Origin of the sequence: Micromonospora sp. NPDC005215 (genome assembly GCF_040607915.1) — a bacterium.
Taxonomy (GTDB): Bacteria; Actinomycetota; Actinomycetes; order Mycobacteriales; family Micromonosporaceae; genus Micromonospora.
The window spans coordinates 17,308-72,645 of sequence record NZ_JBEXHQ010000009.1; the positions used below are offsets into that span (position 1 = coordinate 17,308).

56 protein-coding genes and 1 pseudogene (1 of these 57 only partly in view) are annotated in these 55,338 nt (G+C 71.3%); 31 read left to right on the forward strand and 26 right to left on the reverse strand.

Features of this window, described 5'->3' with window-relative positions; genetic code table 11:
• A pseudogene (locus tag ABZU25_RS09725) lies at positions 1-486 on the reverse strand (hypothetical protein); the annotation flags it as partial.
• Positions 487-1,103: 617 nt separating this feature from the next.
• Here ABZU25_RS09725 and ABZU25_RS09730 point away from each other — a divergent pair.
• Positions 1,104-2,909, forward strand: a complete 1,806-nt coding sequence (locus ABZU25_RS09730) for a glycoside hydrolase family 6 protein (protein ID WP_355028917.1) — start codon at positions 1,104-1,106, stop codon at positions 2,907-2,909.
• 118 nt (positions 2,910-3,027) lie between these two features.
• Here ABZU25_RS09730 and ABZU25_RS09735 read toward each other — a convergent pair whose 3' ends face one another.
• From ABZU25_RS09735 to ABZU25_RS09755, 5 genes are all read right to left on the reverse strand, one after another.
• Positions 3,028-3,414, reverse strand: coding sequence for a hypothetical protein (locus tag ABZU25_RS09735; protein WP_355028918.1), 387 nt, complete (start codon positions 3,412-3,414; stop codon positions 3,028-3,030).
• A gap of 82 nt (positions 3,415-3,496) precedes the next feature.
• Positions 3,497-3,805 carry a hypothetical protein gene (locus ABZU25_RS09740; RefSeq protein WP_355028919.1) on the reverse strand — a complete coding sequence of 103 codons (309 nt, stop codon included), beginning with the start codon at positions 3,803-3,805 and terminating at the stop codon, positions 3,497-3,499.
• A 15-nt stretch (positions 3,806-3,820) separates the two neighbouring features.
• Complete coding sequence (locus ABZU25_RS09745; protein ID WP_355028920.1) at positions 3,821-5,479, reverse strand: sodium:solute symporter family protein; 1,659 nt, start codon at positions 5,477-5,479, stop codon at positions 3,821-3,823.
• A 214-nt stretch (positions 5,480-5,693) separates the two neighbouring features.
• On the reverse strand, positions 5,694-6,587 hold the full coding sequence (locus ABZU25_RS09750; RefSeq protein WP_355028921.1) for a hypothetical protein: 894 nt from the start codon (positions 6,585-6,587) through the stop codon (positions 5,694-5,696).
• A gap of 11 nt (positions 6,588-6,598) precedes the next feature.
• On the reverse strand, positions 6,599-7,192 hold the full coding sequence (locus tag ABZU25_RS09755; RefSeq protein WP_355028922.1) for a hypothetical protein: 594 nt from the start codon (positions 7,190-7,192) through the stop codon (positions 6,599-6,601).
• 358 nt (positions 7,193-7,550) lie between these two features.
• Between ABZU25_RS09755 and ABZU25_RS09760 the strand changes: the two genes are divergently transcribed.
• From ABZU25_RS09760 to ABZU25_RS09790, 7 genes are all read left to right on the forward strand, one after another.
• Positions 7,551-9,926: a nitrate- and nitrite sensing domain-containing protein gene (locus tag ABZU25_RS09760; protein ID WP_355028923.1), complete on the forward strand. Its 2,376-nt coding sequence runs from the start codon at positions 7,551-7,553 to the stop codon at positions 9,924-9,926.
• On the forward strand, positions 9,926-10,348 hold the full coding sequence (locus ABZU25_RS09765) for a roadblock/LC7 domain-containing protein (RefSeq protein ID WP_355028924.1): 423 nt from the start codon (positions 9,926-9,928) through the stop codon (positions 10,346-10,348). The genes ABZU25_RS09760 and ABZU25_RS09765 overlap by 1 nt, the downstream gene beginning before the upstream one ends.
• Positions 10,338-10,727, forward strand: coding sequence for a DUF742 domain-containing protein (locus tag ABZU25_RS09770; protein ID WP_355028925.1), 390 nt, complete (start codon positions 10,338-10,340; stop codon positions 10,725-10,727). The genes ABZU25_RS09765 and ABZU25_RS09770 overlap by 11 nt, the downstream gene beginning before the upstream one ends.
• Complete coding sequence (locus ABZU25_RS09775; protein ID WP_355028926.1) at positions 10,708-11,310, forward strand: ATP/GTP-binding protein; 603 nt, start codon at positions 10,708-10,710, stop codon at positions 11,308-11,310. The genes ABZU25_RS09770 and ABZU25_RS09775 overlap by 20 nt, the downstream gene beginning before the upstream one ends.
• Positions 11,311-11,397: 87 nt before the next feature.
• Entirely contained in the window at positions 11,398-12,435 is a 1,038-nt protein-coding gene (locus ABZU25_RS09780) for a lactonase family protein (protein WP_355028927.1), read from the forward strand.
• A 157-nt stretch (positions 12,436-12,592) separates the two neighbouring features.
• Positions 12,593-14,350, forward strand: a complete 1,758-nt coding sequence (locus tag ABZU25_RS09785; RefSeq protein WP_355028928.1) for a substrate-binding domain-containing protein — start codon at positions 12,593-12,595, stop codon at positions 14,348-14,350.
• 231 nt (positions 14,351-14,581) lie between these two features.
• Positions 14,582-16,048 (forward strand): sugar transferase, encoded by a 1,467-nt coding sequence (locus ABZU25_RS09790; protein ID WP_355029033.1) that lies wholly within the window; start codon positions 14,582-14,584, stop codon positions 16,046-16,048.
• A 10-nt stretch (positions 16,049-16,058) separates the two neighbouring features.
• Here the strand turns inward: ABZU25_RS09790 and ABZU25_RS09795 are convergent, their stop codons facing one another.
• Entirely contained in the window at positions 16,059-17,189 is a 1,131-nt protein-coding gene (locus tag ABZU25_RS09795) for a PP2C family protein-serine/threonine phosphatase (protein WP_355028929.1), read from the reverse strand.
• Positions 17,190-17,247: 58 nt separating this feature from the next.
• On the opposite strand from ABZU25_RS09795, the gene ABZU25_RS09800 reads away from it, so the two are divergent.
• Positions 17,248-17,913: a MarR family transcriptional regulator gene (locus ABZU25_RS09800; protein WP_355028930.1), complete on the forward strand. Its 666-nt coding sequence runs from the start codon at positions 17,248-17,250 to the stop codon at positions 17,911-17,913.
• Positions 17,914-17,922: 9 nt separating this feature from the next.
• Here ABZU25_RS09800 and ABZU25_RS09805 read toward each other — a convergent pair whose 3' ends face one another.
• On the reverse strand, positions 17,923-19,161 hold the full coding sequence (locus ABZU25_RS09805) for an ROK family transcriptional regulator (RefSeq protein WP_355028931.1): 1,239 nt from the start codon (positions 19,159-19,161) through the stop codon (positions 17,923-17,925).
• Positions 19,162-19,239: 78 nt separating this feature from the next.
• Here ABZU25_RS09805 and xylA point away from each other — a divergent pair, with 78 nt between their 5' ends.
• The 3 genes from xylA (at position 19,240) to ABZU25_RS09820 (ending at position 23,412) form a co-directional block, all read left to right on the forward strand.
• A complete protein-coding gene (gene xylA / locus ABZU25_RS09810) occupies positions 19,240-20,427 on the forward strand; it encodes a xylose isomerase (protein ID WP_355028932.1) in 1,188 nt (395 codons plus the stop codon).
• A 9-nt stretch (positions 20,428-20,436) separates the two neighbouring features.
• Positions 20,437-21,864 (forward strand): xylulokinase, encoded by a 1,428-nt coding sequence (gene xylB / locus ABZU25_RS09815; RefSeq protein WP_355028933.1) that lies wholly within the window; start codon positions 20,437-20,439, stop codon positions 21,862-21,864.
• Between the two features lie 93 nt (positions 21,865-21,957).
• Positions 21,958-23,412 (forward strand): MFS transporter, encoded by a 1,455-nt coding sequence (locus tag ABZU25_RS09820; RefSeq protein WP_355028934.1) that lies wholly within the window; start codon positions 21,958-21,960, stop codon positions 23,410-23,412.
• A gap of 153 nt (positions 23,413-23,565) precedes the next feature.
• Here the strand turns inward: ABZU25_RS09820 and ABZU25_RS09825 are convergent, their stop codons facing one another.
• From ABZU25_RS09825 to ABZU25_RS09845, 5 genes are all read right to left on the reverse strand, one after another.
• Positions 23,566-25,239 (reverse strand): glycoside hydrolase family 13 protein, encoded by a 1,674-nt coding sequence (locus ABZU25_RS09825; protein WP_355029034.1) that lies wholly within the window; start codon positions 25,237-25,239, stop codon positions 23,566-23,568.
• A gap of 99 nt (positions 25,240-25,338) precedes the next feature.
• A complete protein-coding gene (locus tag ABZU25_RS09830; RefSeq protein WP_355028935.1) occupies positions 25,339-26,385 on the reverse strand; it encodes a LacI family DNA-binding transcriptional regulator in 1,047 nt (348 codons plus the stop codon).
• Between the two features lie 68 nt (positions 26,386-26,453).
• On the reverse strand, positions 26,454-27,419 hold the full coding sequence (locus tag ABZU25_RS09835; protein ID WP_355028936.1) for a carbohydrate ABC transporter permease: 966 nt from the start codon (positions 27,417-27,419) through the stop codon (positions 26,454-26,456).
• 1 nt (position 27,420) lies between these two features.
• A complete protein-coding gene (locus ABZU25_RS09840; protein WP_355028937.1) occupies positions 27,421-28,467 on the reverse strand; it encodes a sugar ABC transporter permease in 1,047 nt (348 codons plus the stop codon).
• Between the two features lie 70 nt (positions 28,468-28,537).
• Positions 28,538-29,881: an ABC transporter substrate-binding protein gene (locus tag ABZU25_RS09845; RefSeq protein WP_355028938.1), complete on the reverse strand. Its 1,344-nt coding sequence runs from the start codon at positions 29,879-29,881 to the stop codon at positions 28,538-28,540.
• A 250-nt stretch (positions 29,882-30,131) separates the two neighbouring features.
• On the opposite strand from ABZU25_RS09845, the gene ABZU25_RS09850 reads away from it, so the two are divergent.
• Complete coding sequence (locus ABZU25_RS09850; protein ID WP_355028939.1) at positions 30,132-30,905, forward strand: peptidoglycan DD-metalloendopeptidase family protein; 774 nt, start codon at positions 30,132-30,134, stop codon at positions 30,903-30,905.
• 51 nt (positions 30,906-30,956) lie between these two features.
• On the opposite strand, the gene ABZU25_RS09855 is transcribed toward ABZU25_RS09850, so the two are convergent.
• From ABZU25_RS09855 to ABZU25_RS09875, 5 genes are all read right to left on the reverse strand, one after another.
• Complete coding sequence (locus ABZU25_RS09855; RefSeq protein ID WP_355028940.1) at positions 30,957-31,451, reverse strand: TspO/MBR family protein; 495 nt, start codon at positions 31,449-31,451, stop codon at positions 30,957-30,959.
• Between the two features lie 399 nt (positions 31,452-31,850).
• Positions 31,851-31,994: a GPGG-motif small membrane protein gene (locus tag ABZU25_RS09860; protein WP_007464364.1), complete on the reverse strand. Its 144-nt coding sequence runs from the start codon at positions 31,992-31,994 to the stop codon at positions 31,851-31,853.
• On the reverse strand, positions 31,985-32,761 hold the full coding sequence (locus ABZU25_RS09865) for a metallophosphoesterase (protein ID WP_355028941.1): 777 nt from the start codon (positions 32,759-32,761) through the stop codon (positions 31,985-31,987). Before ABZU25_RS09865 ends, ABZU25_RS09860 begins: the two co-directional genes overlap by 10 nt.
• A 10-nt stretch (positions 32,762-32,771) precedes the next feature.
• Positions 32,772-33,047: a hypothetical protein gene (locus tag ABZU25_RS09870; RefSeq protein WP_355028942.1), complete on the reverse strand. Its 276-nt coding sequence runs from the start codon at positions 33,045-33,047 to the stop codon at positions 32,772-32,774.
• Positions 33,044-33,628, reverse strand: a complete 585-nt coding sequence (locus ABZU25_RS09875) for a nucleotidyltransferase (RefSeq protein WP_355028943.1) — start codon at positions 33,626-33,628, stop codon at positions 33,044-33,046. The genes ABZU25_RS09870 and ABZU25_RS09875 overlap by 4 nt, the downstream gene beginning before the upstream one ends.
• A gap of 182 nt (positions 33,629-33,810) precedes the next feature.
• Between ABZU25_RS09875 and ABZU25_RS09880 the strand changes: the two genes are divergently transcribed.
• Complete coding sequence (locus tag ABZU25_RS09880) at positions 33,811-34,485, forward strand: thymidylate kinase (protein WP_355029035.1); 675 nt, start codon at positions 33,811-33,813, stop codon at positions 34,483-34,485.
• Here ABZU25_RS09880 and ABZU25_RS09885 read toward each other — a convergent pair.
• The gene (locus ABZU25_RS09885) at positions 34,470-35,162 is read right to left on the reverse strand and encodes an SDR family NAD(P)-dependent oxidoreductase (RefSeq protein ID WP_355028944.1); all 693 of its coding nucleotides are present in this window, start codon (positions 35,160-35,162) and stop codon (positions 34,470-34,472) included. The genes ABZU25_RS09880 and ABZU25_RS09885 overlap by 16 nt on opposite strands.
• Positions 35,163-35,275: 113 nt before the next feature.
• On the opposite strand from ABZU25_RS09885, the gene ABZU25_RS09890 reads away from it, so the two are divergent.
• From ABZU25_RS09890 to ABZU25_RS09905, 4 genes are all read left to right on the forward strand, one after another.
• Positions 35,276-36,292 carry an NAD-dependent epimerase/dehydratase family protein gene (locus ABZU25_RS09890; RefSeq protein ID WP_355028945.1) on the forward strand — a complete coding sequence of 339 codons (1,017 nt, stop codon included), beginning with the start codon at positions 35,276-35,278 and terminating at the stop codon, positions 36,290-36,292.
• Between the two features lie 75 nt (positions 36,293-36,367).
• On the forward strand, positions 36,368-37,282 hold the full coding sequence (locus tag ABZU25_RS09895) for a MurR/RpiR family transcriptional regulator (protein ID WP_355028946.1): 915 nt from the start codon (positions 36,368-36,370) through the stop codon (positions 37,280-37,282).
• Positions 37,279-38,235 carry an N-acetylmuramic acid 6-phosphate etherase gene (murQ, locus tag ABZU25_RS09900; protein WP_355028947.1) on the forward strand — a complete coding sequence of 319 codons (957 nt, stop codon included), beginning with the start codon at positions 37,279-37,281 and terminating at the stop codon, positions 38,233-38,235. The genes ABZU25_RS09895 and murQ overlap by 4 nt, the downstream gene beginning before the upstream one ends.
• A gap of 376 nt (positions 38,236-38,611) precedes the next feature.
• Positions 38,612-39,601: a sigma-70 family RNA polymerase sigma factor gene (locus ABZU25_RS09905; RefSeq protein ID WP_355028948.1), complete on the forward strand. Its 990-nt coding sequence runs from the start codon at positions 38,612-38,614 to the stop codon at positions 39,599-39,601.
• A gap of 72 nt (positions 39,602-39,673) precedes the next feature.
• Here the strand turns inward: ABZU25_RS09905 and ABZU25_RS09910 are convergent, their stop codons facing one another.
• On the reverse strand, positions 39,674-40,651 hold the full coding sequence (locus ABZU25_RS09910; RefSeq protein WP_355028949.1) for an NlpC/P60 family protein: 978 nt from the start codon (positions 40,649-40,651) through the stop codon (positions 39,674-39,676).
• Positions 40,652-41,160: 509 nt separating this feature from the next.
• Between ABZU25_RS09910 and ABZU25_RS09915 the strand changes: the two genes are divergently transcribed.
• Entirely contained in the window at positions 41,161-41,661 is a 501-nt protein-coding gene (locus tag ABZU25_RS09915; protein WP_355028950.1) for a DUF6232 family protein, read from the forward strand.
• Between the two features lie 49 nt (positions 41,662-41,710).
• Here the strand turns inward: ABZU25_RS09915 and ABZU25_RS09920 are convergent, their stop codons facing one another.
• Both ABZU25_RS09920 and ABZU25_RS09925 read right to left on the reverse strand, forming a co-directional pair.
• A complete protein-coding gene (locus ABZU25_RS09920) occupies positions 41,711-42,040 on the reverse strand; it encodes a DUF3817 domain-containing protein (protein WP_355028951.1) in 330 nt (109 codons plus the stop codon).
• Positions 42,041-42,065: 25 nt separating this feature from the next.
• Entirely contained in the window at positions 42,066-42,488 is a 423-nt protein-coding gene (locus tag ABZU25_RS09925) for a hypothetical protein (RefSeq protein ID WP_355028952.1), read from the reverse strand.
• A 131-nt stretch (positions 42,489-42,619) separates the two neighbouring features.
• On the opposite strand from ABZU25_RS09925, the gene ABZU25_RS09930 reads away from it, so the two are divergent.
• The 3 genes from ABZU25_RS09930 to ABZU25_RS09940 are packed head-to-tail and all read left to right on the forward strand — an operon-like array spanning position 42,620 to position 43,874.
• A complete protein-coding gene (locus ABZU25_RS09930) occupies positions 42,620-42,961 on the forward strand; it encodes a DUF6158 family protein (RefSeq protein ID WP_355028953.1) in 342 nt (113 codons plus the stop codon).
• Entirely contained in the window at positions 42,961-43,293 is a 333-nt protein-coding gene (locus tag ABZU25_RS09935; protein WP_355028954.1) for a hypothetical protein, read from the forward strand. Before ABZU25_RS09930 ends, ABZU25_RS09935 begins: the two co-directional genes overlap by 1 nt.
• A gap of 41 nt (positions 43,294-43,334) precedes the next feature.
• Positions 43,335-43,874 (forward strand): DUF1360 domain-containing protein, encoded by a 540-nt coding sequence (locus ABZU25_RS09940; protein ID WP_355028955.1) that lies wholly within the window; start codon positions 43,335-43,337, stop codon positions 43,872-43,874.
• Between the two features lie 52 nt (positions 43,875-43,926).
• On the opposite strand, the gene ABZU25_RS09945 is transcribed toward ABZU25_RS09940, so the two are convergent.
• From ABZU25_RS09945 to ABZU25_RS09955, 3 genes are all read right to left on the reverse strand, one after another.
• Positions 43,927-44,121 (reverse strand): hypothetical protein, encoded by a 195-nt coding sequence (locus ABZU25_RS09945; RefSeq protein ID WP_355028956.1) that lies wholly within the window; start codon positions 44,119-44,121, stop codon positions 43,927-43,929.
• A gap of 49 nt (positions 44,122-44,170) precedes the next feature.
• Entirely contained in the window at positions 44,171-44,404 is a 234-nt protein-coding gene (locus ABZU25_RS09950; protein WP_355029036.1) for a hypothetical protein, read from the reverse strand.
• A gap of 460 nt (positions 44,405-44,864) precedes the next feature.
• Positions 44,865-45,959: a 3-deoxy-7-phosphoheptulonate synthase gene (locus ABZU25_RS09955; RefSeq protein WP_355028957.1), complete on the reverse strand. Its 1,095-nt coding sequence runs from the start codon at positions 45,957-45,959 to the stop codon at positions 44,865-44,867.
• Positions 45,960-46,233: 274 nt separating this feature from the next.
• Between ABZU25_RS09955 and ABZU25_RS09960 the strand changes: the two genes are divergently transcribed.
• Positions 46,234-46,449 carry a hypothetical protein gene (locus ABZU25_RS09960; RefSeq protein ID WP_355028958.1) on the forward strand — a complete coding sequence of 72 codons (216 nt, stop codon included), beginning with the start codon at positions 46,234-46,236 and terminating at the stop codon, positions 46,447-46,449.
• Here the strand turns inward: ABZU25_RS09960 and ABZU25_RS09965 are convergent.
• Positions 46,416-47,162 carry a phosphodiesterase gene (locus ABZU25_RS09965; protein ID WP_355028959.1) on the reverse strand — a complete coding sequence of 249 codons (747 nt, stop codon included), beginning with the start codon at positions 47,160-47,162 and terminating at the stop codon, positions 46,416-46,418. The two genes, ABZU25_RS09960 and ABZU25_RS09965, sit on opposite strands and share 34 nt — an antisense overlap.
• A 100-nt stretch (positions 47,163-47,262) precedes the next feature.
• Between ABZU25_RS09965 and ABZU25_RS09970 the strand changes: the two genes are divergently transcribed.
• From ABZU25_RS09970 to ABZU25_RS10005, 8 genes are all read left to right on the forward strand, one after another.
• Positions 47,263-48,552, forward strand: a complete 1,290-nt coding sequence (locus tag ABZU25_RS09970) for a pitrilysin family protein (RefSeq protein WP_355028960.1) — start codon at positions 47,263-47,265, stop codon at positions 48,550-48,552.
• Positions 48,549-49,886 (forward strand): pitrilysin family protein, encoded by a 1,338-nt coding sequence (locus tag ABZU25_RS09975; protein WP_355028961.1) that lies wholly within the window; start codon positions 48,549-48,551, stop codon positions 49,884-49,886. The genes ABZU25_RS09970 and ABZU25_RS09975 overlap by 4 nt, the downstream gene beginning before the upstream one ends.
• Before the next feature lie 179 nt (positions 49,887-50,065).
• Positions 50,066-51,091, forward strand: coding sequence for an aspartate-semialdehyde dehydrogenase (locus ABZU25_RS09980; RefSeq protein WP_355028962.1), 1,026 nt, complete (start codon positions 50,066-50,068; stop codon positions 51,089-51,091).
• Positions 51,092-51,288: 197 nt separating this feature from the next.
• Positions 51,289-51,729, forward strand: a complete 441-nt coding sequence (locus ABZU25_RS09985) for a PPOX class F420-dependent oxidoreductase (protein ID WP_355028963.1) — start codon at positions 51,289-51,291, stop codon at positions 51,727-51,729.
• Positions 51,730-51,879: 150 nt separating this feature from the next.
• Entirely contained in the window at positions 51,880-52,296 is a 417-nt protein-coding gene (locus tag ABZU25_RS09990) for a CBS domain-containing protein (RefSeq protein WP_355028964.1), read from the forward strand.
• A gap of 336 nt (positions 52,297-52,632) precedes the next feature.
• The gene (locus tag ABZU25_RS09995) at positions 52,633-53,004 is read left to right on the forward strand and encodes an SCP2 sterol-binding domain-containing protein (RefSeq protein ID WP_355028965.1); all 372 of its coding nucleotides are present in this window, start codon (positions 52,633-52,635) and stop codon (positions 53,002-53,004) included.
• Positions 53,004-55,064, forward strand: a complete 2,061-nt coding sequence (locus tag ABZU25_RS10000) for a glycogen debranching N-terminal domain-containing protein (RefSeq protein ID WP_355028966.1) — start codon at positions 53,004-53,006, stop codon at positions 55,062-55,064. The genes ABZU25_RS09995 and ABZU25_RS10000 overlap by 1 nt, the downstream gene beginning before the upstream one ends.
• Before the next feature lie 84 nt (positions 55,065-55,148).
• Positions 55,149-55,338, forward strand: partial view of a lysophospholipid acyltransferase family protein gene (locus ABZU25_RS10005; RefSeq protein ID WP_355028967.1) — the start only. It continues 566 nt past the right edge of the window; 190 of the gene's 756 nt are visible here — the first part of the coding sequence; its start codon is at positions 55,149-55,151; the stop codon falls past the right edge of the window.

Consider the following 55,338-nt stretch of genomic DNA (forward strand, 5'->3'; position numbering starts at 1 on the left):
CTTGCCCTCGTCGTCCTTGCCGTTCTCGTCCTTGCCGTTCTCGTCCTTGCCCTCGTGGTCCTTGCCCTTGTCGTCCTTGCCGTTCTCGTCCTTGCCCTCGTGGTCCTTGCCCTTGTCGTCCTTGCCGTTCTCGTCCTTGCCGTTCTCGTCCTTGCCCTCGTCGTCCTTGCCGTTCTCGTGGTCGTAGGAGTCCTCCTCCTCGCCCCACTCGCGGTCCTCGCCCCGGTCTTCCTGGGCCGGCTTGAGCTTGACCTTGCCGGTGACCTTGGACCACACGAACGCGTGCTCCTGCCGATCCGGGCAGATCTCGAGGAGCTTGATCTCTTCGCCGGCCTTGACGACGTGCGGCTTGGCGTAGACCTTGCCGTCCTGGTCCCGGCCGTCGTCGTGGCCGTTGGCGTAGGCGATCCCCGGTGCGAACACCAGGAGCGACGCGCCGCCGAGCGCGGCGCCCGCAACGACCTTCCCGAGCATCTTCTTAGCCATGACCTGCGTCACTCCATCCCTGTTGTCCTGTGCCCGGCGACAACCGAGCTAAGACCGACGTTAGACCGTTTCATGACTTATGAAGTGAAAGATTCGCGTTTTGACCTTTGGTCAAAGTAAGAGGTGAAGGGGTGCTACGCGGCTTTCGGCGCGCCCCGCGCCATCTCTGGCGGCGCGGCGCTTTCCGGGCGACCCGCGGCGTTCGGCGCTCGTCGTGTCGGACCGCCTTGGCCATCCGGTAGTGCCGGCGGCGGTCTCGGACGTGCCGCTCGGGCGTGCACGCAGGTATCGTCCGAAACGGATCCGGGGGTGAGCCGCGCCCGTCACGCATCGAGCCATTGCCATGGAAGCGCTCCCATGTAAGAATCGGCGCACGCGGTTCGGGGAGCCACACCGCGCAGGCAGGCAGTCGAGGGCACCCGGTTCACCGGGGCGACATCCCGCCGTCGATCGACCCGCCACCGCGCTGGTCGTGCATCACCACCACCAAATCGCCCGTCCGGGTCGGGCATCCCCGAAAAATCCCGTTGGCGCCGGCGGCCGTCCGTGCAGGACGCCCACCGGGCCGTCTCGCCGGGCCGTACGTGGGCCCGGTCTCGCCCAAGGAGATCAGTGGCATGAATGTGTGGAGAAGGCTGTCCGGCCAACGCCGGGCCCTCGCGCTCGCCGGCGCGGGTGCCCTGGTCGCCGGCGGGCTGGTGACGATCCCGGTCACCGCGGCGCAGGCTGCGACGCAGTGCGACATCGCGTACACGAGCAATGACTGGCAGGGCGGCTTCACCGCCAACATCACCATCAAGAACCTCGGCGACCCGGTCAACGGCTGGACGCTCGGCTGGACCTTCCCCAACTCCAGCCAGCGGGTGCAGCAGGGCTGGTCGGCGACGTTCGCCCAGTCCGGCAGCCAGGTCACCGCCCGCAGCATGTCCTACAACGGCACCCTCGCCACCGGTGCGTCGACAAGCATCGGCTTCAACGGCGCGTGGAGCGGCAGCAACCCGAAGCCGACCTCGTTCACCCTCAACGGCGTGGTCTGCGGCGGTGGCACCAACCCGACCACGGCACCGCCGACCTCGGCCCCGCCCACCTCGGCCCCGCCGACCACGGCCCCGCCGACCTCGGCCCCGCCGACCACTGGTCCGCCGCCCACCACGCCCCCGCCGGGAGTGAAGGTGGACAACCCCTACGCCGGGGTCCCGGGCTACGTGAACCCGGAGTGGAAGGCCAAGGCGGACGCCGAGACGGGCGGCAGCCGGGTCTCGAACAACCCCACAGCCGTCTGGCTGGACCGGATCGCCGCGATCAACGGCACGCCGAACAGCAGCTCCAACGGCGCCTTCGGGGTGAAGGACCACCTGGACGAGGCGCTGCGCCAGGGCGCCGGCTACATCCAGTTCGTGATCTACAACCTGCCCGGCCGCGACTGCTCGGCGCTCGCCTCCAACGGTGAGCTGGGCCCGAACGAGCTGCCCAGGTACAAGTCCGAGTACATCGACCCGATCGCCGCGATCCAGAGCGACTCGAAGTACCGGAACATCCGGATCATCAACATCATCGAGATCGACTCGCTGCCGAACCTGGTCACCAACACGTCCGGTCAGGCCGGTGGCACTGTCATGTGTGACACGGTCAAGGCCAACGGCGCGTACGTCAACGGTGTCGGCTACGCCCTGGCCAAGCTGGGCGCGATCGGCAACGTCTACAACTACATCGACGCCGGGCACCACGGCTGGCTCGGTTGGGACAGCAACTTCAACCCGTCCGCCGAGATCCTGAAGACCGCCGCTGTCGCCTCCGGCAGCACCGTCAACAACGTGCACGGCTTCATCACCAACACCGCGAACTACTCGGCGCTCACCGAGCCGTACTTCAAGGTCACCGACAACGTCAACGGCCAGACGGTGCGCCAGTCCAAGTGGGTCGACTGGAACTACTACGTCGACGAGCTGTCGTTCGCCCAGGCGTTCCGGACCAAGCTGGTCTCGTTGGGCTTCAACTCCAACATCGGCATGCTTATCGACACGTCCCGCAACGGCTGGGGCGGCGCCAACCGGCCCACCGGCCCGGGCGCGACCACAAGCGTCGACACGTACGTCAACGGTGGTCGGGTCGACCGCCGGGCGCACGCCGGCAACTGGTGCAACCAGTCCGGCGCGGGTCTCGGCGAGCGGCCCCGGGCGAACCCGGCGACGGGCATCGACGCCTACGTCTGGGTGAAGCCGCCGGGCGAGTCGGACGGCTCCAGCTCGGAGATCCCGAACAACGAGGGCAAGGGCTTCGACCGGATGTGCGACCCGACGTACGGCGGTAACGCCCGCAACGGCAACAACCCGACCGGGGCGCTGGGAGGCGCGCCGATCTCGGGTGCGTGGTTCTCCGCCCAGTTCCAGGAGCTCATGCGCAACGCGTACCCGGCGCTCTGACCGGATCGCGCCCGTAACCACCCGCCGCCGGCAGTAGGTGAGGCACTGCCGGCGGCAGGTCCCCCGGGTCCCCGGCCCGACCGTTGAGGTCGGGTCGGGGACCCCCCCTCGTGCCCGATCAGGGCACTGTGCGCTCGATCGCCGCCCGACCCTGCTCGGCCAGATCGCGGCGGGCCTTGTCCAGGTTCTCCGGGGTGAGGTCCTGCCCGCGGGCCATCACCAGATCCTCCGGCTCCCACTGTTGCTCCGCGCCGGTACGGATGTTGTCGCCGCCGGCACCGGTGCCCGTCCCGGTCGCCCCGGTGCCGGCGGCGTACGGGTCGCCGATCAGCTCGTCGGTGTCCGGCGCGAGGTCGTCCGGCCGGCCGCGCGGCTCGGTGAAGCCGGGGGTGTCCTGGTCGGGGCCGCCGCCGGTCCGAAACTGCACGACAGTGACGTCATCGTCCACCGCCGAGGCCACCTCCGGGCTGTCCTCCAACGGCGGTTGGCGATCGCGATCGGTCATGGTGGCGCCTCCTGTGTCCGACACGGTGCCTGGTTGCCCCGGCGTACCCCCTCGTGCCGGGCTCATGCCGAAGGGCCAGCCGTCAGGTGCCGGGCTGCTTCTCGTTGGGGGCCGGCGGCTCCGCCGGGCGCCGCCACTGCCAGAGCAGCATGAGCAGGCCGAAGACGAGCATCACCAACCCGGCCCACAGGTTGATCCGGACCCCCTGGGCCTTGTCGATCTCGGCGGCGCTGTCGAAGATGCCGATCAACGTCACGATGACCCCGTACGCCACGAAGAGGCCACCGATCACCCGACGGATGTCGAACAACCGGGCGGCGGCGGAGCGGCGCTGCTCCTCCTGCGACTCGTCGATCAGCGGGTCCTGTGCCGGCTGGCCGTCGTTGCTCATCTGCCGACTCCTTTCCTAGAAGACCGGGATGTAGAAGAGGGCGGCCAGCGCGACCGCGATCACGCCGAGCAGCACCGGGGAGCGGTACCAGACGGCGTCTCCGGCGAGCACGTCCCCCTTCAGGTCGACGCCACCCATGCCGTAGACCAGCCCGCGCAGCTCCTCGTCGCGCTTCGGCGCGGTGAGCGGGGTGATGATCGCGGCGACCACCACCGCCGTGACGAATGCGAGACCGGCGCCCCAGAAGCTCTCCTCCAGGTCGGAGTTGAAGTCGATGACGCCACCCTTGTAGAGCAGGTAGAGACTGAGCGACACCAGGGTGCCCAGCAGCAGCGACCAGAAGCCGGCCAGCGCGCTCATCCGCTTCCAGAACATGCCGATGATGAAGGTGGCGAAGAGCGGTGCGTTGAAGACGGAGAAGAGCGCCTGGATGTAGTTCATGATGTTGCTGAACCCCGCCGCGATGAACGCCGTGCCGATGCCGACCACCACGGCGGCGACCGTCGCCCACCGACCGACCCGCACGTAGTAGTCGTCCGGCCGGTCGCGGCGGATGTACGCCTGCCAGATGTCGTAGGTGAAGACGGTGTTGAAACCGCTCACGTTGGCAGCCATGCCGGCCATGAACGAGGCCAGCAGGCCGGTGACCGCGACGCCGAGCACGCCGTTGGGGAGCAGGTCGCGCATCAGCAGCGGGATCGCGTTGTTGTACTGCAGGTCGCCGCTCTCCGCGCCGAGACCCTTGACCGTGACCAGGGCCACCAGGCCGGGGATAATCGTGACCAGGGGGATGAACAGCTTCGGGTACGCGGCGATGATCGGCGTACGCCGGGCGGCGCTCATGTTCTTGGCCGAGAGGGCGCGCTGCACCTCGGCGAAGTTCGTCGTCCAGTAGCCGAACGACAGCACGAAACCGAGGCCGAAGACGATGCCGATCCACTGCGCGCCGAGCGGGTTGGCGGTGCTGCCGGTGTCCTGCCAGGCGTGCAGGCCCGCCTCGCCGAGCTTGGAGTCGCGTACCGCGTCCATCAGACCGTTCACCCCGCCGACCTTGACCAGGCCGATCACGGTGACCGGGATGAGGCCGGCCAGGATGACGAAGAACTGGAGCACCTCGTTGTAGATCGCTCCGGTCAGACCACCGATGGTGATGTACGCCAGCACGATCGCCGCGCCGACCACGATCGCGGTCCAGAGCGGCCAGCCGAGCAGTGCCTGCATCACCAGGGCCAGCGCGTAGAGGTTCACGCCGGCGATGAGCACCTGGGCGACGGCGAAGCTGAGCGCGTTGAGCAGGTGGGTGGGGCGGTTGAACCGCAGCCGCAGGTACTCCGGCACGCTGCGGACCTTGGAGCCGTAGTAGAAGGGCATCATCACGATGCCGAGGAAGACCATCGCCGGCACCGCGCCGATCCAGTAGTAGTGGACCGTCATGACGCCGTACTGGGCGCCGTTCGCGGCCATACCGATGATCTCCAGCGCGCCCAGGTTCGCCGAGACGAAGGCGAGCCCGGTCACCCAGGCCGGCAGGGACCGGCCGGAGAGGAAGAAGTCGACGCTGGTCCGGATCGCCCGGCGCGCGGCGATGCCGACCCCGAGGACGGTGACGAAGTACAGCGCCAGAATCAGGTAGTCCAGGCCGTTCATGTTGAGCCGAAGACCGTCGCCGTCCATCCCGTCACCCCTCGTCCCGACGTCTGCGCTGGTTGGTGCGCGCGCGCCCTATTACCCCGTGTGGCCTTTTTCACGCCTCGACGCAGGTTGAGCTGGGTTCGGGCGAATTTCGGGGGTCGCGCGGGCCGGTCGGTCGCCGCCGAGAGCGCGTCAGCCACCGCGCAACGCAAGGGGCGCCCCGGCCGACCGGCCGGGGCGCCCCGTGGTGCGTCGCTCAGCGACCCAGTACGCGGTCCAGGAAGTCCCGGTAGTTGCGCACCGCCATCCGCAGTTGCTCGGTGTCGGCCGAGCCGGCGTCCTGCCACCCGCCCAGCGTGTTCTTCTGCGCGGCCAGCGCCGAGGAGAGAGCCTGGATGGCCTCCTCCACCAGCGACTGCGCCTCGCCGGCCGCCGCGTGCGGATCATCGACGAAACGCAGCTGCACGTCCCGCCAGCGGTCCCGGAAGCCCTGCGCGGTGTCGGTGTCCAGGAGTGTGGCCGGCTCGGCCGCGACGGTCGACCCGGCGGGCCGCGATGTCCCGGCGGCCCCCAACGACGTGCCGTCGGTCTCGGTGTCGACCGGCTCGCCGTCCGCGTCCGGATCGACCATCTCCGGTGTCGCGCTGCCGTAACCGGCCGCACCGGCGGCCACCGCGTCCGGGTCGGCGTCCCGGCGGTGCAACTCGGCCGTGGGGTCGGCCCGCAGGCCCTCACGCTCGCCGTCCTCGGCACCGTCGCCCGGCTGGGCCGTCCGCTCGGCCCTGGCGTCCGGCTGATCCTGCGGATTGGGGCTGGCCAGTGCCGATGCCGCCACCGCGTCGGCCACCGTGGTGGCGCCGAACGCCGTCGGCAGCGGCCCCGGCTCGTGGAAACCGCCCTCGTCGGCGGACCGGTCGTCCCGCCGGTGGCGCGGGTCGGAGTCGTCGGCGCGCTCGTCGTCGACCGGGTCGTACGCGGCATCCCGCTCGGTCGCGTCGGCCCGCTCGATGTCGTCGGATCCCCGGTCGTCCAGGGCATCCTCAGGGACGTCCGAGCGGCCGGCCCGGTCGCCGGTCGGCGGTACCGGGACGGGCGCGGACCGGACGGCCTCCGGGTGGTCGTTGCTCACCTGTTGCTCTTCCTGGCGCATCGGTGGCCTCCTCAGCGGCTCGTGGAGTCGTGGTCCGGGTGGTGGCGCTGTTCGGGCGTACGGTGGCCGACCGGCTCCTCGCCGAGCAGATCGGCGAAGAGTGCCCGGTAGTGCACGACCGCCTGGCGCAGCTCCTCGGTGCTGGCCTCGCCCCGGGAGTTGCGCAGGTGGATTTCGTGCGCGTCGCGGTAGTTGGTCAGCGTGCGAGCGTGCTCGACGGAGAGATGGGCGATCTGGTCGGAGAAGTCCCCGGTCGGGTAGCCCTGCTCCTCGATGAGCCGGGTGACCAGAGCGTCGGCGTCGCCAACCGTTTCGCCGGGTGAGTCGATGAAGCGCACCTGGAGTTCCTCCCAGGCGGCGCTGTAGCGGGCCCGGGACTCCGGGCTGAGCGGGGTGAGCGTGAGCTCGGCGTGCCGGCGTTCCCGGTCGCGCAGTTCGCGCTCGGCGGCGGATCGGCTGTCCTGCTCCTCCACCACCCGGTCGTACTCCGGCCCGAACCGGTCGCGCAGCGCGCGACGGCGGCCGAGCGACCGGACGGCCACGGCCAGCACCGCGACGATCACGAGCACGACGAGCACGATGACGATTACCTGCGTGGGCGACATGGGCTCCTCCTTCGTCACCTGGTATTCCCTCCGCGTACTGATCGCCAATCCCGATCCGGGGCACTTTCTGGCCGGCTTGTGTCCGGGGACGAGAGAAGCGCTGTCCAGGCCCGCGGCGCCGCCAACCTGACCGAGTCCAGAAAGCGCGCCCGCTCAGGTCGACCGGGAGCGGATCCGCCGTCGCGCATCTCGGAGCGTCGATGTCGGCGCGACGGGCAGTAGTGCAACGGCCCCCGATTACGTATCCTGCCCAAGGCGCCCGCGCCGGTGCCCGGTGTCACGCCGGGCGCGCAGCCGGCCGACGCGTTGCCCGGCGGTGCCGGCACCCCTCCTGCCACCCCTGTACGGGCGAGGTCTGATGAGAACCCGCGACTGGCCGATCCGCTCGAAGCTGACCGCGTTGGTCGTCGCGCCGGTGACCGCGCTCCTGGCGCTGTGGATCTTCGCGACCACGCTGACCTTCGGTCCCGCCCTGGACCTGCTCTCCGCCCGCACCCTGCTGTACGACCTGGGCCGCCCCGGCGAGGTCGTGGTCACCGAGCTGCAACGGGAGCGCCGACTCTCGGTGGTGCAGCTCGCGGGCACCGCCCAGCTGCCCGTCCTGGCCGAGCAGCGGGAGCGCACCGACCGGGCCGTCGCCGAGTTGCGCCGCCGCGTCGACGGGGATGCCCTGCGCGACGCCGCGGACGACCCGCTGGAGGCCCGGGTCGACCAGCTGGTCACCGCCCTGGCGGCGCTGCCGGCCGGCCGGAAGTTCATCGACGACCGCAAGGTGGACCGGAGCGGCGCGATCGGCCTGTACAGCGGCATGGTCTCCGCGGCGTTCCAGGCGTTCTCGGCGATGGCGACCCTCAACGACCCGGACCTCAACCGGCAGGCACTGGCGCTCACCGCGTTGGGCCGCTCCCGGGAGCTGCTCGGCCAGAGCGACGCGCTGCTGGCCGGGGCGCTGAGCGCCGGACGGTTCGCCGAGGGGGAGCACGTCCAACTCGTGCAGGCCATCGGCAACCAACGGTGGCTCACCGAGAGCGCCGTGGCCGACCTGCCCGAGGCCGGCCGGGTCGCGTACCAACGGTTGACCGAGGGCGAAGCGTTCGCCCGGCTGCGCACGATGCAGGACGCGCTTGTCGTGGCCAACCGGTCCGGCCGACCGCCGGTCGACGCGGCGGCCTGGCAGACCAGCCATGACGCGGTGCAGCAGCAGTTGCGTGACTTCGAGCTGGCCGAGGCCGACGGTCTCACCGACCGGTCCGTGCCGATGGCGGTACGCATCCTGGTGCGGCTCGCCGCCGCCGGTCTGCTCGGGCTCGTCGCCGTGGTGGTCTCGGTGCTGGTGGCGCTGCGGCTCGGCCGCACGCTGGTCCAGCGCCTCAGTGGCGTCCGCACCGCCGCGCTCGAGTTGGCCGAGCACCGTCTCCCGGACGTGGTGACCCGGTTGCGTCGTGGCGAGCAGGTCGACGTCGCCCGGGAGGCCCCGCCACTGGAGTACGGCTACGACGAGATCGGCGAGGTCGGCCGCGCCTTCACCGAGGTGCAGCGCACCGCCGTCCAGGCCGCCGTGGACGAGGTCACCCTGCGTCGGGGGCTCAACGAGGTCTTCCTCAACATCGCCCGCCGGAGCCAGAGCCTGGTGCACCGTCAGCTGCACCTGCTGGACCGGATGGAGCGCCGCGCCGAGGACCCGGACGAGCTGGCCGAGCTCTTCCAGGTCGACCACCTGGCGACCCGGCTCCGTCGGCACGCCGAGGACCTGGTCATCCTTGCCGGCTCCGCACCCGGCCGCGGTTGGCGAAACCCGGTCGCGATGGTCGACCTGATCCGCGGCGCGATCTCCGAGGTCGAGGCGTACGACCGGGTGGACATCACCGCCGCGCAGCCCGCCGGCGTGTTGGGTCGGGCGGTCGGCGACGTCATCCACCTGCTCGCCGAGCTTGTCGAGAACGCCACCGCCTTCTCCCCGCCGGACACCCGGGTCACCGTCACCGGGGAACAGGTGGCCAACGGGTACGCCCTGCAGATCACCGACCAGGGGTTGGGCATGTCCGCCACGGCCCTGGAGACCGCCAACACCCGGCTGGCCAGCTCGCCGGAGTTCGACCCGGCGCAGAGCGCCCGACTCGGCCTGTTCGTCGTGGCCCGGCTGGCGGCCCGGCACGGCGTACGGGTGCAGTTGCGCCCCTCCGAGCAGGGCGGGGTGACCGCTGTGGTGTTGATCCCCGCCGACCTGGTCACCGCCGAGCCGCCGGCCGGCCCCGATCCCGCCACGCTGCCTGCCGCCTCGGCCGACCCGGCCCGACGGCTGGCCCGCACGGCTCGTCGGGGCGCCGTGCCCCGCAACCGCCCACCCACGGCACCACGCGCCGTCGCCGCACCGCCCGCCCCACCCACCGGCGCACCGACCCCGGCTGAGGGACCGGGCGACGCGGGGTCGGCAGCGGACGACGAGCTGGACGGGCTGCCCCGCCGGGTACGCCGTCGTACCCCCGCCGCCCAGCCCCGGTCGACAGTCACCGACACCCCGACGCCCCGGTCTCCCGAGGAGGTGCGCCGGGTGATGGCGGCCCTGCAGGCCGGCACGGCGCGCGGACGCGCCACCGTCATCACCCCGGCGGCGCCGGCAGCACCAACCGGTCCGGCGGCGCCGGCAGCACCAACCGGTCCGGCGGCCCCGGCCGCCCCGACCGGCGCGGCGACGCCCCCCGAACCCCCGACCGCGACTGAGAGGGACGCCTAGTGCGGCATTCGACGAAGCAGAGCGCCGGCCTGGACTGGTTGCTCGACGAGCTGGTGCAACGGGTGCCGGCCGCCCGGGAGGCGGTGGTGCTGTCCGCCGACGGTCTGTTGCTCGGCTGCTCGGCCGAGTTGGAACGCTCCGACGCGGAGCACCTGTGTGCGCTCGCCGCGGGCTTCTCCAGCCTGGCGCGGGGCGCCAGCCGGCACGTGGACGGCGGCCCGGTCCGGCAGACGGTGGTGGAGATGGAGTCGGCGTACCTCTTCGTCACCGCCGCCGGGCAGGGCGCCTGCCTGGCGGTGGTGAGCGACGCCGACGCGGACATCGGGTTGGTCGCGTACGAGATGGCGATGCTTGTCATCCGGGTGGGGGAGAGCCTCGCCGTGCCGGCCCGATCGTCGGCCGGAGCCGGTGATGCGGGCTGAGCCGCCCGGGCCGCAGCACGAGTGGCTGGACGGCGAGGCCGGCCCGGTGGTGCGCCCGTACACCCTGACCGGAGGCCGGGTACGCTCCGCCGTCGACGATTTCGACCTTGTCGCGTTCGTGCTGGCGGGATCGGACGTCGACGCGGCGGCCCATCCCCACCTGCTCCCGGAGCATCGACGGCTGATCGCGTTGGCCCTCCGGCCGGTGTCGGTGGCCGAGTTGGCAGCCGAACTGGACCTCGCGGTTGGTGTGGTCCGGGTACTACTCGGTGATCTCCTGGCCGAGGGCCTGGTCGCGGTGCACGAGCCGCCGGCCGCCGGAATTCTTCCCGACGACGACATCCTCAAGGCGGTGGTCAGTGGACTCCGTGCGCTATGACCATGCGGGCACCAGCACCACCATCCCGCTGGCATTGAAGATCCTCATCGCGGGAGGCTTCGGGGCTGGCAAGACGACGCTGGTCAGTGCCCTGAGCGAGGTGCGTCCGTTGCAGACGGAGGAGGTGTTGACCGGCGCCGGTATCGGCACCGACGACGTCTCCGGGGTGGAGGGTAAGTCGACCACCACGGTGGCGATGGACTTCGGCCGGATCACCATCAACGACGACCTGCAGGTCTACCTGTTCGGCACCCCGGGCCAGGATCGGTTCTGGTTCCTGTGGGACGAGTTGGCCTTCGGCGCGCTCGGCGCGGTGGTGCTCGCCGACACCCGTCGGCTGGCCGACTGTTTCCCGTCCATCGACTACTTCGAGCAGCGTGGCATCCCGTTCGTGGTGGGCGTGAACTGCTTCGACGACTCCCGCCGGTTCAACCTGGAGACCGTACGCCGGGCACTCGACCTGGACCCGGACGTGCCGATGGTGCTCTGCGACGCCCGGGACCGGCAGTCCGGAAAGATGGTGTTGATCTCCTTGGTCGAGCATGTCGCCCGGCAGCGCGGGGAGCCGGTGCCGACGGCCTGAGATCCGGCCGGCAAAGCCGGTTAACCGGCGGGCGATGCGGGCAGCCTCTGGTTGGATCAGCGGAGGATGCCGGCGGAGGAGTGGGACGTGAGCGGTCACTGTGAGGTCGTCCACATCGGGGGCTACACCGCGCAGAGTGGCGGGCGGGGCAGCGGCATCGTCGCCGCCCATCGCGACCCGACGACCGGGGCGCTGACCCCGCTCGGCACGGTGGCGGTCACACCGTCCCCCTCCTTCCTGGCGCGGCACCCCGCCCAACCGGTGCTGTACGCGGTCAACGAGTTGACGGCCGGGGAGATCAGCGCCTGGCGGGTCGGGCCGGACGGCGCGCTGGATCCGCTGGGCAGCCGGTCGACCGGTGGCGCCGAGCCCTGTCACCTGGCGGTGCTGCCCGGCGGCGACCACCTGGTGGTGGCCAACTACGGCAGCGGCAGCGTGGCGGTCTTCGCGCTCGACCCGCAGGGGGTGCCCGGCGAACGCACCGACCTGGTGGTGCACGAGGGGCACGGCCCCGACCCGCAGCGGCAGGACCACGCGCACGCCCACATGGTCTCGCCGGGGGCGGGCCGGGGGCCGCTCCTCGCTGTGGATCTCGGCACCGACTCGGTCTACCGGTACGACCTGGACGAGGCGAGCGGGCGACTGGTGCCCCGTGCGCCTCGCATCCGCACGAGGCCCGGCACCGGGCCCCGGCACCTGGCCCGCCACCCGGACGGGCGGCGTTGCTACCTCGTCGGCGAGCTGGACGCCTCCGTCACCGCGTACGAGCTGACCGACGACGGCGCGTTGCGCCAGCGGGGTCGGGTCGAGGCGAGCGAGCGGCCCGGTCACGTTCAGCCCTCGGAGGTCGCGGTCAGCCCGGACGGCCGGTTTCTCTACGTCGCCAACCGGGGAGTGGGGACCCTGTCTGCCTTCACCCTGGCCGGGGAGCTGCCCGAGCTGGTGGCCGAAGTGGACACCGGTGGGGAGTGGCCCCGCCACTTCGCGCTGATCGGGGAGCACCTCTACGTCGCCGACGAACGGGCCGACATGGTGCGGGTCTTCCGGCGCGACGTCGAGACCGGCGTTCCGCAGGCAGTCGGAGAGCCGGTGCCGGTGCCGAGCCCGACGTGTGTGCTGCCGTGAGCGCCGACACGCAGACGCGAGGCTGACGCTGATTCGACAACACCTCGGGGCCGCTGCGTCACGCTGTGTTGCGAAATGGTGGTCAACTGTTTCTCCTCTGTAACTTTAGTCCGAACGGATGTGGCAGAGACGGCACCTTGTACGCAAGATGGTCACCGTGTCAGCAGGCCGCCATCGCATGCGTTCGAAACTCCACCTAGCAGCTGCCGCCGCGACGGCGACGGTGCTCGTCGTCACGACCGGCGTGTGGTTCGGCTATCGGGAGTTGGTCCAGTCCAACTGCTCGGGCGAGATCCGACTCGCGGTGGCGGTCGCCTCCGAGCTCGCCCCCGCGGTGGACGCCGCCGCGTCCCAGTGGGTCAAGGACGGCGCCGCGGTGGGCCCCACCTGCATCCGGGTCGACGTCTCCGCGTCCGACCCGGTCGACGTGGCGGCCGTGGTGGCGGCCAAGCACGGCGCGGTCCTCGCCGGTGTGGGGCAGGCCAGCGGCACCGCCGTCAGCCCGGACGTCTGGGTGCCGGACTCCTCGACCTGGCTGCTGCGGTTGAAGAAGGACGCGACAGCGTTCGCTCCGACCAACGGCGCGTCCATCGCGCGCAGCCCCATCGTGGTCGCGATGCCCGAGCCGATCGCCACCCGGCTGGGTTGGCCGGACAAGAAGTTCAACTGGACCGACCTGCTCAAGCAGGTGAACAACACGAGCGCGCCGCTGCGCACCGGGATCGTCGAGCCGACCCGTGACGCCGCCGGCCTGTCCGGCCTGCTCTCGCTGACCGCCGCCGCCAACGGCGCGGGTGGCGACGCTCAGCGCAACACCGTCGGCGCGCTTCGCGCACTGGCCACCGGCCGCTCCTCGCTGCGCAACGACCTGCTGGCCCGCTTCCCGACCGCCAACGACGCGACGTCGATCGCCAGCGGCCTCGGCGCGGCGGCGCTGTCCGAAGAAGACGTGATCGCGTACAACAGCAAGAAGCCACCGGTGCCGCTCGCCGCGCTCTACATGGAGCCGGCCCCGATGCCGCTGGACTACCCGTACGCGGTGCTGCCCGGCATCGAGCCGAGCAAGGCGTCCGCGGCCCGGGTGCTGTTCGAGCTGCTCACCAGCCCCTCCTTCCGGAACCGGCTCGCGGCGCAGTCGCTGCGCGCGCCGGACGGCAACTGGGGCGACGGCTTCAAGGCGCCGCAGGGCGCCCCGAGCCCGGCGGGCGGCGCGCCGACCGCGCCGGCGAACGGTGGCACCGCCGCGGGTGGGCTGGACCCGGCCGCGATCCAGCGCGTCGTCTCCAGCTGGTCGATCGCCACGCAGTCCGGTCGGATGCTTGCCGTCATCGACGTGTCCGGCTCGATGAAGGACCCGGTGCCCTCCGCCAACAACCGGAGCCGGGAGGAGGTCACCGTCGACGCGGCCCGTCGTGGCCTCGGCCTCTTCGACGACTCCTGGGCGATCGGCCTGTGGACCTTCTCCACAAAGCTGGTCGGCAACCGGGACTACCGGGAGCTGGTTCCCATCGGGCCGCTCTCCGGCCAGCGGGCCCAACTGGAGGGTGCGCTCGGCGGCGTCAAGCCCTCCAGCGGCGACACCGGCCTCTACGACACGATGCTGGCCGCGTACCAGGCGGTGCAGGAGAACTGGCAGCCCGGTCGGGTCAACTCGATCGTGCTGTTCACCGACGGCAAGAACGAGGACGACAACGGCCTCAACCAGCAGCAGCTGCTCGCCAAGCTCAAGCAGGCCGCCGATCCGGAGCGGCCGGTCCAGGTCATCATGATCGGCATCGGCGAGGGCGTCAGCAAGGCCGAGCTCGAGTCGATCACCAAGGTGACAGGTGGCGATGTCTTCGTCACCAAGGACCCGAGCGAGATCGGCAGCATCTTCCTCAGCGCCATCGCGCGGCGTCCGCCGGCACCGCGCTGAGCTGAGCTGACGCACAGAGGTCAGAGGCCTGCCTACCGGGGAACCGGTAGGCAGGCCTCTTTTTGGCTTCCAGGTTGAAGAAAAGTGACGGCAATACGTCCGAAGCAATCGGCCGCCATAGTTATCGAGGCAGGATGTCGACTGTTCCGGCATAGTCGGTCCGCCTCCGGTCCGACTCGTTGGCCGGGGCCATCCTGAGCAGAGTGGGAGGGCCGGGTGACCGCGGCGACACTGTTGACCCCCGCCACGACGGCGGAGCCGAACGACCATCGCACCGGGCTGGTGGCGCGCGCCGACGAGCGGTCCTACATCCGGGTCATGGTGGTCCTGGACACCACCGTGCTCATCATCGCGCTGCTCATCGGTTATGTCACCCGCTTCGGCGACGACCAGCCCGCCGGCTCCGAGATCCCGTACGTGCTGGTGGCCCCCGGGTTGGTGCTGGCCTGGCTGATCTCGCTCAAGGCGCTCGGCTGCTACGACGACCGGGTGATCGGCTACGGGGCGGACGAGTACCGGCGGGTCAGCTCCGCGAGCCTGCGCCTGGCCGGCGCGATAGCCATCATCGGCTACATCACCGACCTTGGTGTCTCGCGGGGCTTCCTGGGCATCTCCTTCGCGGTGGGCACCGTTGGGCTGGAGGTGGCGCGGTTCGCCGCCCGAAAGCGCCTGCACCGGGCCCGCTCGATGGGTGCCGGCTGGTCCCGCCGGGTGCTTGTGGTCGGTGACACCGCCCACGTGTTGGAGTTGGTGCACACGCTGCGCCGCGAGCCGTACGCCGGCTACCAGGTGGTCGGCGCGTGCATTCCGGACGCGCTGCTCGCACCGGTGGCGCAGCGACTGGGCGACGTGCCGGTGGTGGGGTCGTTCCGAGGTATCCCGGAGGCTGCCACCGCCATCGGCGCGGACACTGTCGCGGTGACCGCCTCCGGTGAGCTGACCGCGACCCGGCTGCGGCGCCTCGGCTGGCAGTTGGAGGGGACCGGCATCGACCTGGTCGTGGCACCGGCGCTGACCGACGTCGCCGGCCCGCGCATCCACACCCGCCCGGTTGCCGGCCTACCGCTGATCCACGTCGAGGCACCGGAGTTTCGCGGTGCGCGCAAGTTGGTGAAGGGCCTCGTCGACCGGTCGGCCTCGTCGCTGGCGTTGGCCGTGCTGATGCCGCTGATCGCGGTCATCGCCCTGGCGATCAAACTGGACAGTCGGGGTCCGGTGCTCTTCCGGCAGGTCCGCGTCGGCCGGGGCGGGCAGGAGTTCGGCGTGTTCAAGTTCCGCACCATGGTGATGAACGCCGACACGCTGCTCGCCGAGCTGACCGCGCGCAACGAGACCGACGGCCTGATGTTCAAAATGCGCCACGACCCCCGGGTCACCCGCGTCGGCCGGTTGTTGCGCAAGTGGTCGCTGGACGAGCTGCCGCAACTGGTGAACGTGCTGTTGGGTCAGATGAGCATGGTCGGACCCCGCCCGCCGCTGCCCTCGGAGGTGGCCCGCTACGACGGCGACGTGGCCCGGCGGCTGCTGGTCAAGCCCGGCATGACCGGGCTGTGGCAGGTTAGTGGCCGCTCCGACCTGAGCTGGGAGGACGGCATCCGGCTCGATCTCTACTACGTGGAAAACTGGTCCCTCGCCGCCGACCTCACCATTCTCTGGAAGACCTTCGGTGCGGTCCTGAATGGCCGCGGAGCGTACTGACGACCGCCGGTCACGGTTGCGGGCCGGTCCAGTCCAGGCAGACGACCACCGCGTCGTCGACCAGGTCACCGGCCACGAAGGCGCGCAGGTCACCGATCAGGGAGCGGACGGCGTCCAGTGGCTCCATCGGCCCGGTCCGCCGCAGGAACCGGTCCAGCGCCGTCTCGCCGTAGCGCATGTGCTGCCCGGTGGCCTCCACCACCCCGTCGCTGACGACGAAGACCCGGTCGCCGCGCTCCATCGGGAACTTCTGCTCGTGGTAGTCGGTCTCCTCGAACATGCCGAGTGGGAACTGCGCCTCCAGGGGCTGCTCGGTGACCTCCCCGTCCCGCAGCAGGACCAGCCGGGGTGAGCCGGCGTCGACCACTGTCATCATCCCGGACCGCAGGTCCAGCTCCATCAGCAACGCGGAGAGGTGCTGCTCGCCCCGGTACAGGTCGTAGAGTGCCTGGTCGGCGAGGGCGGCCTGGTCGGCCAGGCTCAGCCCGGCCCGACGCGCGTTGCGCAGCGCGTGGGTGGCCAACGAGGTGAGCAGGGAGGCGGCGACACCCTCGCCGGTGCCGTTGATTGTGGACAACCAGAGTCGCTGCCCGTCGTCGGACCAGTCGAAGCTGTCGCCGCGGACCGCGTACGCCGGCTCCAACTGCCCGGCCAGGCTGAACGAGGGACGGATCCGGCTGCGCCCGGGGAGCAGGTCCCACTGCATCTCGGCGGCCAGGGTGAGGCGCTGGGTGCGCCGCGCCGTCCGGTAGACGTCGGTGCCGGCGGAGACCGCCGCCACCTCGTGGGCGAGCGCGGTGGCGATGTCGGCAAGCTCGGCGAGGAGCTCCCGGTCGTCCGGGACGGGTGCCAGGCACAGCACCCCTCGACGCTCGCCACGCATGGTCACCGGGAACCAGGCGGTGCCGTCGGTCAGTATCGGCGACTGGTGGTCGAAGGCGCGCCAGGCGGGGTGCCCGGGGTTCGTGATCGAGTCACCCTCGGTGAGTGGCAGCAGCTCCGCGAGCCGGTAGTCGACCTGGTACAGCTCGACGTCGGTGATTGCGTACGACCGGGCGAGCACGTCTCCGATACCGCCGACGAGCCGGTCCGCCGGTGTCTCGTTCAGGGCGCGTCGTGCCTGACTGACCGGTTCGCTCATCGTCACTCCCTCGCTGCAAGCTCGACCACCAGTGGTTCCGGAGTAGTCTCGGGCCACCATGGCTGAACTCCACAGTTCGACGGACCCCGAGACGAGTATGGCTGCCGAGCTGGACGAGACGGCCGCTGCCCTGCTCGGCATCTGGGAATCCGCCCGGGAGGGGACGGCCGGCCGCGTCTCCGGTGCCCAACTACGGGCGGTGATGGTGGTGGAGCAGCACGACGGGATCAACCTGCGACGGCTGGCCACCCGGCTCGACATGCTGCTCAGCTCCGCCAGCCGCCTCTGCGACCGGCTGGTCGCCGCCGGCATGCTGGAGCGCGAGCCGGGCCGCTTCGACCGGCGGGAGATCTCGCTGCACCTCACCCCGGAGGGCCGCCGGCTCCTCGCTGAGCTGCGGGCCGACCGTCAGGCGCGGCTCGCCGTCGTGCTGGCCGGGATGAGCCTCGCAGGCCGCGACGCGCTGCGGGACGGCATGCGGGAATTCGACGAGGTCGCTCGCCAGCAGCGGGCACAGAGCACACCGGCGTCGGGTGACCCGACGGAGCCGGAGGGCTGGCCGGACGACCCGGACGGGCCCGGTGGGCGCTCGGGAGACTGGTCGATCGATCCGGACCGGCAGATCCGCACGGCCTGGGCGGATCAGTCGGGTGGCCCGGAACGGTCGATCGGCGTCAACCGGGACCGGCCGGCCGGCGGACCGCCGGTGGCGCGGACCGCCTGATCGCCTCGCTCAGCCGGAGCGGGCCAGCCAGCCGGCGGGCTGGGCGACGATCCGGCGGGCCACCGAGCCGGCGGCGCCCACCGCGGCGGCCTCCGCGCCGAGCGTCGACGGCCGGACCGTGACCGGCGACCAGGCGGCGGTGAGCACCCGACTTGCGATCTCGGCGAGCACCGGCGGGCACAGCCAGGGCGCCAGCGCCGCGTAACCGCCGCCGAGCACCACGGTGTCCAGGTCGAGCAGGTTGACGACACCGGCCACCGCGACACCGAGCGCCGTCCCGGCGTCGTGCAGCGCCCGCAGCGCGTCCGGGTCACCGGCCTCGGCCAGCTCGGCCAGTCGCGCTGTCGCGGTGTCCGCGGGGAGTTCCGTCCGGACCAGCCCGGCGGCGGTCACTATCGCCTCCTGGCCGGCGTACTGCTCCAGGCAGCCCTGTCCGCCGCAGCGGCACGGACGGCCTTCGGGGTGCACCGGGAGATGCCCGATCTCACCGCTCCAACCGCGAACGCCGCGGAACAGCGCGCCGTCCAGCACGATGCCGGCGCCGATGCCCACCTCTCCGGAGATGTGCAGGAAGCTGGCCGGGCCGGGTGGCCGGAAGTGCAGCTCACCGAGTGCGGCGAGGTTGGCCTCGTTGTCCACCACCAGCGCCGGGACGCCGGGCACCTGCTCGACAAGCGGAGGGTGCTCGGCGAGCAGCGCGGGCACCGGCACGTCGCGCCAGCCCAGGTTCGGCGCGAGCCGGACCATCCCGGTGTCGTCCACCAGACCGGGCACCGCGAGTGCGGCTCCGACCAGGGTGAGGCCCTCGCTGGCGGCGTCGTCGCGGGCCGCTCCGGCTATCTCGACCAGTTGGGCGAGGGCGTCCGCGGGGGCCACCGGGCGCAGGTCGGCCCGGTGTACGGTGCGGTGCCGGACCTGTCCGGCGAGGTCCACCACACAGACCGCCAGGTAGTCGACGTTGACCTCCAGGCCGAGCCCTGCTGGCCCCTGGTCGGCCAGGACGAGACCACGGGCCGGGCGGCCGGCGCCGGCGCGGGGCGCGGGGTCGGACTCGCTGACCAACTGGCCGGCGAGGAGGTCCTCGACCACCGCGGACACCGTGGCTCGGGTCAGACCGGTAGCGGTCGCCAGGTCGGCCCGGGACGGGGGTCGGTCGGCCGCGGCGATCCGGCCCAGGACCAGGGCGAGGTTGAGCTCGCGCAGACTGCCCTGACGGACCGCGCCGGCCGGGGCGTGGGTGAGGCTCACCCCTTGACAGTGCCATACGCTGAGCAAATAATTCAATCGCTGAACAAATAGCGGACAACACCACCCCGGAGGTCGCTCATGGCACCCCGTCCCACCCCCGCCGACAAGTTCTCCTTCGGCCTCTGGACCGTGGGCTGGCAGGCCCGCGACCCGTTCGGTGACGCGACCCGTCCCGAGCTCGACGCGGTCGAGGCGGTGCACCGGCTCGCCGAGCTGGGCGCGTACGGCATCACCTTCCACGACGACGACCTGATCCCGTTCGGCGTCGACGCCGCCACCCGGGACCAGCACATCGCCCGGTTCCGCAAGGCCCTCGACGAGACCGGCCTGGTGGTGCCGATGGTCACCACCAACCTCTTCACCCACCCGATCTTCAAGGACGGCGGCTTCACAAGCAACGACCGCGACGTCCGCCGGTACGCGCTGCGCAAGGTGCTGCGCCAGGTCGACCTGGCCGCCGAGCTGGGCGCCAGCACGTTCGTGATGTGGGGCGGCCGCGAGGGCTCCGAGTACGACCTCGCCAAGGACGTCCGCGCCGCGCTGGACCGCTACCGCGAGGCCGTCGACCTGCTCACCCAGTACAGCATCGACAAGGGCTACAACCTGCGCTTCGCGCTGGAGCCCAAGCCCAACGAGCCGCGCGGCGACATCCTGCTGCCCACCATCGGGCACGCGCTCGGCTTCATCTCCCAGCTGGCGCACCCGGAGATGGTCGGTCTCAACCCGGAGGTCGGCCACGAGCAGATGGCCGGGCTCAACTACGCCCACGGCATCGCCCAGGCGCTCTGGCAGGGCAAGCTGTTCCACCTGGACCTCAACGGCCAGCGCGGCATCAAGTACGACCAGGACCTGGTCTTCGGCCACGGTGACCTGATGAACGCGTTCGCCCTGGTGGACCTCCTGGAGAACGGCGGCCCGAACGGCGGCCCGTCCTACGACGGCCCCCGGCACTTCGACTACAAGCCCTCCCGGACCGAGGACATGGACGGTGTCTGGGCCTCGGCGGCGGCCAACATGAGCACGTACCTGCTGCTCAAGGAGCGGGCGGCGGCGTTCCGCGCCGACCCCGAGGTGGTCGAGGCGCTCGCCGCCAGCAAGGTCGGCGACCTGAACACGCCGACGCTCGGCGCGGGTGAGGGCTACGAGGAGTTCCTGGCCGACCGGTCCGCGTTCGAGGATGTCGACGTCGACGCGGTGGCCGCCCGGGGCTTCGCCTTCGTCCGGCTCAACCAGCTCGCCGTCGAGCACCTGCTCGGCGCCCGCTGAGGCCCCGCCATGCCGTTGGTCGCAGGCGTTGACTCGTCCACCCAGTCCTGCAAGGTGGTCATCCGGGACGCGGAGACCGGGGCTCTGCTGCGGCAGGGCCGGGCACCGCACCCGGACGGCACCGAGGTCGACCCGGAAGCCTGGTGGCAGGCGCTGCGCAGCGCCGTCGACCAGGCCGGTGGGTTGGCCGACGTGGCGGCGATCTCCGTCGCCGGCCAGCAGCACGGCATGGTGTGCCTCGACGAGGACGGCCGGGTGGTCCGCCCGGCGCTGTTGTGGAACGACACCCGATCCGCCGACGCCGCCGCCGACCTCGTCGAGGAGGCCGGCGGCGGCGCGGCCGGGCGTCGGTTCTGGGCCGAGGCCGCCGGCAGTGTCCCGGTGGCCAGCTTCACCATCACGAAACTGCGGTGGCTGGCCACCCACGAGCCGGAGGCGGCGGCCCGGGTGGCCGCCGTCTGCCTGCCGCACGACTGGCTGACGTGGCGGCTGACCGGCGCACCAGGGTTGGGCGCGCTGCGCACCGACCGTGGTGACGCCAGTGGCACCGGCTACTGGTCGCCGGCGACCGGCGACTACCGACCGGACCTGTTGGAACGGGGCTTCGGCCGGCAGTTGGTGCTGCCCGAGGTGCTCGGTCCGGCGGAGTCGGCCGGCAAGCTGGCCGACGAGCTGGGCGGGCCGGGCGGCGCGCTGCTCGGCGCGGGCACCGGGGACAACGCCGCCGCCGCGTTCGGCGTCGGCGCCGGCCCCGGTGACGTGGTCGTCTCGATCGGCACCTCCGGCACCGTGTTCAGCGTCGCCGACGTGCCGGCCGCCGACGAGAGCGGCGCGGTGGCGGGTTTCGCCGACGCGTCCGGTCGTTTCCTGCCGCTGGTCTGCACGCTCAACGCGGCCCGGGTGCTGGACGCCGCCGCCGCGCTGCTCGGCGTCAGCCTGGACGAGTTGGCCGACCTGGCGCTCTCCGCGCCAGCCGGCGCGGACGGGCTGGTCATGGTGCCCTACCTGGAGGGTGAGCGGACGCCGAACCGACCGCTCGCCACCGGCGCGGTGCACGGGCTGACCCTGCGCACGTCGACCCCCGCGCACCTGGCGCGGGCCGCCGTGGAGGGCATGCTCTGCGCGCTCGCCGACGGCCTGGACGCGCTGACCGCGCAGGGCGCCACCGTTCGCCGGGTCATCCTGGTCGGCGGCGGAGCCCGGTCGGCCGCGGTGCGTCGGATCGCCCCGCAGGTCTTCGGCTGTCCGGTCGTCGTGCCGCCGGCCGGGGAGTACGTCGCCGACGGCGCCGCCCGGCAGGCCGCCTGGGTCGCCCTGGGCGGCCCGACGCCGCCGCTCTGGGCGGTCGAGGGCACCGAGGAGTACGCGGCCGAGCCGGTCCCCGCCGTCCGCGACCAGTACGCGGCGGCTCGCGGACTGGTCCTCGACCGGCGCTGACCGTTCCGATCGACGCGGGTGGGTGCCGGGGCCAGCTGACCGGCACCCACCCGCATGACGGACCCCTCGGCGGAGTCTGGTTGGCTGCCGGTCATGACGGTGACCAGTGGCGGGCCCGGTCAGGGCGGGGCGAAGCCCGGCCAACGCCCGCACGGCCGGGGCGGTGGCCCCGCGCACCGGCTGTACAGCGTCGTGGTGTTCGTGGTGCTCGCCTCGCTGGACAACGTGGCGATCGGGCTGGTCCCGCCGCTGTACGGCCCGATCGCCGACGCGTTCGACGTGTCCGGGCGCCTGCTCGGCCTGGTCACCGCGGCCAGCTTCCTGGTCAGCGCGGTGGCAGCGGTCGGCTGGGCATACGTCGGTGACCGGACCAACCGCAAGCCGCTGCTCGTGGTGGGCACGCTGCTCTGGGCGGCCGGCACCGGCGGCAGCGCGCTCGCCGACGGCTACCTGACCTTCCTGGCCGCGCAGCTGGTCGCGGCGGTCGGCCTCGGCGCGGTCGGCTCGGTGGGTTTCTCCGTGGTCACCGACCTGATCTCACCGACCCGGCGTGGGGTGGTGATGAGCTTCTGGGGCCTCTCCCAGGGGGTCGGCACCCTGGCGGGCACGCTCGTCGGCGGGCTGCTCGGGGCAACCGACTGGCGGCGGCCGTTCCTGATCCTGACCGGCGTCGGCCTGGTCGCCACAGTGGCCTACCTCTTCACGTACGACATCCGGCGTGGCCAGAGCGAGCCGGAACTGGCCGACCGGCTGGACGCCGGCGCCGAGTACGACTATCGGATCAGCCGCGCCGACCTGCCGCGCATCCTGGCCCGACGGACCAACCGGTGGCTGATCCTGCAGGGTCTGACCGCGCAGGCCGCGTTCGGCTCACTGGTCTGGCTGCCGGTGCTCTTCGCCGAACGGGCCGAGGCCCAGGGCTACTCGCCGTCGACAGCGGTGGTGGTGGGCAGCGTCTTCGCCACACTGTTCCAACTCGGCGGGGTGCTGTCCATCGTGGGCGGTCTGATCGGCGACGCGGTGCAACGGCGTACCCCCGGGGGTCGGGCGTTGGTCGCCGCGATCGGCATCCTCGCCGCGCTGCCGTTCTACCTGGTGTTGTTCTTCGTCCCGGTGACCATCGACGTGCCCGACGGTGCCAGCGGCGGCGCGGTAGTGGGCGCGGTGCTGGCCAGTGTGTTCACCGAGCCGTCGGTGGGCCTGAGCCTGCTCACCGCGGTCGTGGCGCTCGCGCTGACCTCCGCCAACTCGCCGAACTGGTTCGCGCTGATCGCCGACGTGAACCCGCCGGAGCACCGGGGCACCGTCTACAGCCTGGGCAACCTGGTAAACGGGGTCGGTCGCGCGGCTGGCAACGGGTTGGTCGGGGTGGCGTTCCAGGGGCTGCGGGCGGCATTCCCGCCGCCGTTGAACTTCGCCGTCGGGTTGGCCGCGTTCCAGCTCTTCTTCATCCCCACCGGCGTCATGTACTGGCTCGCCTCGCGGACCTCACCAGCGGACATCGACAACGTGCACGACCTGCTGCACACCCGCGCCAACCGCCTCTGACCCGCGCCGTCAGGCCGCCCCCACCGCCCGCCCCCGACCCCACGCGCGCCCTGATCCGCGCAACATCAGGGAAAGTGCCGCCTCGGGCGAGCGTGAGGGGCCAAGATCCCTGATGTTGCGCGGATCTTGGCCCCGCACGGGCTCGGCGCGCGATCAGCCGCGCAGCCACACCGTCACGTCGGTGGGGACCGTGCCGTCGTCGTTCAGGGGCGCGCTGGCGGCGAGCACCTCGGCACCGGCCGGCACGGGCACCGACGCCGCGCCGAAGTTGGTAAGCACTGTCAGCTCCCCGTTGCGGAAGGTCAGCGACTCGTCGCCGGAGGACACCCACTCCAGGGTGCCGCGACCCAGCCCGTGCTCGCGGCGCAGCCGCAGAGCCGTGCGGTACAGCTCGTACGTCGAGCCGGGCACGTCGCGCTGGCGGTCCAGCGCGTACTCCGCCCAGAGCGCGGGCTGCGGCAGCCAGCTCGCGTCGGTGGGCCCGAAGCCGTACGACGGGGCGTCGGCCTCCCACGGGATCGGCACCCGGCAGCCGTCCCGGCCGCGCTGGGTGTGCCCGGTGCGCGCCCAGGTCGGGTCCTGCCGGGCCTCGTCGGGCAGCGTGGTGTGCTCGGGCAGCCCCAGCTCCTCGCCCTGGTACAGGTAGGCCGAGCCGGGCAGGGCGAGCATCAGCAGGGTGGCCGCCCGGGCCCGGCGCAGGCCGAGCGCGGCGTCCGGCTGCGGGTCGCCGATGCCGATGCCGTTGGGCCGTACGGTGCCGATCGGCAGGCCGAGCCGGGAGGCGTGCCGCACCACGTCGTGGTTGGACAGCACCCAGGTGGTCGGCGCGCCGACCGAGTCGGTCGCCTCCAGCGAGCGGGTGATCACCGCGTACTGGGCCGGTGCGGTCCACGCGGCGAGCAGGTACTCGAAGTTGAACGCCTGGTGCATCTCGTCCGGGCGGACGTAGCGGGCCAGCCGCTCGGCCGGCTCCACCCATGCCTCGGCGACCAGCACCCGTTCACCGGGGTAGCTGTCGAGAACCTGGCGCCACTGCCGGTAGATCTCGTGCACGCCCTCCTGGTCCCACATCGGCGGGCGTGGCTTGTCGACCTCGTTGCCGGAGAGGATCTCCTGTGGTTCCTGCCAGTCGGCCAGGTCGGCCTGCTTGATCAGGCCGTGCGCCACGTCCACCCGGAAGCCGTCCACCCCACGGTCGAGCCAGAACCGCAGCACGTCCAGGAACTCCGCGTGCACCTCCGGGTTGTCCCAGTTGAGGTCCGGCTGGCCGGTGTCGAACAGGTGCAGGTACCACTGGCCGGGTTGCCCGTCGGCGTCCACCGTCCGGGTCCAGGCCGGGCCGCCGAAGACGCTCTGCCAGTCGTTCGGCGGCTGGTCGCCGGCCGGTCCGTGGCCGTCCCGGAAGATGTACCGGGACCGTTCCGGGCTGCCGGGCGCGGCGGGCAGCGCCGCCTGGAACCAGCGGTGCGCGGACGAGGTGTGGTTGGGAACCAGGTCGACGATCACCCGCAGGCTGCGGGACCGGGCCTCGGTGATCAGCTTGTCCGCGTCGGCGAGGGTGCCGAACAGCGGGTCGATGTCGCGGTAGTCGGCCACGTCGTAGCCGGCATCGGCCTGCGGCGACGGGTAGAAGGGGGAGAGCCACACCGCGTCCACACCCAGCTCGACAAGGTGGTCGAGGCGAGCGGTGATGCCGGGCAGGTCACCGATCCCGTCGCCGTCCGAGTCGGCGAACGAGCGGGGGTAGATCTGGTAGATGGTCGCCTCGGTCCACCAGCCGGTGACCGGGTGACCGGGGGAGTTCTGCTGCGTCGGATCGGTGTTCAGGGTCTTCTCCCGTGTCGAGCTGTGGGTGGACTGCCGGTGGTGCTACCGCCGGCCGCGTCGCCGCCCGCCGCCGGCCGGCGGCGGCGGATGGTGAAGTTTTCAGTGTGCCCGGGGTGGTGCGGTCGAGTCCCGCACCACCAACCGAGTGGGCAGGATCACCGGTGTGTCGTAGCCGGCGTTCCGTTGACCCACGACGGGGCCCGGAGGGCGTGCCCCGAGCGGGTCGAGCAACATCCGGGCGGCGAGCCGGCCCTGCTCGGCGGCGGGCTGGGCGACGGTGCTGAGCCCCAGCACACCGGCCAGGTCGTGGTTGTCGATGCCGATCACGCTGACGTCCTGCGGCACCCGCAGTCCGGCGTCGCGTACCGCGGTCATCGCCCCCATCGCCATCTCGTCGCAGGCGGCGACGATAGCGGTCGGCGGCTCGCCACTGGCCAGCAGCTCGGCGGCGGCCCGGTTGCCGCCGTCGATGGTGAAGGTGGACTCGACATCCAGGCTCGGGTCGGGACGCAGGCCGGCGGAGCGTAGCTCCGCCTGGTAGCCGCGGCGTCGGTCGAGGTGGGTGGTGAAGGCCAACTCGTCGTCCGGGTCGCCGGAGATGTGCGCGATCCGGTGGTGGCCGAGGTCGATCAGGTGCCGGGTGGCGGCACGGGCGGCCGCGACGTCGTCGATCCGTACGCAGGGCCAGTTGGGCACCCTGCTGCCCGAGCTGATGGTCACCCCGGGCAGTTCCAGGGTGGCGAGCGCGGTCAGGTCGGCCGGCCGCAGTGGCGTGGCGACAAGCATCATGGCGTCCACCCGCTTGTGCAGGTTGGCCGTGCGCAGCACCCGTTGGCGGACCTGTTCCCGTCCTCCCAGGTTGTAGAGCAGCAGGTCGTAGCCGGACTGGTGGAGGTACTCCTCGACCGCCTCGACGACGGTGCTGAAGAACCAGCGGGTGATCCGGGGGACCACCACCGCGACAGTGCCGGTCCGGCCACCGGCGAGCCGGGACGCGCTCGGTGAGACCGCGTAGTCGAGTTGCTCGGCGGCGGCGAGCACCCGGTGCCGGGTGGCGGCGGAGACCGTCGGGAGCCCGCGCAGGGCCCGCGAGACGGTGGCCGTGGACACACCGGCCAGCCGGGCCACGTCATCGATTTTCGTCACGGTTCCCCCGCTCGGTGCCTGGAGCGCCCGCCGCCGCCCGAGGGGCCAGGCGGCGGCGGGCAAGCGGGTCAGCCCTTGACGCTGCCGGCGAGCAGACCTCGCACGAAGAAGCGCTGCAGGGACAGGAAGACAATGAGCGGTACGACGATGGAGACGAACGCGCCGGCGGTGAGCCGCTGCCACTCGTTGCCCCGGGTGCCGGCCATCTCGGCGAGCCGAACGGTGAGCGGGGCGGTCTCGTTGCCGCCACCGGCGAAGATCAGCGCGACCAGCAGGTCGTTCCACACCCAGAGGAACTGGAAGATGCCGAACGCCGCCAGCGCCGGAACGATCAACGGCAGCACGATGGTGCGGAAGATCTTCGGGTGGGTTGCCCCGTCGACCCGGGCCGCCTCCATCAGGTCTGCGGGCAGCTGCGAGATGAAGTTGTGCAGGAGGAAGACGGCGAACGGGAGCGCGAAGCAGGTGTGGGCGAACCACACCTGGGCGAACTTCTGCTCGTCGACCAGGTCCCAGGCCGGCATCACTGTCACGCCGCCGAGGGTGACGCCGGTGGAGAAGAACTTCAGCAGCGGCACCAGGGCCATCTGCAACGGCACGATCTGCAGCGCGAAGATCGCGATGTAGAGCCAGTCCCGGCCGCGGAAGTTGATCCACGCCAGCGCGTACGCGGCGAGTGAGGCGAAGGCGAGCGGGAAGAGCACCGACGGGAGGGTGATCGCCAGCGAGTTGATGAAGTAGCTGGCGAGCTGCCCGGAGGACGACGAGCCTCCGAACAGCACCTCCTGGTAGTTCTCCAACGTGAACTGTGGGTTGGTGAAGGCCGTCCACCAGCCGGTGGTCTTGATCTCGTCCTCCGGTCGGAGGGAGGAGACGAGCAGGCCGAAGGTCGGGATGGTCCACACCACCGCGATGACGATCGAGATGAGCGTCGCGGTACGGCTGTTCAACCGCTTGCGAACCCGCCCGGCGGTGGAGGTGGGGCCATCGGTCTTCTGTGTGCCGACGGCGACGGTGGGCGTTGCGGTCGTCATCTCAGCCCTCCCGCTGCTGACGGAGGTTGCGGATCTGGTAGATCACGACCGGGATGACCAGGATGAAGAGGAAGACCGCGAGCGCGGAGCCCTGACCGTTCTGGCCGTACCGGAACGCCTGGTTGTACATCTCGCTGGCGATCACGCTGGTGTCGTAGTTGCCGTTTGTCGAGGTCCGAACGATGTCGAAGACCTTGAGCGTGGCGATCGTGAGCGTCACCACCACGACGATCAGCGCCGGCCGGATGCTCGGCATGGTGATCTGCCAGAACATCTGCCACGGGCTGACCCCGTCGAGCCGGGCAGCTTCGACGATGTCGCCGGGGATGGCCTTGATCGCGGCGGAGAGCACCACCATGGCGAAACCGGCCTGGATCCAGACCATGATGACGATCAGCAGCAGCGTGTTCAGTGGTGATTCGAGCAGCCACTGCTTCGGCTCACCGCCGACGCTGACCACGATCTGGTTGAGCAGACCGATCTGGTCGCCCTCACCGCGGTAGGCGTAGACGAACTTCCAGATGATGCTGGCGCCGACGAAGGAGATCGCCATCGGCAGGAAGATCAGGGACTTCGCCACCGCCTCGAACCGGGCCTTGTCCACCAGGATGGCGTAGATCAGGCCGAACGCGGTCGCCACCAGCGGGACTAGGACTACCCAGACCAGGGTGTTGATCAGGACCCGGACGATCGAGTCGTCGGAGAACATCCAGCCGTAGTTGCGCAGCCCCACCCAGTTGGTGCTGCTCCCGTCCATCAGGGAGAGCAGCAGGGTGCGGATGGCCGGCACGACCAGGCCGATGAGGAGCAGCAGCAGCGTGGGCAGCAGGAAGAAAAGGGCGAAAATGCCCTCCCGCTGCTTGGGCCGCCGGGTGATCGTCGCCCCACTCACGGACGCGGCGACGAGTTGGGCCTCCCGCCGCCGGGCGAACCAGGCTGGCACCACGTCGAGCAGCAGAAGCAGACCGCCTACCACCACCACGAAGGCGACCAGCCCGTACATCAGCATGAGGAGCTTCGGCTGCTCAGCGGCGAAGTCGAACTCCATCAACCCTCCCTCTTGGGTCCAGATCCGCCGGTGGGCCGGCCCGCGGGTGCGGACCGGCCCACCGTTCAGATCACTTCCAGCTGCTCTCGATGCCCTGGAGCACCGACGCGGTGTCCTTGCCGTTGATCCACTCGACCATGCCCTTCCAGAACGTTCCCGCGCCGACGGCTGCCGGCATCAGGTCGGATCCGTCGAAGCGGAAGGTGCCGGTCTTGTCCTGGAGGATCTGGACGGAGAGCTTGTCGATCGGGCTGGCCACGTTGGCGATGTCCAGCTTGTTGTTCGCCGTGACCCAGTTGCCGAGCTTCGCGCGGCTGTTCACGTACTCGGCCGAAGCCAGGTAGGTCTGCACCGCCTGGACCTCGGGACGGTCGGTGTAGCCGACGACGAACTCGCCAGCGCCCAGCACCGGCTTGCCGTTGGCCGGGTCGATGGCCGGGAAGTAGAAGGCGAACGCGTCGCCGTCCTCGGCCACCTTGGTGCCCTTGGGGAACTGGTTGGCGTAGAAGGACGCCTGGCGGTGCATCGCGCACTTGCCGGTGGTGACGGGCAGGCCGGCCTCACCGAAAGCGGTGGTGCCGATGCTCTTCACCCCACCGAAGCCGCCGTTCATGTACTTCTCGTTCTTCAGGATGGTGCCGGCGCGGTTGACCGCGTCGATGATCTTCGGGTCGTTGAACGGGATGGCGTGGGTGGTCCACTGGTCGTAGACCTCGGGACCCTGGGTCCGCAGGATCACGTCCTCGATCCAGTCGGTGGCCGGCCAACCGGTGGCGTCACCGGACTCGATGCCGGCGCACCACGGCTTGATGCCGCTGGCCGCGATCTTGTCGCTGAGGGCGATGAGCTGGTCCCAGGTCGTCGGAACCTCCCAGCCCTTCTCCTTGAAGAGCTTCGGCGAGTACCAGACGAAGGACTTCACGTTGGCGCCGAGCGGCACGCCGTAGAGGGTGCCGTTCACGGTGCCGTACTTCAGCCAGTCGGCCGGCATGTTCTGCTCGGCGAGGGCCTTGGTGTCGGCGCCGAGGGACTTCAGCTTGCCGGCGTCGGCGAACCGCTTGACCAGACCGGGCTGGGGCACGAACGCCAGGTCGGGCGCGTTGCCGCCGTCGACCCGGACGGGGAGCTGCGCCTCGAACTCGGCGTTGCCCTCGTAGTCGATCTCGATGCCGGTGCAGTCCTCGAACGACTTCCAGGAGTTCCTGAGCAGGTCGGCCTCGGCGTCACGGATGGACGCGTAGATGGAGACCTTCTTGCCGTCGTGGCCCTCGTACTTGTCGTACGCGGCGCACTCCGCGGATCCCGCCTTGTCGCTCTTCTTGTCATTGCCGGTACCGCAGGCGGTGGCGCTGAGCGCCAGCCCGAGTGCACCGGCGATCACGAGGGCCTGGCGTGGTCTGGTGAAGACCGCCATGCCGTCCTCCTTCCTAGCCGGCGCGGTCGTGCTGGTGACCCGTCGCCGGTCCGATTGGGCGTGCACACATGTAAGCGCTTGCATCCGGCGCGGTCCACCCCCTGGCAGACACGAGCGAGTAACAATCCGGAAACCTGCGGGTTGCCTGGTGGGCGCGCTCCCGGTACACGCTGGGGACTCTTTCGAAGATTGACGATATCTGTCAGGCTGAGCGGACCGGATCGAAGGTTTTCGACATAGGAGGAGCTGCATGCGTAAGCGGTGGATGAGCCTGCTGGTGACGGGTCTGCTCGTCGGGGGAGCACTGGTGCCGGCGAGCCCGGCGCTGGCCGCGCCGACCTTCAAGGTGCCTTTCCCGTGCGGCCAGTCCTGGTCCGGCCAGACCAGGTCGGATCACAGCCCGGCGAACGCCGTCGACTTCAACCGCACCGACGACGTCGGCGACCCGGTGGTGGCCAGCGCCCCCGGCACCGTCGACCGGGTGACCGACCTCGGCGGCACCAGTTACGGCAAGTACGTCCGAATCAACCACGGTGGCGGCTACAGCACCTACTACGCGCACCTCAACGGCTTCAACGTCTCGGTCGGGCAGACGGTCGCCTACGGCAAGGTGCTCGGCTGGGTCGGCAGCACCGGAGGCTCGACCGGCCCACACCTGCACTACGAGCAGCGCCTCAACGGCGCCGACATCCAGGTCCGCTTCAACGGCGCCCTCGGGCTGTACTGGGGCACCAAGACCTACACCAGTGACAACGGGTGCTCCTCGGGCGGCGGCAACGGCACTGTCGACACCAGCGGCACCCCGTTGACCGTCCGCTCCGGCCCCGGCACCGGGTACGCCTCGGTGGGCACCGTCGCCGACGGCACCCGGGTGACCATCGCCTGCCAGACCAGTGGCACCACTGTCACCGGCACCTACGGCACCAGCTCGATCTGGGACCGCATCGGCTCCGGTCGGTACATCGCCGACGCGTACGTGTACACCGGATCGGACGGCTACATCCCCGGCGTGCCCCGCTGCTGACCCGGGCAGGGCCACGGTCCCCGGCGGTCGACACCGCCGGGGACCGGTCGGTCAGGAGTTCAGCTGCCAGATCGACAGGTTCAACGCGGCGGCGAAGGTGACCCAGGCCCAGTAGGGCAGCAGCAGCGCGGCCGCCACCCGGGACACCCGGGCGAACAGCACCACGGTGAGCCCGATGGCCAGCCACATCACCACGATCTCGGCGAACGCCAGCCCGTACCGCCCCGCGCCGAAGAACAGCGGGGTCCAGATGGCGTTGAGCACCAGCTGGGCGCTCCACGCCCAGACGGCGGCGGTGCAGCCGACCCGCCGCCACACCAGCCAGCCGGCCACGGCGATCAGCGCGTAGAGCAGCGACCAGACCGGGCCGAACAGCCAGGAGGGCGGCGCCCAGTCGGGCTGCCGCAGGCTCGCGTACTCGTCGGTGGTGCCCTGCACCCCCAGCCCGCCGATCGCGGCCGCGACGAAGACGGTAGCGGCGAAGCCCAGGAGAGCCCACCACCGCCGCCGCCCGGAGGTCCTCGACGCGTTCTGAGATATCTCCATGGTCGAGATAATTTCCACCACGTGTCAGCTCAAACCGCCAGTGGTGTAGAGGCACCCCAACACCCGGGCCGGCCCCCACCGCCACCAGCGCGGACCTGTAGAGCTGCCCCACCAGTGAACCGTCGCCCGGCGCGGCCACGCTCAGCCGGCTGCTGTTCCGGGCCGGCTCGCTGCGCCCAGCTGGCCGCCGTGCACGGCACGGCGCTGCCGCCGCTGCCCCATAACTGGGGCAGCTCTACAGGGCCGCAGCGATGCGTCTGCGGTCGGGCCAGGGCCGGGATGATCGGCGGATGCGCCCACAAAAAAGCGCCGGGATCGCCCCGGCCGGTGCTCCTGTCGGGAGGACGGAGCACCGGTCGCGGCGACCCCGACGGGTCCCGGTGTTAGGTCGTGCGAACGTCAATTGAAGATGCTGACACCACCCGGGCCGACCAACAGCCCGACAACGATGAGGACGATGCCCCACAGGATCTGCCGGCGGAACAGCGCGAGGATGCCGGCGACCACGAGTACGACTGCGAGAATCCAAAGAATCAGCTCCATGACCTCTGAATACCCGACTGCCCGATCGGGGAAACCTGGTCGGTGTCAAGTTGATCGCCCACGTGGAAGACGCTGTACGCCTGCTTGATCACCGGGTGCGCGACGTTGCGTACGCGTACCCCTCCGGGGGTCGTGCCGCGCTCGGTGCCGGCGTGCGCGTGCCCGTGCAGGGCCAGCGCCGTGGGCGCCGAGTCGATCGCCTGCCCCAACTGGTAGGACCCGAGGAACGGGTAGATCTCCAACGGTTCGCCGGCCAGCGTGTCCGGCACCGGCGCGTAGTGGGTGAGGGCGACGAGCATGTCGCAGTCCAGCGAGCGCAGCGCCGCGCCGAGGCGGTCCGCGCTGTCGGTGGTGGTCCGCACGAATGCCTTCATCTCCGGCTCGCCGAAGTCGCTCGCACACCGCCCGGCGAACCCGCCGCCGAAGCCCTTGACCCCGGCGATGCCGAGCCGGCCGCCCGCGCAGTCCAACACCACGCCGTTGCCCTCCAGCACGGTGATGCCCGCGTCCTCGAGCACCTTGACCACCTGGGGCACCTGGTCACACTGGTGGTCGTGGTTGCCCAGCACTGTCACGACCGGCACGGCCAACCCACCGAACTCCTCCGCCACGCAGCGCGCCTCGGCCTCGGTGCCGTGCCGGGTCAGGTCCCCGGCCAGCAGCAGCACGTCGGCGCACTCCGGCAACTCTTCCAACGCCGGTCGGAAGCGTCCGACCACGTCCTCGTCCAGATGCACGTCACCCACCGCGGCGATCCGGATCACCATGGAACCTCCCTCAGGGCAGTTGCTCGATCTCCGTGGGCGCCTGGGCGCGGATCACCCCGATGTCGCTGGCGATCGGTACGTCAGGAAAGCGCTCGGACACCCGGCGCAGGATCTCGGCACGCCGGTGCGGACTCTCCACCTCGCCGTAGAGCACGAGGGTGCGTTCCCGTCGGACCACGGTGATCCCCTGTTCGGCGACGGCGGGGTCCTCGGCGAGCAGCCGCTGGATCTCCGCTTCGACGTACTCGTCCGGTGGCCCGGCACCGATGTCGCGATCGTGGGTCACGATGTCCCCTCTCCTGGCTGGGTGGCGGCAACCGGCACCACCTCCAGCCGGTCCAGCAGCACCAGGAACGCCTCGGCGTACGGCGAGTGCTGCGTCTCCTTGCGTACCCTCTCCCAGTCGATCTGCTCCCGCAGCGACCGGGCCAGCGGCAGGCCGCGGGCGAAGTCGCAGTAGTGCTGGGAGAAGCTCAGCAGCTTGTGCACCATCAGCTGGGTGGCGGACAGCACCGGCATGTGGATCGCGTCCACCGGCCGGATGACAGTGTCGGCGAACGTCTCCTCGGTCACCGGTGTCTCGATCGGCCGGTGGATGAGATCCACCATCCGGCCGTCGTCGAAGACCTTGACCAGCCAGTCCTCCGGTGGTCGCTGCGCGACGAAGCCGGCGGCCACCAGGGCCTCCAAGGCCTGTTCCACGTCGGCCTCCCGGATCAGGAAGTCGACGTCGTGCTCGCTGGAGTGGCCCCCGTGGGCGTAGACGGCGAAGCTGCCGCCCAGGGCGAACGGGATCTCGGACTGCTTGAGCACGGCGGCGACCTTCTTGAGGGTGTGCACCAGACTCTCGTCCCCGCGCTCAGCCATCTGGATCTCCCGTCGTCGTGTTGGTGGACCGGCGGTTGGGTTTCAGAGTTCGGTACCCGGCATTCCGGTCGGCCACACCTGCTTGGGACGCGGTCGGGTGGCAACAGGGATGAAGCATCACAAACCTCGCGGACTCGATGCGCCGGTCGGATAATCTGTGGAGGGTGGCCAGATCATCGGGGATGCGACGCGGCAGGGGCCGGTTGCGCACCGTCGCCCTCATCGGCATCGACGGCTCGGGCAAGACCACTCAGGCGCACCGGCTGGCCGACGCGCTGACGGCCGCCGGGCGCCCCGCCACCTACCGCCGCAACGCCAGCGGGCGCCGTTGGCTCGGCCGGCTCGCCCACCGGCTCGGGCGGCCGGACGCGCAGCGGCTCGTCGGGCGCGACGGCGTGCTGGCGGTGGAGTCCGTGCTGCGCTGGCTCGCCATCGCCGTAGCCCTGCTCACCTGCCTGCTCACCGGCCGGACGGCGGTGATGGACCGCTACTCGGCCTGCCAGTACGCGAGCATCCGCGCACATGGCGGGCACCGCTGGGAGCGGCTGGCCCGAGCCGGCTACCGACTGTTCCCGACCCCGCAGGTGACCTTCCTGCTCGCTGTCGACCCGGCGGAGGCGTACCGGCGCATCGAGGAGCGCGGCACCGACCACGAGACGATGGGCTGGCTGACCGCGGCGGACACCGCCTACCGGGCCCTGCCCGAGTACCCGAGCTTCGTACTGGTGGACGCGGGCCGTCCGGCCGAGGAGGTGACCGAGCAGATCCAGGCGCACCTGGGGACCTGGCTGCCGGCGTCCCCCGGGGCGGCGGAGGAGGGTGATGGTGACTCGTTGGTGACTCAGGCCCGCCCGTAGACCGGCACTGTGGCGCCGCTGGTCGGCGCGGACTCGGCCGACGCGAGGAACCGGATCACCGACGCGATCTCGGCAGGGGCCACCCAGCGGGAGTGGTCGGCGTCGGGCTGGGCGGCCCGATTCGCCTGAGTGTCGATGACGCTGGGCAGCACGGTGTTGCAGCGCACGTTGCGGGACCGGTACTCCACCGCCACCACGTTGGCGAGGGCCAGCACCGCCGCCTTGGCCGTCACGTACCCGGCGGCGCCGGGGAACGGGGCGACCGCCGCCCGGGCCGCCACGCAGACCACCGCGCCGCCGCCAGCGGCCACCAGGTGGGGCAACGCGGCCTGGGTGACCAGGTAGGTGGGCCGCAGGTTGACGGTGAGCATCCGCTCGAAATCCGCAACCGGCGTCTCGTGCACCAGGCCGCCACTGGCGTACCCGCCGACCAGGTTGACCACCGCCCGCAGCGGCGCGGCCGGCGCACCGGCAGCGGCCTCGACCGCCCGCGCGGCCCCCGCCGGATCGGTCAGGTCCGCGACCAGCTGGAGCAGCTCGTCCGCCGCCGGGCCCGCTCCGGGCCGGGCGGTCCGCTCCGGTACGACCACCCGCCAACCCGCCTCGACGAACGCGGTCACCACCGCCCCGCCGAGCCCGCCGCTGCCTCCGGTGACCAACACGCTGCGCTCCGCCATGCGCCTCACGCTAGCCCCCACCCCGGACGTCGCCCTGCGCGCTCCGCCGTCCGTCGCTCTGCCAACAGCAGACCGGCTGGCCGAACCACCCGGCGACAGCGCAGGATCACCGGATGCGAATCCTCGTTCTCGGTGGCACCCGGTTCCTCGGCCGGGCGGTGGCTCGCCTCGCCGTCGCACAGGGGCACGACGTGACCTGCGCGGCCCGGGGCAGGTCCGGAGCCGTGCCGACCGGGGTCCGGTTCGTGTCGGTGGACCGGGACGATCCCGAGGCGCTGGCGCCGCTCGCCGACGACAGTTTCGACGCCGTGGTCGACGTGACCCGCCAGATCAGTCACGCCCGCTACGCGCTCGCCGCGCTTGCCGAGCGGGTCGGCCACTGGTCCTTCGTGTCGACGATCTCGGTGTACGCGGACAACACCACCCCGGGTCAGACCGCGGCGGACGCGCCGGTGCTGGCGCCCGCCCCACCAGAGGTGGACGGTCCGGTCGGTCCGGACCACCGCTGGTACGGGGAGTGCAAGGTGAGCATCGAGCGGTTGGTCCGGGAGCGGATGGGTGTCGACCGCTCGTTCATCTGCCGGGCGGGGCTGATCGTCGGCGCGGAGGACCCCAGCGACCGCTTTCCGTACTGGGTGCGGCGGCTGTCGACCGGTGGAGAGGTGCTCGCACCCGGCCGGCCGACCGACCGTGTGCAGTTCGTGGACGTGGCCGATCTGGCGGGCTGGCTGTTGCACGCCGCCGGCACCGGCCTCGCCGGCACCTACGACGGCACCGGGCCGGCGATGTCCCGGGCCGACCTGCTGCACGGGGTGGCCGCCGGGCTGGGTGTCGCCGATCCGGTCCTCATCTGGGTGGACCAGGAGTTCCTGCTGGCTCACGACGTCCGCGAGTGGTCGGGGGAGCGGGCCCTGCCGCTCTGGGTGCGGCTGCCGGAGTCCGGTGGCCTGATGGACCGGGACGCGCGACCGGCTCTGGGTGCCGGGCTGGCGGTCCGTCCACTCTCCGACACTGTTCGGGCGACCGCGGCCTGGATGACAGCCGAGCCGGCCGCCGTCCGGCAGGGGGGACTGGACCCGGCGGATGAGGCGGCGATACTGCGGGAGTGGCAGGCTGTGCGGGACCGGTGATCCGGCCGCCGGTCGTTTCCCTCGTCCCGGCCCGTCATAGTTGACGCTCACGCCAGGTGAAAGTAAGTTTCATCCGTGGCGAAGAGTCCGAAGATTTCTGCGAGTCAGGAGCCCGGTGGGCTCATCGTCCACATCAGCGGGCTGCTGCCGTCGCTGTCGCCCGCCGAGCAGCGGGTTGCCCGGCTGGTCGTCTCCGACCCGGCCGCCGCGGCCCGGCGGACCATCACCGACCTCGCCACCGCGGCGGAGACATCGGAGGCGACAGTCATCCGGTTCTGCCGCTCGGTCGGCATGGACGGGTACCCCCAGCTGCGGATCCGGCTCGCCGCCGAGGCGGCCCGCCGGATCGAGCCACCGGACGCCCGGGTGGTCGGCGGCGACATTCCGCCCGGTGCCGACCTCGCCCAGATCATCGCCACCATCGCGTTCAACGACGCACGCGCGGTCGAGGAGACTGCCGAGCAGCTCGACCCCGCCGTCTGCGAGCAGGTGGTCGAGGCGATCAACAGCGCCGGTCGGATCGACATCTACGGTGCCGGTGCCAGTGGGTTCGTCGCATCTGACTTCCAGCAGAAGCTGCACCGCATCGGCCGGATCGCCTTCTACTTCCCGGACGTGCACACCGCGCTGACCTCGGCCGCCCTCCTCGGCCGGAGCGACGTGGCGATCGGCATCTCGCACAGCGGCACGACCTCCGACGTGATCGAGGTGCTGGAGCAGGCCCGGACACGAGGTGCCGTCACCGTGGCGCTCACCAACTTCCCGCGCTCGCCGATCACCGACGTGGCGGACTTCGTGTTGACCACGGCGGCCCGGGAGACCACCTACCGCTCCGGCGCGACGGCCAGCCGGCTGGCCCAGCTCACAGTGGTCGACTGCCTCTTCGTCGGGGTGGCGGCCCGCAACCGGGCTCGGGCCCGCAAGGCCCTGGAGTCGACCGCCGAGGCGGTCCAGTCGCACCGGGTGGGTGCCAACCGGAGGCGGCCGTGACGGCCGGTGCGGTGGAGCCGGACGAGGACCTGCCAGCACCGCCCGCCCGCCCGACAGTCCGGGTGGGCGCACCCACCGAACGACGCAACCCGCTGAGCGTCGACCTCGACCTGATGTCGACCCGGGACGTCCTCACCGTGATCAACGAGGCCGACCGGCGGGTGCCGGCGGCGGTCGCCGCGGTGCTCGACGAGATCGCCACCACCGTCGACCTGGCAGTCGAGGCGCTGCGCGGCGGCCACCGGGTGCACTACTTCGGGGCCGGCACCTCCGGTCGGCTCGGCGTCCTCGACGCGGCCGAGCTCGCCCCCACCTTCAACTCGCCCCGGCACTGGTTCTGCGCCCACCTCGCCGGCGGTCCGGACGCCATGTGGCGGGCCGTGGAGGACGCCGAGGACGACGACCGGGGCGGCGCGGTCGAGGCGGCCAGTTGTGTGCGCACCGGTGACCTGGTGGTGGGTCTGGCGGCGAGCGGACGCACCCCGTACGTGCTCGGGGCGCTCGCCGCGGCCCGCGCCAAGGGCGCCTCGACGGTGCTGCTCTGCGCCAATCCGGAGGCGGAGGCCGCCCGGTCGGTGGACGTGTTCATCGGGGTGGACACCGGACCCGAGGTGGTCACCGGGTCGACCCGGATGAAGGCGGGCACGGCGCAGAAGTTGGTGCTCAACACGTTCTCGACCGCCGTCATGGTGCGACTGGGGCGGGTCTACTCGAACCTCATGATCGATATGGTGGCCACCAACGCGAAGCTCCGCGGACGAATGATCTCGATTCTGGTCGAGGCCACCGGCTGCTCGGAGGAAGTTTCCCGGCAGGCGCTCGTCGAGGCCGACGGCGACCTGAAGACGGCGCTCGTCTCCCTGGTCTCCGGTGCCGAGGTGGACGCCGCCAGGGCCGCGCTGGCCCGCTCCGCCGACCAGGTACGCGGGGCCCTCGCCCTGCTCGCCCCCTAGGCGCACGCGCCCCGGGAAGCGAACGGGGCTTCGGATTGTTCATCTGGCCGGGGGGTAATACATCCCCGAGGATGAACCGACCGGTCCTTCGGCGCGTATCTGGCAGTGACCAGGATCGCAGCGCGGTGGTGACCCGGGTCGCTGTGCCCCCACGGCGGGCGGTGTTGCCATGAGGCGGTAACCCGTGCGTGGTGCCCAGCGGCGAGCCATCCGACGGGATGCTGACAGCAAACGTGGACCGTGCTCTCAGCTACTACTCAGGCATTCGTGACACTTTCGACTCACCACACGGAATCCCCGACACGTCTCATCTGTTGTGTAGGTGTCAGCACCGATTGGCACAGCAGAAGTTACCAGGGGTTGACGGACGTGGGGTATGGCAAGGAACCGGGCAACCGGCGCGAGCGAGGGGACCGTGGGCAACGTGGACAAGAACATCGGCATGCGAACCGATCAGGTCGCCGAGGAGCGCGATCTGGTCGGCGTCTACCTGCACGAGATCTCCCGGACGCCACTGCTGGACGCCGCTCGGGAGGTGGAGCTCTCCAAGGCTATCGAGGCCGGCCTCTACGCCGAGCACCTGCTCGGTGAGGAAGCCGTCCCCGCCGGTGTGGACCGGGCCGACCTGGAGTGGCTGGTCGTCGAGGGAGAGCGGGCGAAGGACCTCTTCATCCGCGCCAACCTGCGACTCGTCGTGTCGATCGCCCGCCGCTACGTGCGTTCGGGAATGCCCATGCTGGACCTGATCCAGGAGGGCAACACCGGCCTGGTCCGGGCGGTCGAGAAGTTCGACTACGAGCGCGGCTACAAGTTCTCCACCTACGCCACCTGGTGGATCCGTCAGGCGATCAGCCGGGCGATCGCCCAGCAGGAGCGCACCGTGCGTCTGCCGGTGCACCTCGTGGAGGACGTCAACCGGATGCGCAACGTGGCGCGTCAGCTGACCCGTGAGCTGGGCGCGGACCCGGAGCCGGAGCAGATCGCGGCATCCCTCGGCGTCACCGTCGAGCGGGTGAACGAGCTGCGTCGCTGGTCGCAGGACACCGTCTCGCTGGACACTCCGGTCGGCGACGACGGCGACACCAGTCTCGGCGATCTGGTCGCCGACAGTGACGCCCCGTCGCCGGAGGACATCGTCCTCAGCGGCCTGGAGCGGCAGCGCATCGAGGGGCTGCTCAACCACCTCGACGACCGGTCCGCCGGCATCATGCGGGCCCGCTACGGGCTGGAGGACGGCCGGGAGCACTCGCTCACCGAGGTCGCGTCCCGGTTCTCGCTGTCCCGCGAGCGGATCCGGCAGCTGGAGATCCAAGCCCTCGGCCGGCTGCGTGAGCTGGCCCGGGCGGAGGGGCTGCAAGCAGCCTGACCTGGTAGTAATGACGGCGAACGGCCGGCGTCCGATAGGGGGACGCCGGCCGTTCGCCGTTGCCGGGCTCCGCTAGCGGACCCGGCCGTAACCCTGGATGGACATCATGTTCATGCCCCGTCTGAGCACGTTCCGGCCGGCGCTTGGCGCGTCGATCACCTGGCCATCGCCCACGTATAGGGCGACGTGCCCGAGCCCGCTGTAGAAGACCAGGTCACCAGGGCGTAGGTCGCCCCGCCCGATGTGTGCGACGGCACCCCACTGCATCCGGGTGTTGTGCGGCAGGGACTTCCCGGCCGCCCGCCAGGCCGCCGAGGTCAGCCCGGAACAGTCGTAACCGTTCGGCCCGTCGGCTGCCCAGACGTACGGCTTGCCCACCGCGCCGAACGCGTAGCGCACCGCGGCGCCGGCGTCACCGGCCACCGCTGGCACGTTCTTGGCCTCGGCCACCGCGGCCTTCGGCTCGGGACGCTCGGTGGCCGCCCCGTACGCCTGCCGACGCAGCTCGTACAGCTCGGCCAGGTCCTGTTCGATCTGCTTCTTGCCCGCCGCGAGCTGGCGGGCCCGCGCGGCCTGCCGGGTCAGGGTGGCGTCCAGGCTGGCCTTCTCGTCCAGCAGCCGCCGCTGGTCGGCGCTGAAGCCGGAGATGCGCTCCTGCCGCTGGCGGGTCAGCTGGTCGAGCGTGCCCAGCCGGTCCAGCAGCGCCGCGGAGCCGCCGGGACGCAGCAGGGCGTCCGCGGTCCGCAGGCCGCCGCTCTTGTACGCGGTGGAGGCAAGCTCCGCCACGTCGGCCCGGCTCTGCTCGACCTGCTGTTCCAGCGGGCCGATGCGGGTCTGTAATCGGGCCACCGAGGCTTCGTTGGTCTTGATCTCCTCACGCAGTTTGTTGTACGACTCCACGACCCGTTCCAACTCGGCCGAGGACGTCTCGATCCGGCGGGTCAGGTCGGCGGGGGACGGCTCGGCGTGCGCCACCGCCGTCGGGGCGATCAGCGCGGCCGACATGCCGGCCAGCGCCACGGTACGCAGCAGGTTTCTCAGGGATGACAAGAGCGGAAGGCCCCTCTCCCACAGCCGCCGGGGCTGCTGACGCCCTCGGCGACACCGGCCGGGGCCATCCGGGCGGACGGCACTGGGCCGGACCGGCACACCCAACCTAACCCGGGACGGATGTCGCTCGCAGTTGAAGCAGGGGCGAAAGTTGGGCGAGTGGCGGCTCGTGTCTCTGGGCTGGGTGGCGCTGCTGACACCTGCTGCGACGGGGCAAAGACCAGTTTATGGGCTAGTGACGGATATACGACTTTCGTCGTTCCGGGCGTATACCGCTGGATCGCTGGCCTCCATAACCGATAAAAACCGAAATGGATGCTGTTTCCTGGCGATGTCCCTCGCGGGGGTGAGCTGTCGAGAACCGGTAACTGCCCAGGTCGGCTGGCGGTGCACCAACACAATGGGGGCTGGCGCCGGGAATCCCGTCGGCAGACAGCGGTAGCTGTCACCGCCGGTCACCTCGGCCAACCGTCCCCGCGGGAGGAACCGTGAATCGTGAAGGCGCAAGTGTGCGACCGCCGCGAACGGTGCCCGGTGCCCGGTCGACTCTGCTGTACGCGCGGCCCGGCATCATCGTGACCGCCGACCGGTTCACTGTCGGCCGCACCAGTTACCGGGTTGCCGACCTGACCCATCTGCGTACCACCCGGGGCCCGCACGACCGGATCGCCGTCCGGGCCGTCATCATCACCGCCAGCATGCTCGGCGGCGTCGGGCTGCTGCTCGGCTTCACCGGCGGGCTGCACCGCCTGACCGCCGGGGCGTACCTCATCCTCGGTGCCGTGTTCCTGCTGCCGGCCGCGCTGGCCCTGGTCGGCGATCGCTGGCGCCCACCGCCCCACGAGCTGTGGGGGTGGTACGGGGGAGCGGAGGTGCAGTTGTTCAGCGCCGACGACGAGCGGCAGTTCGGCCAGGTCACCCGGGCGCTGTTGCGGGCCCGGGAAGTGAACCGGTACGGCGGCTGGGTCGACCCGGTCGCCTCCGCCGAGCCGTGGCGGCCCAGCCGCTGAGCCGACGAAGGGTGGGCCCACGCCGAGCGGGCGTCGGCCCACCGGCCGCTCAGCGGGCGACCGGCTCCGGGGCCCGGGTCTCCTGCGGCGCGGCCACCCAGGCGCTGACCCGGCGCTCGGCGTAGAACGAGACGAACGGCACGGTGCCGGCCAACATCACCAGCAGCATCCGCTTCAGCGGCCAGTCGGCCCGACGGCTCAGGTCGAACGCGGCCACCAGATAGATCATGTAGAGGAACCCGTGCGCGGGCCCCACCGTCTCCACCACCACCGCGTTGTCGAACACGTACTTCAACGGCATGCCGATCACGACAAGCAGGATCAGCACAACGCCCACGATCCAGGCGATCGCGCGGTACCGGGTAAGGGCAGCGCCCACCTTCGTCCGTCCTTCCGAGCCCGGCTCAGCCGGGATAGTCACCGGGTCGGGCGCCCGGATTGGCGCTCAACCATGACAGGTAGTGGTTGTAGGCGGCCAGGTCCGTGTCCTCGACGGCATCACCGCCAGACGCTACCCGGGACACCCGCACCGGTCGGCGTACCGCCGGTCGGGATCCCGCGATGACCGCCGGCGCGGGCTGCGCATCCGGCTCCGCCGGCGGCAGGTCGGCGTCGGCCGCCCGGCGCCGGGCCAGCTTCACCTCACGCCACCAGACGTAGGCCACGAAGCCAGCGAAGATCGGCCACTCGACCGCGTACCCCCAGCTCAGGCTGTTGCCGCCGGTGGCCCGGCTGATCTGCCACCAGCCCAGCCCGAGGAAGCCCACGACCAGCACGACCATGGCCACGTGACGTGCGATCCACGCCGGGGTCCAGAGCCGCCTCATGGCATCGAGAGTACCGGGGGCGCCGCCGGTCTCCGACGCGGTGTCGTAGTTGTCGCGCGGCCGGGATGGTTTGGCGTCACCACGCCTGGGCAATCGTCTAGACGCCAGCCCAAACGAGATCAAGGGGGGCGATGATGACCGGATCGGTACGTGAGGACGGCTTTGCGTCCAGCGGCGGCACGGACATGAGCCCGGAGCAGCGGGTGCCCGAGTGGGGTGGCGACCACCTCGCCGACCCGGCGGGCGCCACGGATCTCGACGGCGACGTGCTCGGCATCGACCCGACGGAGTTGACCGACGAGGATCTGATCCGCGAGATGCACAGCCTGCACCGCACCCGCCTGGACACCCTGCGGCACGCGGCGGACTCCGCGCTCGCCAACCACCTGCGGCGCACCGCGGAGCTCGAGACCGAATACCTGGCGCGTCACCCGGGCCGGGAGGTCGACCCTCACCGTCTGCGGGACTCCTGATGCCGGCGCGTGCCGTGCGCGGGATGTCCGCGCCACCCGAGGTGGTCTTCAACACGGCCACCGACCCCAACCGGGCCTCGGCCTGGCTGCCGGAACCGCTGCGTGGCGACGGCAGCCCCGCCGCGGAGATCAGCGGTGCGGAGCTGCGGGCCCGGTGGGGTGGCGACACCGACTGGTCCGCCGAGATCCGGGTGGAGTCGGCCGATGCCGGCGGCGCCCGGATCCAGCTTGATCTGGCCGACGGGTCGGACGGGTCGGGCCCGGACCAGTTGGCCGACGAGGCGCTCACCAACCTGGCCCGCGAGGTCGCCGACAACCTCCAGGCCGGCTGAGACCGCCGCTCTCACACCACCACGAGATGTAAGGAGACCGGGTGAGCGACACTGGCCTGCGACACAAGGCGGAGCGGCTGCGCCGGGCGTACGCGCCGCACGAACATCGGCCGCTCGGCGGCTATCTGGTGGCGATGGGCGCTTACGCCGGGGTGACCGGGGCGCTCGCCGGTCTGGTCAAGGCGACCGGTCGACCGGTGCCGGAGCGTCCCGCCCCATCCGACGTGGTGTTGCTCTCCATTGCCACGCACAAGCTGAGCCGGCTGCTGTCCAAGGACGCGGTGACCAGCCCCCTGCGGGCGCCGTTCACCCGCTATGACCGTCCGATCGGCAGCGGTGAGGTGATGGAGCAGGTCCGCGACTCGGGCAGCCCCACCCGGCACGCCATCGGCGAGTTGCTGAGCTGCCCGTTCTGCCTGGCGGTCTGGGTGGCCACCGGGTTGACCGGTGGCCTGGTGCTCGCACCCCGACTGACCCGGCTGGTGGCCACCGCGCTGACGGCGGTCGCCGCGTCCGACTTCCTCCAGATGGCGTACGCGACGGCACAGCAGGCTGCCGAGGGCGGGCACCACGACGACTGACCGAGTGGACGCGAAAGGGGGGCCGGCAGACGCCGGCCCCCCTTGTCGTACCTCAGCGCTGCATACCGGACCAGCCGTGCGGCGACTCCGGTTCCCGTTCGTCCTCGTCCGCCCCGGTGACGATGTCCCGGTCGACGGCGGTGCGGTCGTGTTCGTTGGCGAAGTCCGGCTCGGGCGTGGTGTCCCGGCCCTTCGGCGGTTGACCCAGCGCCGGCACCTTCTCGTCGTGGTCCTCGTGGTGCGTCATGTCGGTGTCCCTTCTGCGGTCGCTCAGGCAACGGCCGTTCTGCGGTCGGTCAGGCGACGGAGCCACCCAGCAGGTCGCTTGCCTCGTCCACCGCGTACTCACCCTCGGGAAGCGCGTCGATGCGGGCGAGCAGGTCCGGCGGGAGTTCGGCGGCCACCGCCCGCCGATAGATCTCTGCCTGGGTGACCCGCTCCTGCGCCCGGTAGATGTCGTCGAGCAGGTCGTCGAGGGCCGGGGTGTCCGGCTCGCCGGTCACGGGTGCGTCGTCGGTCACGTCGATCAGCTACCCCGGGCGGAATCGGTCAAACGTCACGCCAGTGGGCCGACGCGCGCCTCCGGTCGATGGCCCTCTGTCCTGCCTTTGCTCTGCACCCGCCCGTGCGCCGGTTACGGACCGTAGGCGTCGCGTGGGCGGGTGCAGAGCAAAGGGAGGTGGGTGGGGGTGGGGCGGGCGGCTGATGCTGCTCGGCTCAGCCCGTCGCGGGCGGGCCGGGCCGGGTCGGGCCAGGCCCAGGTCGGGGCGGGGTTCGGGAGGCACAGACAGCGCCGCCCCCGGCCTTGTGGGCCGGGGGCGGCGCTGGTGTCGGTGTGCAGGTCGCCTCTCGGCGAGTGGCACTACGCGGCTCCAGCCGGACGGTATTCCGCGAAGGCTATTTAGGTGAGGCCCGGGGACACTGGACACACCGACACCCCAGTCAACGAGCCGACCCCCGCCCATGTTCCGCGCACCGCGGTGTCGGCGGTCACACCGCCGCCGGCAGGGTGGCCCGCCGGGCCTGCACCGCGGAGGCCAGGTGGTCGAGCACCTCGACGGTGTCGTCCCAGCCGAGGCACGCGTCGGTGACCGACCGGCCGTACTCCAGCTTCCGGGTCGGGTCGAGATCCTGCCGGCCGGGCAGCAGGAACGACTCCAACATCACGCCGGTGATCCCGCGTTGGCCGGTGGCCAGCTGGGCGGCCACGTCGGCGGCGACCCGCGGCTGGTTGCGGTGATCCTTGCCGCTGTTGGCGTGACTGGCGTCGATCACCAGCCGCTCCGGCAACCCGGCCGCGCGGAGCAGGTCGAGCGCTCCGGCAACCGAATCCGCGTCGTAGTTGGGCCGGCCGCCCCCACCGCGCAACACCAGATGACCGTCGGTGTTGCCCCGGGTGTGCATGATCGCCGGGGTGCCGGAGAAGTCGATGCCGGGGAAGACGTGCGGCACCCCGGCGGCGCGGATCGCGTCCACGGCGGTGCCGATGCTGCCGTCCGGGCGGTTCTTCATGCCGATCGGCATGGACAGACCCGAGGCGAGCTGGCGGTGCACCTGACTCTCCACGGTACGGGCACCGATCGCGCCCCAGGCCACCGTGTCCGCGATGTACTGCGGCGTGATCGGGTCGAGGAACTCGCAACCCACCGGCAGACCGACGCGCAGGACGTCGAGCAGCAGCGCCCGGGCCAGCCGCAGGCCGGTGTTGACGTCACCGCTGCCGTCCAGGCCCGGGTCGTTGATCAGGCCCTTCCAGCCGACGGTGGAGCGTGGCTTCTCGAAGTAGACCCGCATGACGATCAGCAGGTCGTCGGCCAGCCGGTCGGCCGCCGTACGCAGACGCCGCGCGTAGTCGAGGGCGGCGGCCGGGTCATGCACCGAGCAGGGGCCGACCACCACCAGCAGGCGGTCGTCCTCGCGATCCAGCACGCGACCAACCGCGCGACGGCCGGTCAGCACGGCCGCCGCGAGCGAGGCGTCCAGGGGTAACTCGTGGTGCAGCAGGGCGGGCGTGGTCAGCGGCACGACGCGGTCGATCCGCTGGTCGCTTACCCGATCGGTCTCCGGGGTCGTCACGGTGGGCATCCTTCCGCCGACCGTGCCCGGGGCCGGTGCCCGGGACGAGCCGGCTGCTCGTACGCAAAAGGGCAGGAACGACAGCTCCTGCCCAGCCGGCTCGGTCCGCGGTGACGTCAGTTCATGGTGAAGTCACCGGCGTGGGAGCCGGCTGCCTAAACCATCGATAGGAACGTGTCACGGGGGCTAGCGTACCCGACCCGGCCGGAACCTCCGGCCCGTCGTCCCAAGATGCGGGGCGGAGACCGCGTGCCAGGGGCGGGGTCGGGGTAACAGGGGTGCCATGACTGACGAGCAGAGCGATCAGGAGCGGGTGGAGTCCCGCGCCCACCACCTCCTGCCCGAGGAGGCCGCCGTGGGCAGCGACGACCCGGAGGCGCAGGCCGAGGCCATCCTCGCCGAATCGGACATCCGGGAGGCGGACAACGTGGCGCCCGACACCGTGCTGGAACGTCGTACCTCGGATCAGACAGTGGTCGCTGTCGAACCGCCGGACTGAGCGGTGGCCCCACGTGCCCGGCGGGATCCCCGGTAGGTGTGCTCCCGCAGCCAGGCCAGCGGACCCGCCGCCCGCAGTTCGGGTGGCAGGTTCCGCACCGGGTCGAACGCGAGCGCGGCGTCCTCCTCGGCGCTGAGCGGGGCACCGATCCCGACCTGCCCCACCGGCCGCCACGGTCCGACGGCGGACGCGACCGCGAGCACCAGGCGCGGCGTGTCCGTCCGGGTCGCGGCGGCCACCGTGCTCAGGGTGCGCCCGAGGCAGACGGAGTCGGGGTCGGCCAGCGTGGCCAGCCAGAGGCGGCGCGGGCCCACCCGGTAACCCACGATCGTGCTGTACGTCCCGGTGAAGCAGCGTCGGGGCAGCGGCAGGTTCCGCAGCAGCGGGGCCGCGCCGCTGGAGCTGACCAGCAGGTCGAACGGTCGACCGGTGTCACGGTGCAGGCGCAGCGCGACGCCCAGCACGTCCGGCCAACCGCTGGGCGTGGGAGTTCCCTTGGAGAGCCGGACGGTGGCCCGATACCGGCCGGGGTGGTCCAGCAGGCCGACCCCGGTAGGTGGTCCGGGCGTACCCCAGATCACCACCTCGCCGGCGAACGAGCGACCGGCCGGATGCAGCAGCCGGCCGTGGCGCAGCCGGCCGAGCGCGGCGCTGGCACGTTCGGCGGCGGCGGCGGCGACGGCGGACCGGGACGGGCGCGGGGTGACGGTCATTGCCCTCCGGTACCCCGAGCGGCGGCCTCGATGCCCGGGATCGGCTCGCCGACCGACCACACGTCACCTTTCCGCCTGCGAGATCGGATAGCGTCGGGGCATGCCCGACAGCGGTTACCCCTGGCCCATCGAGACGTCCCGACTGGACAACGGCCTACGCGTGGTGGTGAGTGAGGACCGCACCGCGCCCGCCGTGGCCGTCAACCTCTGGTACGACGTCGGCTCCCGGCACGAGCCGACCGGGCAGACCGGGTTCGCCCACCTCTTCGAGCATCTGATGTTCGAGGGCTCGGTGAACGTGGCGAAGACCGAGCACATGAAGCTGATCCAGGGCTCCGGCGGCTCGCTCAACGCCACCACCAACCCGGACCGGACCAACTACTTCGAGACGGTCCCGGCCGAGCACCTGGAGTTGGCGCTCTGGTTGGAGGCCGACCGGATGGGCGGCCTGGTCCCCGCCCTCACCCAGGAGACGCTGGACAACCAACGGGACGTGGTCAAGAACGAGCGCCGGCAGCGCTACGAGAACGTCCCGTACGGGGACGCCTGGCTGCGTCTGCTGCCGCTGCTCTACCCCCCGGGGCACCCGTACCATCACGCGACGATCGGCTCGATGGCCGACCTGAACGCCGCCGACCTCGCCACCTTCCAGGCGTTCCACCAGACCTACTACGCGCCAAACAACGCGGTGCTCACAGTGGTCGGCGACACCACCGCGTCCGACGTGTTCGCGCTCGCCGACAAGTACTTCGGCGCGCTACCGGCACGCGACGACATCCCGGCCGCCCCGGACGGGCGCGACGTCCCGGCCACCGGGCAGACGGCAGTCGAGTCGGTCAGCGCCGACGTACCGGCGCCAAGGGTGTACGTCGCCCACCGCACCTACCCGTTCGGCAGCCCGGAATACCACGTGGTCACCGTGCTCGCCACCGTCCTCGGCAGTGGGCGGGGCAGCCGGCTCTACCAGCGACTCGCCGACGGTGAACGGCTCGCCCAACCGGACCTGGTCGGGGCGTACGGGGTGGACCTCGCGCACGCCCCGGCGCCACTGATCGCCACCGCCACCGCCCGGCCCGGAGTGAGCGCCGAGCGACTGGCCGAAGGGCTGGCCGAGGTCGTCGACGAGTTGGTCACCGTGCCGGTCACCGCCGCCGAGCTGGATCGGGCCAAGGCGATGCTCAGCACCGGGTGGTGGCGTCAGTTGTCCACGGTGGATGGTCGCGCGGACCTGCTCGGCCGGTACGCCACGCAGTTCGGTGACCCGGCCCGCGTCGCCGACCAGTTGCCGGGCCTGCTCGCGGTCACCGCCGAGCAGATCGCCGCGGCCGCCGCCGAGGTGCTCGCCACCGACCGGGTGCTGCTGACCTACCTGCCCGAGGAGACCTCATGACGCTGATCGCCGACCGCCCCGGCCCGGGCGCCGCCCGCCCGTACCGGTTCCCGCCGGTGGTTCGCCGCACCGTGGCCGGTGGTCAGGTCGTCGCCGCGCATCTGCCCGGGCAGAACCTCGCCGTGGCCCTGCTGCTGCTCGACGTGGGCGCGGGCCAGGAGCCGGTCGGCAAGGAGGGCCTGTCCGGCGTGCTGGCCAAGGCGTTGGAGGAGGGGACCGCGCAGCGGGACGCCGCCGCGTACGCGCTCGCCGTCGAGGGGTTGGGCACCGCGTTGTCGACCGGGCTGGACTGGGACTCGTTCCAGGCCAGCGTGGTGATCCCGGTGGACCGGCTCAGCGCCGCTGTGGAGTTGCTCGCCGAAGCGGTCCGGACGCCCAGGCTCGACCCCGCCGACGTACGCCGGGTCCGGGACGACGAGGCGACCGCGCTGCGGATGGACTGGGCCAACCCGGGCCCTCGCGCCGACGCCGCGTTGCGCGGTGACCTGTTCGGCGCCCAGAACCGCTGGGGCCGGCCGATGTACGGTGACCCGGATTCGGTCGCCGGACTGGACGTGGAGGACGTGACGGTCTTCCACTCCGAGTGGTTCCTGCGTCCCGGCACCCTGATCGTCGCCGGCGACCTGGACCGGATCGACCTGGACGCGCTGGCCGCCGCGGCGTTCGCCGGCACCGGTGGCGGCCCGGCCGAGCGGGGTGGTCCGATCGAGGTGCCGCTGCACGCCGGACGGCGGATCATCCTGGTGGACCGGCCCGGTTCGGTGCAGTCCACGCTGCGGCTGGGCCACCCGTCGCCGCACCGGGCGCACCCCGACCACGTGCCGATGACGCTCGCCGGCACAGTCCTCGGCGGGGCGTTCACCTCCCGCCTCAACCACCTGCTGCGCGAGGTGCACGGCTACACCTACGGCGTCCGGGGTGACTTCGCCTCGTCCCGCCGTTTCGGTCGGTTCGGGGTCAGCTCCGGGGTGCAGACCGCGGTCACCGTGCCGGCCCTGGTCGAGGCGGTGGGTGAGATCAGCCGTACCCGGGCCGGTGGGGTGACCGAGGACGAGCTGGCGGTGGCCCGGTCCTGGCGGGCCGGGCAACTCTCGGTCGAGTTGCAGAGCCCTCGCGCGATCGCGTCCGCGTTGACCACGCTGGTGGTGCACGACCTGCCGGACGACTACCACGCTCGGCTGCGTGAGTCGCTGCTCGCCGCGGACGTGGACCAGGTCTCCGCGGCGGCGGCCACCCACCTGCACCCGGACGCGCTGACCCTGGTCATCGAAGGCGACGCCGCCGTCATCCGCGACGACCTGACCGCGGCGGCCCTCGGCGACCTGCTCCCCTGACCCCCACCCCTTGACCACCTCGGTGATCAAGGGGTTCGCGTCATCCGAAGCATGGTTCCTGACGCAAACCTCTTGATCAACCGCATTGGGTGGGCGCGGGGGTGGGGCGGGTGTGATGTGCGGCCGGGGGGTGGGAAAGGGCTCCCGCGTTCGGGGGTGGGCTGGGTAGCCTCGCGGGCATGAGGATCGGCATTGTGGGGGCCACCGGCCAGGTCGGTGGCGTGATGCGGCAGGTGCTGGCGGAGCGGGAGTTCCCGGCGGAGCAGGTGCGGTTGTTCGCCTCGGCGCGGTCCGCCGGGCGCGCGCTGCCGTGGCGCGACGGTGAGGTGACAGTCGAGGACGCCGCGACCGCGGACTACTCCGGGCTGGACATCGTGCTCTTCTCGGCCGGAAAGGGCACCGCCCGCGAGTTGGCCCCCCGGGTCGCCGAGGCCGGCGCCGTGGTGATCGACAATTCCTCCGCGTTCCGGATGGACCCGCAGGTGCCGCTCGTGGTCGCCGAGGTCAATCCGCACGCGGCCCTCGACCGCCCGAAGGGCATCATCGCCAACCCCAACTGCACCACGATGGCCGCGATGCCGGTGCTGCGCCCGCTGCACGCCGAGGCGGGCCTGGTTGGCCTGGTCGTCTCCACCTACCAGGCGGTCTCGGGTGCCGGGCTGGCCGGCGTCGCCGAGCTGGACGAGCAGGTCCGCAAGGTCGCCGAGCACGCCGCCGGGCTGGCCTTCGACGGGTCGGCAGTGGAGTTCCCCGCGCCGCGCTCGTTCGCCGAGCCGATCGCCTTCAACGTCCTCCCGCTGGCCGGTTCGATCGTCGACGACGGCTCGTTCGAGACCGACGAGGAACAGAAGCTGCGCAACGAGAGCCGCAAGATCCTGGAGATCCCTGACCTGCTGGTCTCCGGGACCTGCGTCCGGGTGCCGGTCTTCACCGGCCACTCGCTGCAGATCAACGCCCGGTTCGCCCGGCCGCTCACCCCGCAGCGTGCCCACGAGTTGCTGGCCGACGCGCCCGGGGTGGCGCTGACCGACGTGCCGACGCCGTTGCAGGCCGCCGGGCAGGACCCGACCTACGTCGGCCGGATCCGCGCCGACGAGACCGCGCAGTACGGGCTGGCCCTGTTCTGCTCCAACGACAACCTGCGCAAGGGTGCCGCGCTCAACGCGGTGCAGCTCGCCGAGCTGGTCGCCGCCGAGCGTCGCTGACCGTCGCGGTCGCCCCGAGCCCTCGCCGACGACCGGCGGGGGCTCGGTCGCGTCCGAGCGACGCGGCGGTCGGGCGGGCTCGGTTGCGTCCGGGCGATGCGGCGGTCGGTCGGGCGGGGGCTCGGTCGCGTCCGAGCGACGCGGCGGTCGGGCGGGCGTGCTTGGATGGGACGAAACCGAACCTGGAGGAGGAAACCGTGCCGGATGACCGCACCCAGCAGGCGTTGACCGACCTGATCTCCGGCCGTTCGATGGGGGTGCTGGCGACGATCAAACGGGACGGACGGCCACAGCTGTCCACAGTGGTCTACTCCTTCGACCGGGACGCCGGCCTGATCCGGGTCTCGGTCACCGGCGGCCGGGCCAAGACCGCGAACCTGCGCCGGGACCCGCGCGCCAGCTTCCACGTCAGCAGCGAGGACGGCTGGGCGTACGCGGTGGTCGAGGGCCGCGCCGAGCTGACCGCGCCAGCCGTCGAGCCCGGCGACGAGACGGTGGAGGAGCTGGTGGCGCTCTACCGGTCGCTCCGTGGCGAGCACCCGGACTGGGACGAGTACCGCCGGGCCATGGTCGACGAGGGGCGGCTGGTGTTGCGGCTGCACGTGGAGCGGGTCTACGGGATGCCGCCCCGGAGCTGACGCGCTCGTCGTGTCGTCACTCGCCGACCAGCAGCGGCCGGTACGAATTGCGGCGCCTGCGGCACCCCCACGGATAGCCACCGGCGGTCTGCGTTACCCCCTCCCGGGCGGCGGGTAGACGGGCCGTGCCGACACCGAGAGGGGAGCACCATGACAACGGTCGGAGAGTTCATGACGACCCGGTTGGTGACGATGGACGGCAACGAGACACTCATCGCAGCCGCGCAGGAGATGCGCGACAGTGCGATTGGTGACGTGGTGGTGACCGACGGCGACAGCGTGGTCGGCATCGTCACGGACCGGGACATCACGGTGCGTGGTGTAGCGGAGAACATGGATCCGGGCTCGACCCAACTGAGCCAGATCACCACCCGCGATGTGATCACCGTGAGTCAGTACGACGACGTGGTGGCCGCCGCGGACCTGATGCGCACGTACGCCGTACGCCGGCTTCCGGTGATCGACGACGGGCGCCTGGTAGGCCTGATCTCGATGGGTGACCTCGCGGTCGAGCGCGAACCGCAGTCGGTGCTCGCGGACATCAGCGCCGACGACCCGAACAACTGACCGTCCGCCGCGAACACGCCGGCCCTCCCCCCGCGGGAGGGCCGGCGCTGCGCTGCCCTCCCCTCCACTCCCTCCCCCCGCCGCCAGCTCGGTGATCAAGAGGTTCGCGTCACGACACGCCGCAAGCGGTGACGCCAACCTCTTGATCACCGAGCTGGGAGCGGGGGAGGGGAGGGGTGGGAGTGGGGGTGGGGGTGGGGGTGGGGGTCACCCGATTTGGGCGAGGTTGGTCGGGGGGTTGGCGGGGACCCGTGCGGGGACGTGCAACGCCGGCCGGCCACGCGACGCGAGCGCGGTACGGGATCCCGGGCCCGGCAACTGGGAGGAGTGGACCCGATGGTGGACGCGACCACGAGGTTCTTCGAGGACCTGGACCGGCGGGGGTACGAACCCCTGCTGGCGAAGACCTCCGGGACACTGCGTATCGACCTGCAGGAGGGGGCGCAGACCCGGCACTGGCTGCTGAGAATCGACAGCGGCCGGCTCAACGTGAGCCAGGAGGACCGGGAGGCCGACACGGTCATCGCTGCCAGCCCCGTCCTCTTCGACGACATCGCCGCGGGTCGCGAGCACGGCCTCGCCGCGCTGTTGCGCGGGGACATGACGGTGACCGGTGACGCTCGGCTGGTGGTGCAGGTGGAGCGGATCTTCCCGAGTTCGCCGGACGCCCGGGGGCCCCGTCGACGCTTCGTGGGGGAGGGGTACTGATGGGGCAGTCCAACACGATCCGGATCCTGGACGGCAACACGTTCGTCGTCTGCGAGGACACCGGCGACATCGAGGCGACTCCGAGCGAGCCGACCGGGCTCTTCTCCATCGACACCCGGTTTCTGTCCACCTGGGTGCTGACCGTCAACGGTGAGCGGCTCAACTCGCTCTCCTACGACGATCTCCAGTACTTCGAGTCCCGGTTCTTCCTCGTCCCGGGGATGGCCACGCACTACATCGACGCGAAGCTGTCGATCATCCGCGAGCGGATGGTGGGCGGCAGCTTCCGGGAGCAGCTGACCATCCTGAACCACGACGAGAAGCCGGTCGATCTGGAAGTCCGGATGGACGCGGCGTCGGACTTCGCCGACCTGTTCCAGGTCAAGGACGAGATCCTCAACAAGAAGGGCGAGATCTACACCGAGGTCGAGTCGGACCGGCTCCGGCTGGGCTACCGGCGGGGCAACTTCCGGCGGGAGACGGTGATCTCCTCGTCGATGTCGGCCCGGTACGACAGTGAGGGTTTCGCGTACACCGTTCACCTGGAACCGAACGAGCAGTGGGAGGCCTCGATCGACGTCCGGACCCACGCGGTCGGTCCTGGTGGCCGGGACCTGCGGTTCGGGCTGCGCGTGCACGGCAACGAGCGGCTCGCCCTCCAGCACGACCTGGAGCAGTGGATCGCCGACGCCCCGAAGGTCAACAGTGAGCACGGCCGGGTGGCCAGCACCTACCGGCGCAGCCTGATCGACCTGGCCGCGCTGCGCTTCTCGCCCCTGTCGCTGGGCGGCGCCACCCTGCCGGCCGCCGGCCTGCCCTGGTTCATGACCATGTTCGGCCGGGACAGCATTCTCACCTGCCTGCAGACGCTGCCGTTCACCCCGCAGTTGTCGAAGACGACGCTGCGCATCCTCGCCTCGTTGCAGGGCAGCCGGTTCGACGACTTCCGGGACGAGGATCCGGGGCGCATCCTGCACGAGATGCGGTATGGCGAGACCGCGGCCTTCGAGGAGCAGCCGCACTCGCCGTACTACGGCTCGGTCGACGCGACGCCGCTGTTCGTCGTGCTGCTCGACGAGTACGAGCGGTGGACCGGGGACGTCGCGCTGGTCAAGGAGTTGGAGCAGGAGGCCCGCGCGGCGCTGCGGTGGATCGACAACTACGCCGACCTGGTCGGCAACGGCTACATCTGGTACGAACGGCGCAACACGGACACCGGCCTGGAGAACCAGTGCTGGAAGGACTCCTGGGACTCGATCTCCTACTCCGACGGCACGCTGCCGCCGTTCCCGCGGGCCACCTGCGAGGTGCAGGGGTACGCGTACGACGCGAAGATCCGCGCGGCCCGGATGGCTCGCGAGTTCTGGGGTGACCCGGAGTTCGCCGACGAGTTGGAGCGGGAGGCGGCGGCGCTGAAGGAGCGGTTCAACCGGGACTGGTGGGTGGCCGACGGCGAGTTCTACGCCCTGGCCCTGGACCCGGACGGCCGCCAGTGCGACATCCTCAGCTCCAACATCGGCCACCTGCTGTGGAGTGGGATCGTCGAACCCGAGCGGGCGGAGAAGATCGCCCAGCACCTGGTGGGATCGCGGCTCTTCACCGGTTGGGGGGTGCGGACGCTCGCCGAGGGTGAGGTCCGGTACAACCCCATCGGTTACCACAACGGCACGATCTGGCCGTTCGACAACTCGTTCATCGCCTGGGGTCTGCGCCGGTACGGCTTCGCCGAGGAGGCCGCCACCATCGCCAGCGGCATCCTGGACGCGGCCACGTACTTCGACGGCCGGTTGCCGGAGGCGTTCGGCGGCTACCCGCGGGACCTCACCAAGTTCCCGGTGGAGTACCCGACAGCGTGCAGCCCGCAGGCCTGGTCGACAGGTACGCCGCTGCTGCTGCTGCGCACCATGCTCGGTCTGGAGCCGCACGAGGGCCACCTGGCGGTCGAACCACGACTGCCGGTGGGCATGGGTCGCATCGAGGTGCTGGACATCCCGGGTCGCTGGGGCCGGGTGGACGCGTTCGCCCGGGGCCGACTGGACCTGGACAACCTCGGCGACTGACCGACCCGACCGCCGAGCCGGCGGCGGCGCGCCACCTGCGCCGCCGCCGGTTCGCCACCCAGCCTCGCAGGGTAGATTCTGCGGATGCCGGAGCTCGTGTACCCGCCCGTTATCGCCGCTGCCAAGACGATGTTCCGTCTCCTCGATCTGAAGATCACCATCGAGGGCGCCCACCACGTGCCTCGTACCGGCGGGGCGGTGCTGGCCGGCAACCACATCAGCTACCTCGACTTCATCTTCGCCGGCCTGGGCGCGAACGCGTCGGGTCGGCTGG

What these genes read in the sequence shown, in the direction of transcription:
- ABZU25_RS09755 (WP_355028922.1), bottom strand. Translation starts at nt 7,192, where the DNA reads ATGTCGCCCACGCAGGTAATCGTCATCGTGCTCGTCGTGCTCGTGATC.
- xylB (WP_355028933.1), top strand. Translation starts at nt 20,437, where the DNA reads ATGCCGTTGGTCGCAGGCGTTGACTCGTCCACCCAGTCCTGCAAGGTG.
- ABZU25_RS09880 (WP_355029035.1), top strand. Translation starts at nt 33,811, where the DNA reads ATGCGACGCGGCAGGGGCCGGTTGCGCACCGTCGCCCTCATCGGCATC.
- ABZU25_RS09980 (WP_355028962.1), top strand. Translation starts at nt 50,066, where the DNA reads ATGAGGATCGGCATTGTGGGGGCCACCGGCCAGGTCGGTGGCGTGATG.
- ABZU25_RS09845 (WP_355028938.1), bottom strand. Translation starts at nt 29,881, where the DNA reads ATGGCGGTCTTCACCAGACCACGCCAGGCCCTCGTGATCGCCGGTGCA.
- ABZU25_RS09945 (WP_355028956.1), bottom strand. Translation starts at nt 44,121, where the DNA reads ATGACGCACCACGAGGACCACGACGAGAAGGTGCCGGCGCTGGGTCAA.
- ABZU25_RS09740 (WP_355028919.1), bottom strand. Translation starts at nt 3,805, where the DNA reads ATGAGCAACGACGGCCAGCCGGCACAGGACCCGCTGATCGACGAGTCG.
- ABZU25_RS09820 (WP_355028934.1), top strand. Translation starts at nt 21,958, where the DNA reads ATGACGGTGACCAGTGGCGGGCCCGGTCAGGGCGGGGCGAAGCCCGGC.
- ABZU25_RS09890 (WP_355028945.1), top strand. Translation starts at nt 35,276, where the DNA reads ATGCGAATCCTCGTTCTCGGTGGCACCCGGTTCCTCGGCCGGGCGGTG.
- ABZU25_RS09860 (WP_007464364.1), bottom strand. Translation starts at nt 31,994, where the DNA reads ATGGAGCTGATTCTTTGGATTCTCGCAGTCGTACTCGTGGTCGCCGGC.
- ABZU25_RS09990 (WP_355028964.1), top strand. Translation starts at nt 51,880, where the DNA reads ATGACAACGGTCGGAGAGTTCATGACGACCCGGTTGGTGACGATGGAC.
- ABZU25_RS09975 (WP_355028961.1), top strand. Translation starts at nt 48,549, where the DNA reads ATGACGCTGATCGCCGACCGCCCCGGCCCGGGCGCCGCCCGCCCGTAC.
- ABZU25_RS09770 (WP_355028925.1), top strand. Translation starts at nt 10,338, where the DNA reads ATGCGGGCTGAGCCGCCCGGGCCGCAGCACGAGTGGCTGGACGGCGAG.
- ABZU25_RS09930 (WP_355028953.1), top strand. Translation starts at nt 42,620, where the DNA reads ATGATGACCGGATCGGTACGTGAGGACGGCTTTGCGTCCAGCGGCGGC.
- ABZU25_RS09905 (WP_355028948.1), top strand. Translation starts at nt 38,612, where the DNA reads ATGGCAAGGAACCGGGCAACCGGCGCGAGCGAGGGGACCGTGGGCAAC.
- ABZU25_RS09835 (WP_355028936.1), bottom strand. Translation starts at nt 27,419, where the DNA reads ATGACGACCGCAACGCCCACCGTCGCCGTCGGCACACAGAAGACCGAT.
- ABZU25_RS09925 (WP_355028952.1), bottom strand. Translation starts at nt 42,488, where the DNA reads ATGAGGCGGCTCTGGACCCCGGCGTGGATCGCACGTCACGTGGCCATG.
- ABZU25_RS09745 (WP_355028920.1), bottom strand. Translation starts at nt 5,479, where the DNA reads ATGGACGGCGACGGTCTTCGGCTCAACATGAACGGCCTGGACTACCTG.
- ABZU25_RS09960 (WP_355028958.1), top strand. Translation starts at nt 46,234, where the DNA reads ATGACTGACGAGCAGAGCGATCAGGAGCGGGTGGAGTCCCGCGCCCAC.
- ABZU25_RS09800 (WP_355028930.1), top strand. Translation starts at nt 17,248, where the DNA reads ATGGCTGAACTCCACAGTTCGACGGACCCCGAGACGAGTATGGCTGCC.
- ABZU25_RS09865 (WP_355028941.1), bottom strand. Translation starts at nt 32,761, where the DNA reads ATGGTGATCCGGATCGCCGCGGTGGGTGACGTGCATCTGGACGAGGAC.
- ABZU25_RS09795 (WP_355028929.1), bottom strand. Translation starts at nt 17,189, where the DNA reads ATGAGCGAACCGGTCAGTCAGGCACGACGCGCCCTGAACGAGACACCG.
- ABZU25_RS09970 (WP_355028960.1), top strand. Translation starts at nt 47,263, where the DNA reads ATGCCCGACAGCGGTTACCCCTGGCCCATCGAGACGTCCCGACTGGAC.
- ABZU25_RS09965 (WP_355028959.1), bottom strand. Translation starts at nt 47,162, where the DNA reads ATGACCGTCACCCCGCGCCCGTCCCGGTCCGCCGTCGCCGCCGCCGCC.
- ABZU25_RS09850 (WP_355028939.1), top strand. Translation starts at nt 30,132, where the DNA reads ATGCGTAAGCGGTGGATGAGCCTGCTGGTGACGGGTCTGCTCGTCGGG.
- ABZU25_RS09760 (WP_355028923.1), top strand. Translation starts at nt 7,551, where the DNA reads ATGAGAACCCGCGACTGGCCGATCCGCTCGAAGCTGACCGCGTTGGTC.
- ABZU25_RS09750 (WP_355028921.1), bottom strand. Translation starts at nt 6,587, where the DNA reads ATGCGCCAGGAAGAGCAACAGGTGAGCAACGACCACCCGGAGGCCGTC.
- xylA (WP_355028932.1), top strand. Translation starts at nt 19,240, where the DNA reads ATGGCACCCCGTCCCACCCCCGCCGACAAGTTCTCCTTCGGCCTCTGG.
- ABZU25_RS09730 (WP_355028917.1), top strand. Translation starts at nt 1,104, where the DNA reads ATGAATGTGTGGAGAAGGCTGTCCGGCCAACGCCGGGCCCTCGCGCTC.
- ABZU25_RS09735 (WP_355028918.1), bottom strand. Translation starts at nt 3,414, where the DNA reads ATGACCGATCGCGATCGCCAACCGCCGTTGGAGGACAGCCCGGAGGTG.
- ABZU25_RS09935 (WP_355028954.1), top strand. Translation starts at nt 42,961, where the DNA reads ATGCCGGCGCGTGCCGTGCGCGGGATGTCCGCGCCACCCGAGGTGGTC.
- ABZU25_RS09995 (WP_355028965.1), top strand. Translation starts at nt 52,633, where the DNA reads ATGGTGGACGCGACCACGAGGTTCTTCGAGGACCTGGACCGGCGGGGG.
- ABZU25_RS09885 (WP_355028944.1), bottom strand. Translation starts at nt 35,162, where the DNA reads ATGGCGGAGCGCAGCGTGTTGGTCACCGGAGGCAGCGGCGGGCTCGGC.
- ABZU25_RS10000 (WP_355028966.1), top strand. Translation starts at nt 53,004, where the DNA reads ATGGGGCAGTCCAACACGATCCGGATCCTGGACGGCAACACGTTCGTC.
- ABZU25_RS09855 (WP_355028940.1), bottom strand. Translation starts at nt 31,451, where the DNA reads ATGGAGATATCTCAGAACGCGTCGAGGACCTCCGGGCGGCGGCGGTGG.
- ABZU25_RS09955 (WP_355028957.1), bottom strand. Translation starts at nt 45,959, where the DNA reads ATGCCCACCGTGACGACCCCGGAGACCGATCGGGTAAGCGACCAGCGG.
- ABZU25_RS09875 (WP_355028943.1), bottom strand. Translation starts at nt 33,628, where the DNA reads ATGGCTGAGCGCGGGGACGAGAGTCTGGTGCACACCCTCAAGAAGGTC.
- ABZU25_RS09840 (WP_355028937.1), bottom strand. Translation starts at nt 28,467, where the DNA reads ATGGAGTTCGACTTCGCCGCTGAGCAGCCGAAGCTCCTCATGCTGATG.